A 57,671-nucleotide genomic window follows, 5' to 3' on the forward strand; every position below is an offset into this window, starting at 1 on the left:
CAGGCACCGACTCCAAAGCAGGCGGTCCGGACTATCTGCTTCAGTTCACACAGCCGAAACTCTCGTCTGAGATTCTATAGGGACAAATATAAGCGCAGGTAACGATGTGGGGCAGCAGGATATTTCTTAATCTTTCTGCCCCAACATATCATTTGGAAATGTTTAAGAAAGGATGAAAAACAATGGCGATGATGGAGTCAACAATGAAGAACTTCTTTCTCTTTCTTTCGCAAAATAAATCCATGAATCAGGCGGCGAAAAAGTGGGGTCTTCGTTTCGGTGCGAACCGATTTGTAGCGGGAGAAACGATTCGAGAAGCGATTGCCACCGTACGCGATTTGAACAGCAAGGGTCTTGTATGTACGCTTGATCACCTGGGAGAATTTGTGTTTAGCCGTGAAGAGGCGATTGAGTCAGCCGATTATTGCATCAAGACATTAGACGCCATCCACCAGGCAGGTGCAGACAGCAATCTGTCGCTTAAGTTAACGCAGCTTGGGCTAGATATTGATGTGAATCTCTGCCGGGACAATATGCGTCGTATTCTTGATACAGCAAAGAAATATGACAACTTTGTCCGTATTGATATGGAGGATTACGGCCACTGTCAGCAGACGCTTGACCTGCTTGCTGATCTACGTCGTGAGTATGATAATGTAGGAACAGTAATTCAGGCGTATCTCTATCGCACAGAGCAAGATATCAAAGATTTGAAAGGGCTTTCATTACGTTTGGTAAAAGGCGCGTATAAAGAATCACCAGAGGTTGCTTATCCTGATAAGGCCGATGTCGATGAAAACTATAAAAAGATTATCAAGATGCATCTGCTAGGCGGCAGCTATACAGCTGTTGCTTCCCATGATGACCAAATCATCGAGTATACGAAAAAGCTGGCTGCTGAGTATGCCATTCCAAGAGAACAGTTTGAATTTCAGATGTTGTATGGCATTCGTACTCAGTCGCAGATTGAGCTTGCAGAGCAGGGGTATAAAATGCGTGTCTACGTCCCGTATGGAAATGACTGGTATGGGTACTTCATGCGTCGTCTTGCCGAGCGTCCAGCCAATGTAGCCTTCGTAGTAAAAGGAATGGTTTCCAAGTAAAAAAGGATGTTTCGAAACAAAAAAATGTTTTAAAATAAAATAGCTTTTAAATAGATAAGCTTCAAAAAGACAAAATAAAGGGGGTTCAAATATGGAGATGCAATTGTTGATTTCCATTACCGTGTATATGGCAGGGATGCTGTTGATCGGTTATTATGCTTACAAACGCACGTCCGATCTATCCGATTACATGTTGGGCGGTCGTACGCTTGGTCCTGCTGTAACGGCGCTTAGTGCAGGTGCTTCTGACATGAGCGGCTGGCTCATGCTCGGTCTACCTGGTGCTATGTTCTCACAGGGCTTAAGCGCATCCTGGATTGTTATTGGCTTGACGCTCGGTGCGTATGCAAACTGGTTGTACGTAGCACCGCGTCTGCGAGCGTATACAGAGCGCGCCAACAATTCGATCACGATTCCAGAATTTTTAGAAAACCGCTTTGATGATAAATCAAAAGTTCTGCGTCTTGTATCAGGCCTTGTTATCATGATCTTTTTTACATTCTACGTTTCTTCTGGTCTGGTATCCGGTGCAGTCTTATTTGAAAACACATTTGGGCTTAGCTATCAGGCAGGCTTGTGGATCGTCGCAGGCGTTGTCGTAGCATATACTTTATTCGGCGGATTCCTTGCGGTAAGCTGGACTGACTTTGTACAAGGACTGATTATGGTGGTTGCTTTGATCCTGGTTCCGGCTGTAACGATTGCCAATGCAGGAGGGCTCGGTGATAGCTTCACAACGATCCGCCAGATTGACCCGGCGCTGATGGATCTGTTCAAAGGTACGACACTGCTTGGGATTATTTCATTGTTTGCCTGGGGCTTGGGCTATTTTGGACAACCTCATATTATTGTACGCTTTATGGCAATCTCGTCAGTTAAGGAAATCCCGAAGGCGCGTCGCATCGGTATGGGATGGATGATTTTTTCAGTAGTAGGTGCTATGTTTACTGGTTTTGTTGGCATCGCTTTCTTTGCAAACAAAGGTATGAAGCTGGCTGATCCTGAGACTGTATTTATGGAGTTAGGCCGCATTCTTTTCCATCCGCTTATTACGGGCTTCTTATTGGCTGCGATTCTGGCGGCTGTTATGAGTACAATCTCTTCTCAGCTTCTTGTTACTTCAAGCTCACTGACCGAAGATATCTATAAGACATTCTTCCGTCGTTCCGCTATGGACAAAGAACTGGTGATGATCGGTCGTCTATCTGTTCTCGTCGTAGCTCTGGTAGCTATGATGCTAGCTTTTAATAAAAACAATACGATTCTGGCACTTGTTGGCTATGCGTGGGCAGGATTCGGTGCTTCATTTGGCCCTGTGATTCTGCTTAGCCTATACTGGAAGCGAATGAATAAGTGGGGCGCTTTAGCGGGGATGGTCGCTGGGGCGGCGACTGTTATCATCTGGACACAATTCCCTGCCCTATCGAAAATGCTGTATGAAATGGTGCCTGGCTTTGCTGCCAGCTTGCTTGCCATCGTAGTGGTAAGTTTGGCTACCGCTAAGCCTTCTGCGCAATTGGAGAAACAATTTGAAGAGTTTACCGAAACGGCGTAACGATATGTCCCCTTTGTCTTTTGACAGAGGGGATTTTTTGTCTGTGCTTTGAATAAAATGGAGAAGGGTAATGTCGTAATAGATAGAAAATATAAAATAGTTTAAAAAATGTGCAGGGAATGAGCACTCATTCATTGAAATAAATAAGGAAATGATGAAGCAAAAGGAGTGAGGCCTATGTCTACAACTCTACGCCCCTGGTTAACCAGTTATCCGGCAGAAATCCCCCATCAGCTTACGTATCCGGAGATACCGCTATATGAATTGCTGATCCGTACAGCAGAGACTCATCCGCAGGCGTCAGCCATATTTTTTATGGGCAAGGAAATTACGTATGCACAGCTATTAGAGCAGTGTTATCGTTTTGCGAATGCCCTTGAGCAGCTAGGCGTGCGAAAAGGAGATCGCGTTGCTATTATGCTGCCGAATGTTCCCCAGAGTGTGATTGCTTATTATGGTGCGCTGCTTATAGGGGCGACTGTCGTGCAGACCAATCCGCTGTATACAGAGCGAGAACTGCTTCATCAGATGGCTGATTCGGGCGCTAACGTAATCGTCTGTCTTGACCTGCTGTATCCACGCGTAAAGAAGATAAGGAAAGATGCGAGCCTCACACACGTGATTGTAACCGGGATTAAAGACTATCTTCCTTTAGCGAAGAAATTATTTTATCCATTTGTACAATGGAAGCAGCGGCAGCGGGTACAGGTAAAAGAAGGAGAGAGCAACGGCGTTTATGCGTTTACCTCTCTTTTGGCGCGCAGTGCATCGAATCCGATCCGGGTGCCTGTTGATATCCGAGAAGATGTAGCGCTCATTCAATACACTGGGGGAACGACCGGTAAAGCCAAAGGGGCGATGCTTACCCATACCAATTTAATTGCTAATGTGATACAGTGCGGCACATGGTTTTATAAAGCAAAGCACGGGCAGGAACGTATTCTGGCCGCTGTTCCATTCTTTCATGTATACGGTATGACAGTGGTAATGAACTTTGGTATTTATATAGGAGCGAAGCTCATTCTTGTTCCTCGTTTTGATGTAAATATGATGCTGAAGCTAATAGATGACCAGAAGCCGACCGTATTTCCGGGTGCACCAACGATGTATATCGGCCTCTTAAACCATCCTGAGCTCGGTAAGTATAATATCTCTTCGATTGAAGCTTGTCTGAGTGGTTCCGCACCGCTTCCGGTTGAAGTGCAGCAAAAATTTGAAACGCTTACAGGCGGGAAGTTGGTAGAGGGATATGGATTAACCGAGTGTTCGCCGGTTACCCATGCCAATCCGATCTGGGGGCGGCGTATTAATGGAAGCATTGGACTTCCTTGGCCTGATACGGAATGCAAGGTTGTCGATATCGAGACAGGGGAGGAGCAGCCGACAGGCAGCATTGGTGAGTTGTGCATACGCGGCCCACAGGTGATGAAAGGGTATTGGAATCAAGCGGAAGAGACCCATGCCTGCCTAAAGGACGGTTGGTTTTTTACCGGAGATATGTGCTCGATGGATGAGGACGGGTATTTCTATATCGTGGATCGTAAAAAAGATATGATCATTGCCGGTGGCTTTAATATTTATCCGCGTGAAATTGAAGAGGTGTTGTATGAGCATCCTGCTGTCAAGGAAGCGGCGGTAATCGGCGTACCGGACGCATATCGGGGCGAGACGGTGAAGGCATTTATCTCTATTAGGGAAGATGAAGGCGTGACGGAAGAGGAACTGGATACGTATTGTCGGCAGAAGCTGGCCGCCTTTAAGGTACCGAAGATGTACGAATTCAGAGAGGAGCTGCCGAAGACGGCGGTCGGTAAAATCTTGCGGCGAGCCCTTATGGATGAAGAAAAGGAAAAAATGCAGCCCAAATAAATGTAAAAAGGATGGGGGTAAGAGCGTCTCCATCCTTTTTTACATGTATTCAATCCTCAATTACCGGCTCTTCATGAATTTCTATTGCTCCCTGCTGCTCAAGCAGGTGAACGACTGGACCGCGCAGTTCAGGCTTGCTGATCTCGATGACAAGAACGACCTCTCCTTGCTGAAGATGCTGGCTGATATGCTCCGATGTATAGCGGTTGATTCCAAGATCCGCAAGCCCTCCGATCACGCTTCCGGATACAGCACCGGCAAGAAGAGTGAGTAAGGGGCCGGCAGCGATAATAGGCCCGATCCCGGGGATTAATAGCGTACCCATGCTAAAGGCGATACCGGCGGTTCCTCCAATGGCCGCTCCAACAGCAGCTCCGTCTACCACCGGATCTGCGCTCGCATCACCTGTGATGGATTCTTGCGATTCTGTCTTACGCAGAAATGAAATTTCGTCTTTTTTCACATATCCTTGGAGCGCATGAAAGGCACGCTCTGCCTCTTCGGGCAAACGGAATACGGCTATGATATGAGGGTACACACGATTCCTCCTTATAATGTGCGCAAGTATTTTTCCACGGCTTTAATTTGTTCGGTATCAAGCCCCTGATTGGGAAGGGACGGCATAGCCCCTCTCCCGTTCAGCAGTACCTTGCTCAGCTCTTCACCGGGAAGACGCTGTCCTACACCTTGAAGGCCTGGACCGACCATTGTTTCATTCGTTACGCTATGGCAGCCGAGACAATGCTGTTGAACGATCGTCTCCCCGTTTACAGGCTTGTCTCCTGCGGCATCCTTTGTTCGTTCGTTTACCGGTTGCGCCAATATGGCGTAGCCGATTGCCCAGGCCGCCAGCGTGATGTACGTGATGACGAGAAAGCGCGGTATTCTGGCATTCGCCATCCGAATTCCCGCAACTTCCTCAAGAGATTCTTCATCCGTCTTTTTCTTCTCTTTGCTGCGTTCTTCATCCATTACCCCTACCTCCTAGCGTCCTTCGGTTGAAGGTGCCGGTTTTAAGCTCATTAAATAAGCGATTAAGTCTTCTGTGTCCTGATCAGATAAGTAGCTGTAGCTTGGCATTGTACTGCCCGGAAATACCTGTCGTGGATTCTTCAGATGCACGCGGTGCCATTGCTCGTTCCAGCGTGTACCGACCCAATTTAGATCCGCTCCTGTACGCACGCTTCCCAACAGATGGGGAAAATCATAGCGGTAGTCTTCCGGAACAGAAACAGGACCAAGAGATGAATCGGCTTTGACCGGACGAACGAATTGGGTATGACATACATGGCATCCTTCACGGATGTAGACTTGGCGTCCCCTGTATTCGGCAGAATCAACGGAATAATTTTTGATCTCGGCATTTGCGTTTGCCCGCTGCATGACCTCATCGTATAAAGGAAGTCCTACAGTGGCGAAGACTCCAATGAAGAAGAGGAGAGAAGCGCCGAGGATGAATGGTTTCATGAACCGTTCTTTACTTTGTCCGCTCATGATTGTACTCCTTTCTTCTTAACTTATGCCGTAGAGGTTGATTTCTCCTCAACGGTCAGAAGCTGACCGTCTTTGATGGAGCGGCGCACGTTATAGGCGAAGATGATCTGACCGATGAACATTAGCGTACCTCCAACGGCACGGGCGATAGAGAAGGGTTGAAGCGAGACGACAACTTCAAGAAAAGGTACGCCGTACTGTTTGCCTTCTGTCCATGCGAATCCCTGCATGACACCCGCCGTCCAAGTGGTAAATGCAAAAATAAGAAATCCGATGATTGATAGCCAGAAGTGCCAGTTCATTAGCGCATCACTATATATCTTGCGGCCGGTAAGTGTAGGAAGTGCATAGTAGAATAAAGCAAACAGGACGAAGGAGAAGGCCCCGAAGAGCGGCATATGTGCATGGCCTACGACCCAGTTGGTAAATTTAAGAATTGCGCTTGGCTGCATCAAAGATTGAAAAGGTCCTTGCAGACAGGTGATTAAGTAGAAGATGGCGCCGGTGACCACGAATTTTAGCGGTACATTTTCTGAGATTACATGCCATTTTCCTTTCATGGTACCGAATACGTTGGCGAGCACGGTCCATACTGGAATAATCAGCAATACGGAAGGAATGACTCCTGCTTTCATCAACCAGGCTGGAATCGGTCCGTTTTGCAAATGGTGCGGACCATTCCATACGTAGAATGTAGCGATTGTCCAGAAGCCGATGAGAGATAGCTTATGGCTGTATAACGGATTTTTTGATAACAGCGGAAGAAGATAGTAGATGAATCCAACCCCAACTGTCGTAAACCACAGCCCGATAACGTTATGACCGTAGAACCAGCCTGCTAATGCCTGCGGAATGCCGGTAATAAAGTATGTGATAATATTCCCGATGATATAGAGGAACGGAAGCCAGATGAGCGAACCCATGAAGTACCATAGACTGACATAGAGTTGGCGCTCCACCCGATGTGCAATGGTTTTAAAGCAGATGTACGCTGTGGCTGCTACAAGTACAATCAAGAATATGTCAAGCGGCCATGGGGTTTCTGCATATTCAATTGTTGTTGTATATCCCATAGAGAGTACGATAATCGATAGCGCCGCATATACATTCCACAGAATGCCCAGGATAAACGCAAACCGTGGGTGTTGAAGCGGTGCGCGTGTTAACTGTGGAATGATATAGAAAAGGCCAGCGATATATGCCATGGAGAGCCAGCCAAATAGAACGATGTGTGTGTGTGCTGGACGGATACGGCCATAAGAGAGATACTTCTGCAGGAATTCGCCCCATACAAGAAAATTGGGCCAGACATACTTAATAGCTAGAATAAGCCCGATCGTCATTCCGATTAGAAGCCAGACGATCGAAGAATAGAAAAAAAGCCGAACTGCTTTGCCTTCTTCAGGTGTGATGGCTGTCATACGAATCTCCTTTCCGTAGCTAGGGAGTGAAATCATGTTAAGTATTTCCTGGGTTAAGAAAAATATTCTATGAGAAGGAGAATGCGGAGAAATGTCGAAATATATACATAAGCCATACATCTTTGTGCAATATATATTGACAATGCAAATTTTTTTGAATACAATTAATTCGAGTGAATGCTCATTCATTATTTTAGATTTGAGGGAAACGTATGGCGAAGAAAACAGGGGAGAAGTATCAAAATATTATCGAAGCGGCAGTGAAAGTAATTGCCCGACACGGATATCACCAAGCGCAGGTATCGAAAATTGCGAGAGAAGCCGCGGTTGCCGATGGCACAATTTATCTCTATTTCGATAATAAGGATGATATCTTAATCTCTTTGTTTAAAGAGAAGATCGGTGCTTTCATCGAAACGGCCCGTTCTAGAGTTGAAGTGTTAGAGAAGGCGGATGATCGTCTGCGCGAACTCATCTATATGCATTTATGGCAAATGTCACAAGACCGTGATCTAGCCATTGTGACACAAATCGAAACCCGTCAATCCAATCCATTTTTGCGCTCAGGCATTTATGCTGTATTGAAACAGTACTTAAACCTGATTGATGAGGTGATTTTTCTCGGCAAAGAGCAAGGGGTCTTCCGAGCAGATGTAGATCACCGCATCGCTCGCAAAATGATTTTTGGCACATTGGATGAAGTTGTTTCGTCATGGGTTATGAATGAGCGCAATACCAATCTAGTTTCATATGTGGACCCCATTCATCATTTCTTTGTGAATGGTCTAAAAGTGTCAAAAATGTGAATTTGCACAAAATAGAGCGACGGATAGTAAAGAAAATTATTATAATTTAATAGATGTCCAATTTACGAAAAAATATAGATAATGCGAATTGGAGCATAATACAGCAGGTTATGGAGGGAGAGACCAATGGAGTTTACCAATGTAAAGCTTGAAGTGACCAACAGAGTAGCCTATGTCAGTATTGATGTACCTCCAGCAAATACGCTCAGCTCAGCTACGCTTACAGGCTTAGGTGAAGCCTTCGATCATATTGAAGGCAATAGCGAGATTAAAGTAGTGGTGGTAACTGGAGCTGGCAAGTTCTTCGTAGCAGGTGCCGATATTAAAGAATTTACGAATGCATTCGGCAGTGCAGAGCAGGCAGAGGAGATGGCGCGTACTGGTCAGAAGCTGTTTGATCGGATTGAGAATTTCTCAAAGCCGGTGATTGCAGCTGTTAACGGCGCTGCATTAGGTGGCGGATTGGAACTAGCTATGGCATGTCATATGCGCTATGTAGCAGACGAGGCTAAGCTTGGTCTACCGGAATTGAATCTGGGGCTGATTCCGGGATTTGGCGGAACACAGCGCCTTGCACGCTTAACAAATAAGGCAAAAGCAATTGAGTTAATCTTAACCAGTCGATTTGTTGACGGCAAAGAAGCCGAACGCATTGGCCTAGCAAACCGTGCAATTCCGCTCGACTCCTTATTGGATGAAGTAAAGAAGATTGCCGAACTAATTGCGCTAGAGAAAAGTGCGGTTTCCATTCGGGCTTCACTTGAAGCGGTTACACACGGTATTCTAGCCGGTCAGGAAAGCGGCATGGATAAGGAAGCCGCCTTATTTGGCGAACTGTTCACATCAGAAGATATGAAAGAGGGCGTCAACGCGTTTATTGAAAAGCGTAAGGCTCAGTTTACCGACAAATAACACAGCGAGTACCGTTCGAAGTCTATGCCGCTGTTTGTTTTGGCATCGCATCGAACCTTTTAATACATTATTGCAGAAGCTAAAGGAGGATATATATGAACATTCTTGTATGCTTGAAGCAAACGTTTGACACAGAAGAAAAAATCGTTCTCGAGAACGGAAACATTAGTGAAGATGGCGTAGAATTCATCATCAACCCGTACGATGAGTATGCGGTGGAAGAAGCGATTAAGCTGCGTGACGAGCACGGTGGAGAAGTGACCGTTATTACTGTTGGTCCGGATCGTGCGGAGAGTTCTCTGCGTACTGCGCTTGCGATGGGCGCAGATAAAGCGGTTATCGTAGATGATGAAGATATTACTACGGATGAATACAGCATTGCAAAAATTCTCGCGGCTGTGATTAAAGACCGTGAATTCGATATTATCCTTGGTGGAAATATGGCCGTTGACAATGGTTCCGGTCAGGTAGGGCCTCGTTTGGCAGAAGAGCTGAACATTGCACAGGTAACGACGATTACAAAGCTTGATGTGGATGGCGGCAAAGCAACGATTGAGCGTGACGTAGAAGGGGATGTAGAAGTTATCGAAGTATCCCTTCCTGTATTGGTTACAGCACAGCAGGGCTTAAATGAACCTCGTTATCCTTCTCTGCCAGGCATCATGAAAGCGAAGAAGAAACCGATGGAGCGTCTGACAGTAGATGATCTCACTATTGAAGGAGACGTTGCCGCGAAGACAGAAGTGGTGGAAACGTATCTGCCGCCGAAGAAGGAAGCGGGCCGCATCTTAAACGGCGAAGTACAAGATCAAGTAAAAGAATTAGTACAACTTCTTCGCAACGAAGCGAAAGTCATTTAAGGTTAAGGAGGACGAGCGATATGAGCAAAAAAGTACTTGTAGTGGCAGAAGCAAGAGACGGAAGTTTGCGTAATGTATCTTTTGAGGCTTTAACAGCAGGGCAGCGCATTGCGGCTGGCGGCGAAGTAAGTGCAGTCGTATTCGGCAGCGACGCGGCAAATTATGTAGACGAGCTTGGCAAATACGGCGCAAGCAAAGTATATGTGGTAGCCAAGCAAGAGCTTGATACGTATACGACGGATGCATATTTCCAAGCGCTGCGTCAGGTGGTTGAAGAGGCGCAGCCTGAAGCGATTCTTATGCCGCATACAGCTATTGGAAAGGATTTGGCTCCGCGCATTGCGGCTCGCCTTGGCCTCGGCCTAGTGTCTGACGTAATTGATGTTGAGGTTGCTGGCGATGATGTAGTGTTCACGCGCCCAATCTATGCAGGAAAAGCATTCGAGAAGAAAAAAGTTGTAGATGGTATTGTGTTCGCAACGGTGCGTCCAAATAATATCGCGGCCGAAGAAACAGGCGGTTCCGCAGAAAAAGTTGATGTAAACGCAGATATTAAAGACCTGCGTACGATTGTAAAAGATGTGGTACGTAAAACAGCCGGTGGTGTCGATCTGTCCGAGGCTAAAGTTGTTATCTCTGGCGGACGCGGCGTAAAATCAGTAGACGGCTTTAAACCGCTGCAGGAGCTTGCTGATGTGCTGGGCGGTGCGGTTGGTGCATCCCGTGGTGCATGCGACGCCGAATACTGCGATTACTCCCTGCAAATCGGTCAAACAGGTAAGGTTGTTACTCCGGACCTGTACATCGCAGCAGGTATCTCTGGCGCAATCCAACACTTGGCTGGAATGTCCAGTTCAAAAATTATTGTAGCGATTAACAAAGACCCGGAAGCACCGATCTTCCAGGTAGCTGACTATGGTATTGTAGGCGATTTGTTTGAAGTCGTGCCGCTTCTTACCGAAGAATTCAAGAAAGTACTGGTATAATTACCGGTTATTTCTTACTGAGGCAGCGTCAATGAATGACGCTGCTTTTTTTGCTGTAGGCTTGTAATGCAGCAGCGAAAGAAAGCAAAAATACCTAGAAGTGTTTCACCAGTAGATATTTTGAGGTAAGGATGATATACTGTTACTGGTATACGGATAGTGTATACTACAAACAAAATACAGGCATGTTAAGTATGAATGGAGATAAAAGGAGGAAGTTACATATGGCAATCGTAAATGTAACAGACAACTCGTTTCAAAACGAAGTAGAAAATGGCGGCACTGTGCTGGTGGACTTCTGGGCTCCTTGGTGCGGACCTTGTAAGATGATCGCACCGGTTCTTGAAGAGATCGACAGCGAGATTGGCAGCAAAGTTAAGATCGCAAAAGTTAATGTCGATGAGAATCCTGAATCTGCACAGCGCTTTGGCGTAATGAGCATTCCGACGTTGATGCTGGTGAAAGACGGTCAGGTTGTTGATAAAATTATCGGCTTCCAACCGAAAGAAAGCCTACTGAGCGCTATTAACAAGCATCTGTAAGTAGCGTGTGCGATATTATAAATCCTCCGGTTAATTCAATCGGAGGATTTATTCATTCTATCCTGTAATATGGTTGGAAGAAACAGATGGAAAAAGCGAGTCTTCTATGTATGATATGATAAGGTGGACTCGCTTTTTGCACCTGTTTTTGATGAGGAAGGAAGGGGAAGCAGGATGGATGCATTGAAAGAAAAGCTGAGCCTGTTACCGGATAAGCCAGGTTGTTACTTAATGAAAAATGCTGCCGGTACCATTATTTACGTAGGCAAAGCTAAAGTATTAAAAAACCGTGTTCGTTCTTATTTTACAGGCAGCCATGATGGAAAAACGCAGCGGCTTGTACAGGAGATCGCTGATTTCGAATACATTGTCACATCTTCACCGGTTGAGGCACTTTTGCTAGAGTGCAACTTAATTAAAAAGCATGACCCACGCTATAACGTATTGTTAAAAGACGATAAAACATATCCATACATCAAGATTACAAATGAGGCGCACCCGCGTCTGGAGATTACGCGTAAAGTGGTGAAGGATGGCGCCAAGTATTTTGGTCCGTATGCCAACGCAGGAGCCGCGCAGGAGACAAAGAAGCTCTTAGATCGGCTGTATCCGCTGCGCAAGTGCAAGAATATGCCGAAAAACGTCTGTCTTTACTATCATCTGGGGCAGTGCGTAGCCCCGTGTGAATACGAAGTAGAAACGCAGCAGTATGATGCCATGATCGAGGAAATCAGCCGATTCTTCAGCGGGAATTATGGAGAGATCAAGAAGACGCTAAAGCAGCAAATGGAAGAAGCGGCAGAGAATCTTGAATTCGAGCGTGCTAAGGAACTGCGTGACCAGATTCAATACATTGAAGCCATTATGGAAAAGCAGAAGGTTACGTTTAGTGACAATGTTGATCGGGATGCCTGGGGCTACCATGTCGATAAAGGATGGATGAGTGTACAGGTTTTCCATATTCGTCAGGGTAAAATGATTGAGCGTAACGTAGGTTCTTTTCCGTTCTATGGTGAAAAGCATGAAGATTTCGTTTCCTATGTTGTCCAATTCTATCTAAAGGACCACGTCAGGCCAAAAGAAGTGCTGCTTCCGACAAGTGAAGGGATAGATGGGCTTGAAGAGGCGCTTGGTACCAAGGTTCTTATTCCGCAGCGCGGTCCAAAAAAACAACTTGTGGATATGGCGCAGGAAAATGCGCGCATTGCACTTGAGGAGAAGTTTGCGCTGATGTCACGGGATGAAGCCCGTACTATACAGGCGGTGCAGAAGCTAGGCGATGTGCTCGGCATCGGGTATCCGAAGCGGATTGAGGCGTTTGATAACTCGAATATTCAAGGGGTTGATCCGGTTTCGGCGATGATCGTATTTACTGATGGTAAGCCGGATAAGAAAGAGTATCGTAAATATAAAGTCAAAACGGTTATCGGCCCCAATGATTACGGCACGATGAAAGAGGTTGTCCGCCGCCGGTATACCCGTGTGCTGAAGGAAGGATTGGACCTGCCAAATTTGATTGTAATCGACGGAGGCAAAGGGCAGATCTCTGCTGCTGTGGATGTATTGGAGAATGAACTCGGTCTTTTTATCCCGGTATGCGGATTGGCTAAAGATGAACGGCATCGTACCGCTCAGTTGCTGGTAGGTGATCCGCCTATCCCTGTTGAGTTAAAGAGGGATAGCAATGAATTCTATCTGCTGCAGCGAATTCAGGATGAGGTGCACCGCTTTGCGATCACATTCCACCGTACTACGCGCGGTAAGACGATGTTCCACTCAAAGCTCGATGATATTCCGGGTATCGGAGAGAAGCGTAAGAAGCTTTTGCTTAAGCATTTTGGTTCGATCAAGCGCATGCGAGAAGCGACCGTGGAGGAGTATCGTAACCTTGGTATCGGTGATAAGCTGGCCCGTCAGATTTTAGAATACTTACAGGAGACAAAAGAGGGAACAGCCGAACAAGCCGAATAAAAGTAATTGTCAAGATTATTAACATATGGTACCATATACAGAAATTGAATAGTAAGCAAATAACGCCTCACTTAAATAGGGTGAGGTAGAGGCGCGAAAACCATAAGTATTCCGCTGGAGGAATGAGAATCCAGGGAAAGCGGGAGAAAGGGGAATTCGCCGAAATGGCAGAACGGATCTCAACGTCTGCTGTTGGGTCTGCATTGAACAAATGCAGAACTGTCACCGGATCATCGTCCCAGATAGCCGGTGGAGTACTATCTCGCACAGGGAGTAGGGAAGTGAGCGTTCGCTGTCATTATATTTCTTGAGAATCTACAGACAACCGCTTTGGCCTATGCCTTGCTGTTGTCTTTTTTATTGATCCGGCATTGCGTTCTCTAACCCTCATATGTGTGCGGAGTACTCTGATAATGAAGAGAAGAATATTATCTTAATTTGAGGAGGGTACACAAAGTGAGCATAATTGTACAAAAATTTGGCGGTACATCCGTCGGCACAATCGAACGAATTCAAGCAGTAGCCCAGCGTGTCATATCAACGGTGCAGAAGGGCCATCAAGTGGTTGTGGTAGTATCAGCAATGGGAAAATCGACCGATGTCTTAGTGGATATGGCGAAGCAGATTACGGATGAGCCACATCCGCGTGAGATGGACATGCTGCTTACAACCGGGGAGCAGGTATCGATCGCATTATTGACGATGGCACTTCAAGAACAAGGCCAGGCTGCTGTATCTATGACCGGATGGCAAGCAGGAATCATGACAGAAGATATACATATGAAGGCTCGTATTGATCGGATTGATACCGCATTCATCATAGAAGCATTGAATAAGGGAAACGTGGTGGTAGTAGCCGGGTTTCAAGGAGTTTCGGCGCATGGAGAGATTATGACGCTTGGGCGCGGCGGTTCTGATACGACCGCGGTTGCATTAGCTGCGGCACTTGATGGAAAAAAGTGTGAAATATATACGGATGTGGACGGAGTCTATACGGCAGACCCGCGTATGGTTCCTCTTGCCAGAAGGCTTGTGAGCATCTCACATGATGAGATGCTAGAGCTTGCGACGCTTGGTGCAGGTGTTCTGCATCCACGTGCGGTGGAGTGCGCGAAGCAGCATCAAGTAAGTGTAACGGTTCGATCGAGTTTCACTGAGGCAGAAGGAACGATGATAGAGGAGGAAGCGAATATGGAACAAGGACTTGCAGTGAGCGGCATCGCTCATGATAAAAATGTCGCCAAAATTACGGTAGCTGATCTGCCGTCAAGAGTGGAGGCCATGGCTAAGCTCTTTGCGGTGTTGGCTGAGGAACATATTAATGTCGATGTTATTGTACAGAGTGCGTATGAAGCGAATACGACAAATGTGTCATTTTCGGTAAGCGGAGATGAAGTAAAGAAAACACTCGATGTATTGCTGAAGCATCGCGAAGCGCTGCAATTTGGCTATGCGATGGCAGAGGAGGAACTTGCTAAGGTATCTATCGTAGGCGCAGGTATGATTACAAACCCAGGGGTAGCTGCTCAGATGTTCACCTGCCTTGCGGAACAAGGAATTGAGATCAAGATGGTATCTACTTCGGAAATTAAGGTCTCTAGCATTATTCCAGTGGAAAGAATAGAGGATGCTGTACAGAGTCTGCATACATCGTTTGGGTTAGATGTCAAAGAGACTGCTGTTGTATACGGAGGATAAAAAAAGCAAGCCCATGCCAGATAAAAACGGCATGGGCTTGTCCTTTTTTCAGTACTTACGCGACGCTTCGATTATTGCGCACAGAAGCAGGCAGGAGACCTGCTGCGTCAAGTCGGTGGCGGATGAGGATTCCCAGGTAAGAAGCGGCCGCCACTTTTACCAGGTCAGGAATAACGAACAGTCCCATTCCGAATGTGAATGCCTGGCCCCACGATAGACTCAAGACGAGCTTAAGCTGGGTAACACCGAACGCATAAATAATTAGTAAGCCGATAAGATTAGCAACAAATGCGCGGGTAAATGTGATATCCTTACCCTTAAAGATTGTTCCCATAACAAAAACCGCTACAACGTATCCGAGCAAATAGCCACCTGTTTTGCCGATGAGAATGCCCATCCCACCTGAGAATTGGGCAAATACCGGAGCCCCAATGGCTCCGAGCAGTAGATAGAGCAGAACGGCGATTGTACCATAGCGGCGACCGAGAATAATGGGGGCTAGCGCAATGGCAAAATTCTGCAGGGTGAATGGAACTTGCGGAATGAATGAGATAGAAATTTGTGCGAAGACGGCGATGATCGCACAGAATAAGGCCGATAAAATTAACATTTTTCTACTTTCAATGTTCATAGGTTGCTCCTTCGTGATAATTTGTTAACCTAATACATAATATAAGTTTACAAAGCGGATGTCCTTTTTGTCAATATTGACATTAGTCAGTAAAAACCGTAGTATTGAACTAACTCGTAGAAAGTCGGAATACAATTTTATGATAGCTCTTATCAAGAGAGGCGGAGGGACTGGCCCGATGAAGCCCGGCAACCCCGCGCGTTTGCGCGGATAAGGTGCTAACTCCAGCAGAACGATATGTTTCGTTCTGGAAGATAAGGGGAGGTATGCGCCATATAAACGCCTCTTCCTTATAGGAAGCGGCGTTTTTTTCATGACATGAAGATAAACGCTAAGAGGAAGGGAAGAGGGATTCTTCTGACTTCCTGCTAGAAAGGAGTGAATAAGCGCATGATACAGAAGATGGTTATAGATGAAATAACGTTGGAGTGTGGAGCTACACTCAAGCAGGTTGAGATTGCTTATGAGGCGAGCGGGACGCTAAATGAGGAGAAGACCAATGCGATTTTGGTGTGTCACGCGCTTACCGGTGATGCATATGCGGTGGGAGATGAAGAGACCCCAGGATGGTGGGAAGGACTGATTGGCCCCGGACGATACGTTGATACGAATAAATATTTTGTAATCACGTCAAACGTGCTGGGAGGCTGTGCAGGTACAACGGGTCCCGCCTCTTCGAACCCGGAGACGGGAGAGCCGTATGGTGCTGCTTTTCCGGTTGTGACGATTCGGGATATGGTGAAGCTGCAGTATATGTTGATTGAGCAATTAGGAATTGAGAAGCTCTTTGCTGTGGTGGGCGGTTCCATGGGCGGCATGCAGGTATATGAGTGGGCGGTGATGTATCCGGAAATGATGCATCTTGTCCTGCCAATTGCGACATCCGCACGCTTGTCAGCTGTAGCGATTGCTTATAATGATGTAGGAAGACAGGCGATTCTATCCGATCCCGAGTGGAAAAACGGCAGCTATTATCCGGAAAAAGGGCCTGTAAATGGATTATCCATAGCCCGGATGCTTGGCATGATCACGTATCGTACTGCTGATTTATTTGAGTATCGATTTGGCCGACGGTTAAAGGATGAACGCGATGTAATGCAGTTCGATTCCACCTTTAACATTGAAAGCTATTTGCGCTATCAGGGGCAGAAGCTGGTCACGCGATTCGATGCCAATAGCTATCTGTATTTGCTAAAGGCAATGGATTCGCACGATATTGGTCGAGGACGAGGCGGGATTAAGGCTGCACTTGAGAGAATTGAAGCTAAGGTTCTATCTGTAGCAATTTCAAAAGATTTATTGTATCCTGCCGACCATCAGGAGGAGATTGTCGATCTTATGCGAGCACTTGGTAAGGATGTGGATTATCATTTTGTCGAATCCATCTATGGCCATGACGGCTTTCTTGTCGAATTTGTAAAAATTGGTCCGTTAGTTGAACGGTTTATTGAGAAACATGCGGCTAATATTTTCGCTCCGTCTGCTGCCCCGAGATAATTATAAAGATTGTCCACAGATTATCGGCGTATTTCGACAATTTGTCCGCTGCTTTTCTTGACGCTACCTTCCATACGGAGTAAAATGAATCTGTCACAAAGTCTTCATTTATTTTAAGGCTTCCTCGGGAAGCTTTTCTTCATGTCATGCATGTGGAATGGAGTGAGCAAAGGGGGAATTTCTAGAGAGACGAGAGAGTGGTAGGGAATCTTCACGTACGTAGATGAAGAAGTCGGAGAGAAATTGATTATTTTTGTGAAAAAAGTGTCAAACTAGAAAATCTGAAACGTAACCTTGTGAAAGGGGGAGTCTGTGCAATGCTGAATCACCGTCACTTTTTTAACCGTAAACTACATTCCCTGCTAGGGGTTGTACCAATCGGGGGATTTTTGTTCGTTCACTTATTTACGAACTTCTATGCAACGCGCGGCGAAGAAGCTTTTCTTGAGCGTGTTGAAATTATGGAAGGAATTCCATTCCTGGCTTTGATTGAAATTCTCTTTATTTTCTTACCCATTCTGTATCATGGTATTTATGGGTTGTATGTTGCATTCCAAGCGAAAAACAACGTGAACAACTATGGTTACTTCCGTAACGTACTGTTCATGCTGCAGCGTGTAACCGGTGTTATCACATTGATCTTTATTACATGGCACGTATGGGAAACAAAAATGCAAATGGTAATTGGAAATGTAGAAGCGACAGGCCTCTTTACTCTAATGAATGATATTCTGGCGAATCCGTTCATGCTAGCTTTCTATGTTATTGGCTTGCTTTCTGCAACGTTCCACTTTGCAAACGGCCTGTGGAGCTTCGCCGTAAGCTGGGGCATCACGGTAGGTCCTCGTGCACAGCGTATTTCTACGTATGTTACAATGGTTGTATTCGTGTTGATGTCGGCGATGGGATTGTTGGCTCTGTTCTCCTTTGCAAATCCTGTTGATGTAGCACAAGCAATCCAAAAATAGGGGGTTTGAGCATGAGTAAAGGTAAAATTATCGTAGTTGGCGGCGGTTTGGCAGGCTTGATGGCCACAATTAAAGCTGCAGAAGCCGGCCACCCTGTTGAGTTGTTTTCTCTTGTTCCTGTAAAACGCTCTCACTCTGTTTGTGCGCAGGGCGGTATTAATGGAGCAGTAAATACAAAAGGTGAAGGGGATTCTCCATGGATCCACTTTGACGATACAGTATATGGCGGGGACTTCCTCGCAAATCAGCCGCCGGTAAAAGCAATGTGTGATGCGGCGCCTGGAATTATTTATATGTTTGACCGTATGGGTGTTATGTTTAACCGTACGCCGGAGGGCTTAATTGACTTCCGTCGTTTTGGGGGGACGCAGCATCACCGTACAGCATTCTCCGGTGCAACAACAGGACAACAGCTTCTGTACGCATTGGATGAGCAAGTGCGCCGTTGGGAAGTAAACGGATTGGTTACAAAATATGAAGGTTGGGAATTCCTATCTGCTGTTGTTGATGAAACAGACGGTGTGTGCCGTGGTATTACTGCACAAAACCTGCGTTCGATGGAGATTCAATCCTTTAAAGCGGATGCTGTTATTCTTGCAACCGGTGGTCCTGGAATCATCTTCGGTAAGTCTACAAACTCCGTAATTAATACAGCAACAGCCGCTTCAGCCGTATACCAGCAAGGCGCAACGTATGCGAATGGAGAATTCATTCAAATTCACCCAACAGCGATTCCTGGGGATGACAAGCTGCGCTTGATGTCTGAATCAGCACGTGGTGAAGGCGGTCGTGTATGGACATATAAAGATGGTAAGCCTTGGTACTTCCTTGAAGAGAAATACCCGGCATATGGTAACCTTGTGCCGCGTGATATCGCAACGCGTGAGATCTTCGATGTTTGTGTTAACATGAAGCTCGGAGTCAACGGCGAGAACATGGTTTATCTTGACCTTTCTCATAAAGATCCGCATGAGCTGGACATCAAGCTGGGCGGTATCATTGAGATCTATGAGAAATTCGTTGGGGATGACCCACGTAAAGTTCCGATGAAGATCTTCCCTGCTGTTCACTACTCAATGGGTGGACTGTGGGTTGATTATAATCAAATGACAAACATTCCGGGTCTGTTTGCTGCCGGTGAATGTGATTATTCACAACATGGTGCCAACCGTTTAGGTGCGAACTCTCTGCTATCTGCGGTATTCGGTGGTATGGTAGCCGGACCAAAAGCAATCGAATATATCAACGGCTTGAACAAATCAGCGGAAGATGTGTCTGCTGGCGTATTCGATGCACAGGTGAAGAAGGATCAAGAAAAGTACGACCGTATCACGAACATGACAAGCGGTACAGAGAATGCGTACAAGCTGCATCGTGAACTCGGTGAGTGGATGACGGACAATGTAACGGTTGTTCGCTATAATGATAAGCTGCAGAAGACAGATGAGAAGATCCAGGAGCTTATGGAGCGTTATCAGAACATCAACATCAATGATACATCCAAGTGGAGCAACGCAGGCGCTTCCTTCACGCGTCAGCTGTGGAACATGCTGAATCTTGCCCGTGTTATTACGCTTGGTGCATTGAACCGTAACGAAAGCCGTGGTGCTCACTACAAGCCGGACTTCCCAGAACGTGATGATGACAGCTTCATGAAAACAACGATGGCGAATTTCGATCCTGCGACAAACGGACCGAAGATTTCCTATGAAGATATCGACGTTTCACTGATTAAGCCTCGTAAACGTGACTACTCGACGAAACATGAAGTAGCCGAGAAGAAGTAGAAAAAAGAGGGGTGAAGAGACATGGCTGAACAACAAAAAACTGTTCACTTGATTATTACCCGTCAGGATGGTCCTGATGGAACGCCATATAAACAGGAATTCAAGATTCCATATCGTGCGAATATGAATATTATCGGTTGTCTGATGGAAATTCAGCGCAATCCGGTAACCACAGATGGCAAGCAAGTCGCTCCGATTGTATGGGAGATGAACTGTCTAGAAGAGGTATGCGGTGCATGCTCGATGGTGATCAACGGCAAACCGCGTCAATCTTGTACAGCACTGGTCGATAAGCTCGAACAGCCAATTCGTCTGGAGCCAATGAGCACATTCCCTGTCAACCGTGACTTAGCAATTGACCGCAGCCGCATGTTCGATGCGTTGAAGCGCGTCAAGGCTTGGATTCCGATCGATGGTACACATGACCTCGGACCAGGACCTCGTATGCCGGAAGTGGATCGTCAATGGGCGTATGAGCTGTCTCGTTGTATGACATGCGGTGTATGCTTAGAAGCATGTCCGAATGTAAATGATAAATCTCCGTTCATTGGTGCCTTTGCAATTTCTCAGGTGCGTTTGTTCAATGAGCATCCGACAGGTAAAATGAACGCGGAAGAGCGTCTGGAAGGGCTGATGGGTGAAGGCGGTATTACCGATTGTGGTAATTCTCAGAACTGTGTGCAGTCCTGCCCGAAAGGCATTCCGCTCACAACGTCCATTGCAGCAATGAACCGCTCTACAACCGTATACTCAATCAAAAACTTCTTCCGCAGCTAATCGTGGAGGAAATGGCAGCACTCTGCTTCGGCGGGGTGCTGTTTTATTTTTATCCAGGGATATATGGAGCATCAATGCATTATATGTTATCCAATTATTTTGATTTAGTTGACATATCGTTTGCTGTCTCTTTATAATTAATGTTAACTCATAATATAAAAAAGTTAACAAAAGAGGAGGAGCCATGCTGACACCCGTATTAGAAACAAAACCAAAAACTGATTGGATGGCACTTGCAGAGGAAGTACTGGCAGGTAAGAAGATAACGAAGGAAGAAGCATTACATATTATCGAGGCCCCAGATACGGAGATCTTGGCATTGCTTCAGGGCGCATACCGCATCCGCAGTCATTATTATGGGAATAAAGTTAAACTCAATATGATTATTAACGCAAAGAGCGGATTATGCCCGGAAGACTGCGGCTATTGTTCACAGTCTATCGTCTCCGATGCCCCGATCGAGAAATATCCACAGCTTTCTAAAGACGTATTGGTGGATGGGGCCTCTAGAGCAAAGGAATCGAAAGCAGGTACATACTGTATCGTCATGAGTGGACGGCGTCCAACAGACAAGGAAGTAGATAATGTCGTAGAAGCGGTGCGTGAAATCAAAGACAAGCACCAGATGAAAATCTGTGCCTGTCTTGGCTTAATTACGCCGGAGCAAGCAGGCAGACTTAAAGAGGCTGGAGTGGATCGGTTTAACCATAATATTAATACATCGGCCAGCAATCACGCGAACATTACATCGACTCATACGTATGACGATCGCGTTACCACACTGAACGCGGTAAAAGAGGCAGGTATGTCCCCGTGCTCTGGTGTTATCCTAGGAATGGGTGAGAGCGATGAAGAAATCGTTGAGATGGCGTATGCACTGCATGAGATTAATGCTGACTCTATTCCTGTTAACTTCTTAAATGCGATTCCAGGCACACCGTTAGAATCCATGAAAAAACTTGGCGCAGTGAAATGCCTCAAAGCTCTTTCTTTATTCCGTTATGTGAATCCAACAAAAGAAATTCGCATTTCTGGTGGCAGGGAAGTCAATCTGCGTCATCTTCAGCCAATGGGATTGTATGCAGCTAACTCTGTTTTCGTTGGGGATTATCTAACAACTGGCGGCCAGCAGACGAAGATGGATCATGAGATGATTGAAGACCTTGGATTTGAAATTGAAGAATGTGCATTTGACAGTGAACCGCCCGTTCTCGCCGAATAAACAGCGCATATACGTAACGGAAGCTTCCCCGAAAAGGGAAGCTTTTTTGCTGTTGCGCTCAGAATATTTTGCTAAAATAATAACAGAATAAAAATAGTACATACAGTAGAAGGGGTGGAGAGCTAATGGCAAGAGCTGCGTATATTCAGCCAAGTATGGAAGAGTGGTTGAAGAAGTTTCATTTTACAACAAACATTCATATTCGTTATTGTGAGACCGACATGTCTGGTCACGTAAACAACACCAGTCACATTATCTACTTTGAACAGGGACGAGTAGATTACTTCGATCATCTAGGAATAGGCGAGAACGTACTGCATCATGATGCAGAATTAATGGTAGTCATCGCAGATATTGCCTGTCATTACCATAGTGAAGCCTTTTTTAGGGAGAAGCTGTGTTTAGGTGTGAGAACGTCACGCCTTGGCAACAGCTCTTTAGATGTAGAGTACTGCCTGATTGCCGAAGAGAATAATAGGGTTGTAGCAACGGCAATAAGCACACTTGTACTTGTAAATAAAGAAACGAGACAGAGTGCTCGAATTCCAGAAAATATACGGGAGAGCATCATAGCGTTCGAGCAGATGGAGATGATTCAATAACTTCATGTTTTTTCACGGTATTCCACTACCCTTCCTGCGCCTACAGCATCCGGTCCTATCTTCACGGACAGGTACGGACAGCAAAACAACAGAGCAAATAAGCGATCGGGAGCATCTTATTCAACAATTCGGGATTGAACCTGTGCACCTGCTTGAATACAGAAGAGGTGAGTATACACTCCAAGAATGCCTGCGGGCTTGTTTTGAATTTGGAGATGTCGTGTTGGCTTTCCGTTACCTTCCGCTTCCTATGTGGCAGATCAGTCGTCATGAAGTAGGTGTAGCGGCGTTGGCACTGCATAGAACTCGTTGGCTCTTTGTTATGCGTGCTGACTATATAGCTGAACTGAAGCAGTTATTTCCCGATGTTCCGATATTTGCATTGCATGAGCAAAATGGAAAGTTTTGTGCGGCCTCCAAAAGGGTAAATGACTAGTAAAAAGTCCTTAGGAGGAACGCACTGCCATGAGCCAATTTATTATTGAACGTTTTCGTTATACGGAACCTGTCCGTGAAATCGCAGGGAAATTAAATGAGCTTGGATATGGGAAGGATCATCTGCATATTCTGGCGCGCCAAGATTATGAAGGTCTTCGTCTGGAAGAAATGACGGATGCAACGGTCCATTCCCGAAGATTTGGACTGGTGGATGACTTTCTTAGTTATTTTTTCTCTTCCGGAGAGAAGAAGGATGCAATTGAGTACTTACGTTCCATTGGAATTCCAGACCCGGAGAAGCTTCCGGAAATAGAGAACCTTAGCTATGAAGATGTCCTGCTCGTTATAAAGCCACGTGCAGAGGATGATGCGGATAGCATTAAGTTTAAAATCAAGGAATGGCGGCTTGCTGCTCCGGCACGCGATATCGAAAATGGCGCAGTTGATAATCCGGGAGTGGACGAGCAAATTTTTGATAAGTAATTGAACAGAAGGAACCGCTTTCGAATATACTGTGTCGCAAGCCCAATTTTCCCGCTTTCTTGAACCACCTATCTTTCCGGGTCATACACTATGGTGACTGTATCCCTAGCCTTGAACTTGAGAGCCCAGGCCAAGGAGGGGTAGCACTTTTGAGTAACGAACAGAAAGCCAAGCCGCTGTTGACCAATCGGGAACGAGAGGTATTTGAACTACTTGTGCTAGACAAGACTACGAAAGAAATCGCACAGCAATTGTTTATCAGCGAGAAGACCGTGCGCAATCATATCAGCAACGTCATGCAGAAACTTAATGTTAAAGGTCGTTCTCAAGCCGTTGTTGAATTAGTTCGTTTAGGTGAATTGAAAATTTAGATCCATTCTAAACGAGCAGCCCGCCTCATATGAGGGGGGTTTTTTATGTAAGAAAACCTGTCGTGATTGTTGACGATGGTAAGTTATGTTTGTAGTATTTCTTCTACATAGTATGAAAGAGTGGAGGAAGCAAATGAAAGAACAGGAGGGCTTTTTGGCGCGTATCTCTCAGCTGCTTTCCCGAGGTATAGGAAGACAGCAGCTCAGTATGTTCTACGGTCAGGGAAGCGCAGATTTACGTCAGGAAGCGTGGACTCGTTCCGTATGGAAAGAATCACAGCAGAATGCAGCACTTCTTCGGACGCCTTTGCAGCAATTAACGTATGCATCGATTGATATTGAAACCACTGGATTTCATCCCGCGCATGGAGATGAGATTATCTCCATAGCAGCGGTTCGGATGTTTGGCAGTACAGTATCAGAAACAGAGCAATTTTTTACGTATGTCCGTCCCACCTGCAATATTCCGATTCATATAACAGAACTAACCGGGATTAGGGAAGAAGATGTAGTCAATGCACCAGAGCTTGCCAAAGCGTTTTGTGAATTGGAAAATTTTCTCAACTCAAGCATCATCGTAGGATACTATATAGGACATGAACTTTCATTTTTTAATCATTTCTTGTGGAGAGCGGGCCGGCGGAGGTTTGACCGACGCCTTCTAGAGATGAAAAAGGTGGCAGAATGCTTATTTCCCGCCAATTCTGTCCATACGATGGAGGAAATGTTGATAGAAGCTGGTATTATGGTCGAAGGCCGACATGATGCGCTTTGTGATGCGCGAATGACAGCGTTATTATGGGGGAGCTTTCAGAGCCGCCTACAGGAGGTAAAGGTAGAGACAGTGGAGGAGTTGTATGAATACATGGCTCGGTCTAGCGGCCATTAAAAAAAGAGTGTAAGAGGAGGAACGCCACTTACACTCTTTTTTCTTGCAGCCATTTACCAACAATAAGGGTAGCATCATCGTTGATTGGTTTCATCTCGCTTACAAGACAGGCCAAAATGGCATCAGGGGAGCGTCTATCGGCCACAATATATTCCCAGTTTTCTGGAAGTTGAATGCCATCAGAAAAAATGACCACAGTATCATTTGGATGATATGGGACATAGCGCTCTACACCACGAAAGGGACGCCCATTTAAAAAACCAGGATTTGAAATAAGATAATGCTTTTGTCTCGTAGGTGTAACGACTAGACAAGTGATATTCCCGATTCCAGCATATGATAATTGCTTTTTGTCGATATCAATCATGGCAATTCCTACTACAGAACCTCTCGATCCATAGAGAGAGCGATTCCCTTCTTGTAGGAGAGAAAGCGGCGGAAGCTCACCAGGTATGTGTGCTTCAATTTCCTGGATCATCTTCTCTGCCGAGGCTTTTGCCTCTGGACCGCTGCCTAATCCGTCTACGATGCTAATGATTGCTTTAGTATGATCAAATCCCACATAATAGCAATCACCAGACGGAGTATTAGGTTTTTTGGATGTGTGGTGGACACTGTATTGAAAAGAATAGGGTAATGGATTGTTTATATGCATTGCTATTCTAAATTCTTCACATAGGCTTCTCTCATTTGCTGGAGCGTTTTCCGTAAGATACGGGAAACCTGCATCTGTGAGATACCCAGTTTTTCACCAATTTGTCGTTGTGACCACTCTTCATAATACACATAATGGATCACCTGACGCTGCTGTTCATCCAAATCCTCCAACAGGCTCGATAAGTCCATCTTACGGTCTACATCCAAAAATCCGGGATCTTGATCCGGAATCATATCCATCAATGTATGCGAATCTTGTTCTTGATTGTCAGCTTTCATTGGAGTATCAAGAGAGAGAGCATGGATATTCCCCTTGTTCTCCATAATCTCCAGCACTTTCTCTTCCGAGACATCGAGTTTTTCCGCGATTTCATCAATGCGCGGAGAGCGCTGCAGTTCGATTGTCAATTCATCAATGGTTTTCTGCAGACGATATCCCATTTCTTTAATTGTACGAGGTACGCGAATGCTCCATGTTTTATCGCGAAGGTAGTGCTTCATCTTTCCGACGATAGTCGATACCGCATACGCGTCAAAGTTATGGCTGACTTCACTGTCGAATTTTTCAATGGCGCCAAGTAAAGCAAGCATACCTACTTGGTATAAGTCGTCCACCAAATGAAAGTCACGTGCCATTTTTGAAGCGAGTTTTCGTACGGTTGTCTGGTAGTCTTGAAGAATCTGCTCTAATAATTCTTCGGAGCCAGTCTCTTGGTATGTGCGAATTTGTTCAGTAATGTCACGGTTGAATGATTTCCTGGTGGACGTTTGGCTCACTTTCGCTCACCCCATCCCTTTTGAGATATTTAGTTAGTGAAACTTTAACCCCCTTCTCATCAGTTTCATACTCGATTTCGTCCATAAGTGTTTTCATCAGGTAAATTCCGAGACCACCTACATCAATTTCATCCAAGCTTTTTCCATGAAGGGAAGAAGCTTCATTTTTCAACCGTTTCGCATCAAACGGAGAAGAGCTGCCCTCATCACTAATTACAATACGCAGACGTTCAGTTTCTACATGAAAATCTACAATCATATCTCCGGCTTCGCTATTTCTATATGCATGACTTACTACATTATTACAGGCTTCAGCTAACGCTACTTTGATATCCTCAATATCGTTATAAGAAAAGCCCATCTGATAAGCAAGGCCCGAGACCGTTAAACGAATCACGCTTATATAATCGGCGCGTGCCGGAACATTTATTTTTACGTGGTCATTTAATTCTGGCATACGAATCCCCCCTGTAAAAATTACGCAATAGTTAAATACTGATCGACACCTGAGATCTGGAAGATACGCTGAATTTTTTCAGGAACTTCTTCTAGGTAGATCTCTCCGTTAATTGACTTGCGCAGCTTAAGCGCTGCTACGAACACACCAAGTCCGGTGCTGTCCATATAGTGAAGATTTTTGAGATTAACACGCAGTATTCTTTGATCCTTCTCTGCCAGCGGGAGCAAGATCTCACGTAGCTGAGGAGCGGAAGCAAGATCCAAATCACCATGAACGTATACACAAATATCTTTATCTGTTTCCCCTGTTTCAATTAAGAACGGAAGTTGATTCATTCATTTCACCTCTAACATCATTATATGTACACTATAATTTACTTTACCCCGGCTTCCCGGGAATCAAACAATGTGTTATGTGGCAAATTCATTCATTTTCTTTCGAACCATTACAATCGTATGGTCATCATCTAACTGGTATTCTTTTTCTTTAATCGCATATTGGTACATATGGTGAACAATTTCTTGTGAGGAAAGCGTAAGATCGGCTGTGGCAAGCGCCTCACGTAAAATTGAGTTATCGTCTGGCGCATCTGAGCCTTTCCGCTCTGTTACACCATCTGTATATAACACAATAAAGTCACCTTCTTCAAGTAAGATAGACTTTTCTTCATACTTCACGTTTGGATCAACGCCGAGGATCAAGCCTTTGGCATTCAGATCTTCACATGATTTTGAATGTGAATGATAATAGAGCGCAGGCTCATGACCGGCAGAAGAATACGTGAGTATGGAAGTGAGTGGGTCATAAATCGTATAGAACATTGTAACAAACAAGCTTGGATCAGCGTTTTTTAGTACAAGACGATTCAAGTATTCAAGAATCATATTGGCTGGTTTTACATCATTTTCTAATGTATCCATCGCATATTTGATCATCGACATACAAAGAGCAGCAGGAATGCCTTTCCCGACAATATCGGCTACGAGAATGCCCAATTTATTTTCCCCGTGCTTTGTATAGTAGTAGAAGTCTCCAGACATTTCACGAGCTGGGGTGCTGATAAAGCCCACATCAAGATCATGAAAGTCGTGAGCAAAAGCATCAGGGTAAAGTTTTTTCTGCATGGAGATTGCTACGTTAATCTCACTCTCCAGCTGCTTTTTCTTAAGTCGCAAGCTTTGTCTTTCCTGATATGCCATCCCAAAAGACACCATAATTTCCATTAGAAACTGGAAGGAGCGATCCCATACCTCAGGAAGAATATAGTCATGCTGTCTCATGATGCTAATATGAAGGGCTAAGATGTCTTCAGGTGGAATATCTTTTTCGATGAGCGATTTACTAAGCTGCTGACCGGCGTAAAGCTGCTGTTCGCCGGGATTTTGCAGATAGTGGAGCATGATTTTTTCGTAATACTCCTTCACTTGTTTCAAAAAACGCCCTCCTCTCGTGCAACACGTATAAACGCAGTAAGATGTTTAGAAAAGGTGCCATTTCACAGCGGTAATCACCGTGCCTTTACCTTCACTAGACTCAATTGAAAACTCATCCATTAAACGCTTCACTCCTGGGAGTCCAGCGCCAAGGCCACCGGAAGTAGAATAACCATCTTCAAGAGCTTTCATAACATCTTTAATTCCAGGTCCACTGTCGCGGGATATAATTTTAATACCTACCTTGTCGCCTTCATAAACAGGCGAAATCTCGATTTCCCCCTGTTTGGCATATAAATAGATGTTACGAGCCAACTCGGAGATCGCAGTAGTAATCCGTGCCTGGTCGACTTCTCCGAATCCAAGGGATTTGGCGAGATCCCGCCCACTTTGGCGAGCAACAACAATATCCCACTCGTTATAAACATGAATGCTAGGATTGTTGTCCACCGTTATCCCTCCAATGATTGCTTCAGTTTTTCCAAGCCTTGTTCCAGATTCATGGCTGTTTTGATGTTGCGAAAGCCAATTCCTAAGTCAATGAGCGTAATGCTAACAGCTGGTTGAATACCAGTGAATATCACCTCACAACCGAGAAGCTCGGACATTTTAACCACATCGCTTAGGACGCGCGCAATGTAGCTGTCAATCATCTGCACTGAGGTTAGATCGATTACAACGCCCGTCGAACCGGTTTTATGAATCATATTTAAAAGATCCTGTTGAAATTGTACCGCTGTTTTATCATCAAGTTCGATTTGAATGGAAACGAGCAGATAATTGCCGAGCTTTAATATTGGAATTCTCATTGTAGCATAGACCTCCTTAATTGATTTCGTTGATTTCTTTTCCTGTTTTTGCAAGAGCTACTCGAAGTCCCTGGCTCATAGAACTCAGCGTTGTTAGCATATCCATGTCGATTCCTAAGCTAATCATCGTTTGTGCAATCTCAGGCCGCACACCTACGACAATACACTCGGCTCCAATGAGGTGGATGGCTTCTGCCGCTTTAATAATATGCTGGGCCACCATGGTATTCACCTCGGCGACTCCCGTAATATCAATAAGTACAACCTTGCTTTCGTATTTGATGGCTCCATATAGAAGGTTTTGTGTAATCAACTCCGCGCGTTCCGTATCGATAGCACCGACAATAGGCATGACCGTAATGCTCTCGATTAATGGTATTAAAGGAGCGGACAATTCCATAATGGCAGAACGCTGCGCCAATAACCTATTCTTCCAAGAAGTGGCGTAAATATCGTGGATGATACTCATTAGCCGAAAGAAAAATTGATCCACTTCTTTCATTAAAGGAAGGATAAGAGTAGGATGCTGTTGCACATCTTCTGTTTCCAACAGAATACTACGGATGAAATAAAAAGGTTGGATAACCGTGGAAACAGGCACATCAGCTTCTGTACACTGCGGCACATAGCGGTAGCACAATTTTTCAATGCTATTGATAGCTTCTTCGCGCTCCTCTTCCTTTTCAGAAAAGAAGGAGGCAAAGTGGGTAAGAAATCCATCCTGAATCATGTGGGTAATGAATTTCTCGATGGTATGGTGATGTGCAGAGGAGGTCGCGGTGCACTGTTCTTTCCACAGTCTTTCAATTTCATCGCTATTGTCGTGAATAAACTGTTGAGAAGTTTTTCTGAACATAGTAGCACTCCTATCTTCAAATTGCATTATGCTTTATTGGTGTATTGTTTGCGAAATATAATGATGTGTGCTGTAACATAAACCTTCCCACTATATCTTAACATAGTTTATAGGGAGAAAAATACGGGTAATAAACTTCAGACACAATATCATTAACAGGAGGAAGGAAGCTATGCAGACAGCTATTACCATTGGTGTCATCATCTTAGCAATTGCTATTGTCGTTGTTTCGGTGATGCTGGTCCAATTTTTTCGCAATCTTAACGCCTTACTCAAACAAACAGATGAGACGATTCAGCACTTACAGATGAATGTAGATCAGATTATTGCCCGTGTTGATGTCTCATTAGAAGATTTAAATGTCATCTCTAAGGATCTAACAGGCAAAATGGACAAGCTAGAAAGTACCTTCAGTGCGGTTGACTCGATTGGCGAAGGTGTAAATTCACTCTCTCATCATGTGCAGCATAAAGTATCCCGTCCGCCGGAATGGGCGGATCGTGCGTTGGAGTTGCTGACTGCTGGCTTTAGCGTCTACAAAGGATTCGATCGTATGCGTCAGCTAGATGCACAGCGAGCAGAGGTGAAGCAGCGTGCCTAAGCTCAGTGAAAAGTCAAGGGGAAGAATTTCTTCCCCTGCTACTCCTCAGCATGACCCAATCGAAGAGAAATATTACGATAAGCTGGCATGGCTGGCGGATCGTACTGAAAAAACGCGCATTACAGATTTTATCGAGAACTATCAAAAGCCGAGTCATGTAATATGGACGAATTTGTTGGCCGGTGTATCACGCGGAGTCGGATTGACGATCGGTACGGCTATTATTATCGCTATTACCGTATATATTCTTAGTTTTTTTGTCTCTATGCCGCTCTTTGGTAAGTATATCGCCCAATTGCTCGATTGGGTGAACACGTTTAAAAGTACAGAATAGCAAGCCCATGGAGAGAGCCGCATGAACGATTGGATGCATTCGTTCATGCGGCATTTTTTCTGATCTTTATTTTACTCCATATAAAAGCACGCCCACAATAAAGCGGCGTGCCGTCCATGCGGATTTTTGTACGCAAATACAGGGCGGTTCCATATACTATGCTAAAGCCATGCACTATACAAGGCGAAGAATATAAAAGCTTTTACCACTCTGCTCTATAAATGAAACCGATAAGAAGAAATTGGATCAATGCAAGAGGGCTTATGAAATTCGTAGCTTGTATTTTATGAGTAAAATCGCCAAGATAGAGAAGAACCATTGAGAGAAGGAAGCGACTAGAAGAATGAAACAAGGAATTGGCGTTATTGATTCTGGCGTGGGAGGCCTTACGGTGGCCAAAGAAGTGCTGCGCCAGCTTCCGCGTGAAGCGGTTTATTATTTTGGAGATACGGCCCGCTGTCCTTATGGACCGAGGCCTGCAGAGGAAGTGCGTATCTTCTCGCTGCAGATGATTGAGTTTTTGCTTAAGCAAAATATTAAGGCGCTGATGATTGGCTGCAATACAGCAACGGCTGTTGTGCTGCAGGAAGTAAGCGAACAGCTTGATATTCCTGTTATCGGCGTAATTGAACCGGGCGCTCGCACGGCGATCAAAGAAACGAAGTCCGGGCGGGTAGCTGTAATCGGTACAGAAGGAACGATTCGAAGCGGAGCGTATGCGAACGCGCTTAAAAAGCTAAATCCTCAAGTGCAGGTAACAAGTCTTGCTTGCCCCACGCTTGTTCCCTTAGCGGAGAGCGGAAAGCTGCATGAAGTGGAAGGGCTTGAAATTGTACGTGAAGCGCTTCGTCCGCTCGCGAATGAAACGTTTGATACCTTAATCCTTGGCTGTACGCATTACCCTCTGATTGCCCATTTTATTCAGGAGGCAATTGGACCTGATGTTAAGCTTATCAGTTCGGCGGAGGAGGCAGCGCGTGAGCTGAGTGCTGTATTGTCTTTTCGACGTATGCTTGCAAATGGAGGAGATATTGTAAATCCTGCGCATCGCTTCTTCGCGAGTGGGAATACCGAACTGTTTATGTCGATTGCAGAAGAGTGGCTTCATATTAATGTACGTCCATGCCAGGTAGATTTAGCGCGGCAAGAAAAATAAAATTTGGACAAAGCATGTATAATTCTTCCCCAGGCTCGTATACATAGTAGTACAAAATGAGCCTGAGGAGGGGAAGCTATGGCACGCAGGTTGTCTTTGCTAAGTGCCTTTATTGGTTTTTTATTTGTACTGAGCGGATGTGGATTGTTCGGGCCGGATGATACTCCAAGCAACGGAGCGATTGATCCGCCGCCGCTTCATTCACAACCGTCCGCAGGAAGCGAGAAGGTGGATGCGCCAACGGGTGCAACAAGCCAAAAAACGGACAAACCGGTCAGCATGCATAAAGTGTATGTCCTTGATACTGAGGGGCTTGTTGTACCGTGGGAAGTAGAACTACCGAAGTCAGAAGGTATGGCCAAGAAGGTGCTCGGTTATATGGTGCAGGGAGGCGAATCTGAGAAAACACTTCCGCCGGGATTCCGTGCGGTGCTTCCAAAAGGAACCAAAATTCTTGGCATGACGATCAAGGAAGGCGTTGCTACTGTCGATTTCTCTCCTGAATTTAAAAAATATAAAGCCGAAGATGAACAGAAAATTCTCGAAGCACTAACATGGACGCTCACAGAATTTAATGGAGTCAAAGAGGTAAATATCTGGGTAAATGGACACCCACAGGAGGTAATGCCGGTAAAAGGAACGCCGGTATCTCACCTGAGCCGTGAAAATGGCATTAATGTAGAGATGTCAGATCAGGTAAAGCCGGGTCAGGCGATGGCCGTCACATTATATTTTCAAAATCAAGTGTCTGACAAGCTCACCTATTTCGTACCGGTAACCCGCTGGATTCCTAAAACCGATAACAAAGAGCTAGCGGTCGTCCAAGAACTGATCCAGGGGCCGCATTCCGGGTCGCCGCTGTTCTCGGCACTGCTTCCGACAATGAACGTAAAGAGCGTAAAGCAGCAGAAAGATATCATTGTTGTGAACTTTGATAACAAAATCCTTTCTTATAATCAAGGGCAGGCAAGCCCGGATGCTTTAGAGTCGGTAGTGCTTTCACTTACAGAGAATTCAAAAGCCAAAAAGGTGCAAATTATGGTAGATGGAAAAAATACGGTCAAAGCAGGCAGCATTGATTATACGAAGCCAGTAACCCGTTCTATGGTTACTGAAAGTCGGGCATACTAGAAGCCCGATACGAGGTTAAAGCGGGGTGCGCCCCGCTTTTTCTTTTCACATAAGTAGGGAGAGGAGCGGTACATGTTCGATCATAGGTTGTGCTATAATAAGCCAGAAATAATAATTGGGAGGGAATGGTATGCGAGTTGACGGACGTGAATATAATCAGATTCGACCTGTTACGATGACAGTTAATTATATAAAACATGCGGAAGGCTCTGTGCTGATTGAAGTTGGGGATACGAAGGTTATTTGTACGGCAACGGTTGAAGAGCGCGTACCGCCGTTCATGCGAGGCCAAGGACGCGGCTGGGTAACAGCAGAATACTCCATGCTGCCACGTGCTACTGAAACCCGGAATGTGCGTGAATCGAGCCGAGGAAAAGTGAACGGCAGAACGCAGGAAATCCAACGTCTTATCGGTCGTGCGCTGCGTTCTGTTGTGAATCTAGAAGCGCTCGGTGAGAGAACCATTTGGCTTGACTGTGACGTGATTCAAGCTGACGGAGGCACGCGTACCGCATCTGTTACCGGCGCTTATGTGGCAATGGTAATGGCGATGGGAAAGCTGATTGAGAAGCAATCGCTGACAAAGCTTCCGGTTACGGATTTTCTTGCCGCAGTAAGCGTAGGCATTCTGCAAGACAAGCCACATCTCGATCTATGCTATGTGGAAGATTCACAGGCTAAGGTAGACATGAATATCGTCATGACCGGACAGGGAAAATATGTAGAGGTTCAAGGAACTGGGGAAGAGGCTCCCTTCAGCCCAGAAGAACTTCAGGGTATGCTCACTTATGGCCAAAAAGGTGTTATGGATCTCGTATCTATACAAAAAGAAGTCTTAGGAGCGCTCGGTGAAACAATTGGCAATACGGACGGGGAGGCTATTCGCAATGCCTAAAAAAGCGTTTCCCTGGCACCAGATTGTTTTAGCCACCAAAAATAAAGGAAAGATCAAAGAGTTCAGCCGCATGTTTGACCCATTTGATGTGGAGGTTTTAACGATCGCTGATCTGCCTGATTTGCCGGATGTAGTAGAGGATGGCGATACGTTTGAAGCTAATGCTCGGAAGAAGGCTGAGGTTATCTCTAAGATCACAGACCTGCCGGCGCTTGCCGATGATTCCGGACTTGAAGTAGAAGCACTGGGCGGTGAGCCGGGCGTATATTCAGCCCGCTTTGCCGGTCCGGATGCGACAGATGCCGAGAATAATGCCAAATTGGTGGCTAGAATGCAGGGTGTACCTGAAGCGGCCCGTCAGGCACGTTTTGTTTCTGTGCTTGCGCTTGCTATTCCTGGTGAGGAGACTATGTTCGCACGGGGAACGTGTGAAGGACGTCTCGTGCTTGAGGCTTCGGGCAGCAATGGATTTGGCTATGATCCTCACTTCTATGTGCCTGAAAAAGAGCGGACAATGGCTGAACTTTCGCCTGAGGAGAAAAACCGGATTAGTCATCGTGGTGTAGCGGTGCATGTGTTAGAGGGTATGCTTATGGAGCGTTTCTCATGAACGTGATAGTGGTAAGTGACACTCATGGGAGCGTACAGCATCTATCCGAGATTCTGACCCGTCATCCCCATGCAGCAGCCTTCCATTGTGGAGACTTTTGTTATCCGCTAGAACAAGCACCAGAATTTACGTATGTACACGGCAACTGTGACAATGAGATAGGAGTGCCGGAGGAAAGAGTGATAGAACTTGGCTCACTTCGTATTCTTCAGACACATGGTCATACATACGGAGTGAAGCAGAATCCGATGCGCCTGCGCTACCGAGCCACGGAGGTGGGGGCGAATCTTGTGCTGTTCGGGCATACGCATGAAGTTACTGCGGTTTATGAAGAAGGCATCTTGTATGTAAATCCGGGCAGTATGCTTCTTCCGCGTTCGTATTTTTCACCAACGTATGCGCTTCTAACAATAGAAGAGGATGGAGAGGATAGACGAGTGATCGTCTCTTTCTATTCTCCAGAAGGAGTGGAGCAATCCGGCCTGCGTCGGGTGTTCCCTTTAACACGGACGGTGGAGGAATAGTCGGATTATATAATGCCACTTCAGGGAGGTGAATACGAATGCCCCAACATGATAATGAAAAAGTTGTTCTTTTTCCCGGTCTAGTTGAAAAAAGGCTGAGAGAAGCCAGAGCGGCGGCAGAAGAAAGCGAGTATGATCAAGCGCTTGAACACGTACAAGAACTTCTGCGTATTACACCAGATGATCCAGAAGCGCTTCTTACTGCTGCTGATATCCTTATTCAAGCCAACCGCTTTGAAGAAGCGATGCCGCTAGTCGCCCGGTTGTGGGAAGAGAGGACGGGTGATACGGCAGAAATATTCCGGGCTTATTTGGGCCTATTGCTTAAGCTAGAAGACTTTAATCGAATCGAAGAACTGCTTACGCAAGCGGTAGAAATAAAAGAATTGATGCCGTTCATGCAGGAAATTGAAGCGATTCGCGAGACATTTCAAATGGTAGAGACACAGAAGGAGCAATGGAAGGAAGATGAATTGTTCTCACGTCAATCTACTCTTAAGAAAGCAGAGGCTGACCCGACATACATAACACGTCTGTACGAAAAATTAGAGGGCGGCACGTTTGAGGAGCAGCTTGGAGCAATTGAGCAACTGAAATACATACCTTCACCAGAAACGATTTCCGTAATAAAAGAATATCTTATGCTTGTATATCCTGAGCCGATGCTAAAAACATTTGCGCTACGCGCGCTTAAGCAGATGGGTGAGGTCGGACCTGTGTACCTGTATAAGTTCGATCAGAAGTTTGAAACATTGATTGAAGATACTCCTATGCATGATGAAGACATGCCTGAGGGAGAACGCGCTGTACTTGAACATCTATCACATATTGCTTATAAACAGGATGCCTCCTTTATTTCCTTCGCCTTTCAATTATGGATGGAATATCTTTTTTCCATTTATCCGCTGCATCCTGAGGTCGATAAGCCGGGTGAGTGGGCGGCAGCTCTGCATTATAGCGTAGCTAAGCTGTTGCGCATGGAAGAAAGTGGACGGCAGGTGGCTAAGTTGTATCATATTCCGTTTCCTGTGATTGAGAAAAACTTTGAAATGTTAACTCAAGTGCTGCAATTAGAGTCGAGATCTACTGATCTGTAGTCGAGGCGCTTCCTTTTTTAAAAGAAAAAATATAGGTGAAAAAGCGTCGTACATATACATGATGTATATTAAATCTGTAGAGTTGAAAAGGAATTTGATTATGATATAATGAAATGGTTATAATGGCAGATGTAGTACAGCATACATAGTGTGGATGAAGTAAGCAGCACTTGTATTGGTCATAGATTTTTAGGAGGGGAAAGTTTAAATGAAGGCAACTTGGGAAAAGTTAGAGAATAACCAGGGCGTATTGACGATTGAAGTTGAAGAAGCCCGTGTAGATGAAGCAATTGACCAGGCGTTCACGAAAGTCGTAAAAAAAGTGAACATTCCTGGCTTCCGTAAGGGGAAAGTTCCGCGCAAGATTTTCGAAGCGCGTTTTGGGGTAGAATCATTATATCAAGACGCACTGGATATTATTTTGCCAGAAGCTTACACAGAAGCGGTACAAGAGACAGGTATCGAGCCTGTTGATCGTCCAGAAGTGGATGTAGAGCAAATCGGTAAAGGTCAACCGCTTGTTTTCAAAGCAACAGTAACAGTAAAACCAGAAGTAAAGCTTGGTGAATACAAAGGCCTAACAGTAGAAGAAAAAGACTTTACTGTAACAGAGGAAGCCATCGCAGAAGAATTGAGCCAAATGCAAAACCGCAGCGCTGAACTGGTTGTACTTGAAGAAGATGCTGCAATTGAAAAAGGTGACTATGCGATCATCGACTTCCAAGGTTTCGTAGATGGCGAAGCATTTGAAGGCGGAGAAGCAGAAAACTATCAGCTTGAAGTTGGTTCTAACACATTCATTCCTGGCTTCGAAGATCAAGTCATCGGCTTGAAAAAGGACGAGGAAAAAGAAGTAAATGTTACGTTCCCTGAAGAATACCATGCGGCTGAACTTGCAGGAAAACCTGCTGTATTCAAAGTGAAGGTAAATGAAATTAAACGCAAAAACCTGCCTGAGCTTGATGACGAGTTCGCCAAAGATGTAAGCGAGTTCGACACGCTTGACGAATTGAAAGCTGACATCAAGAACAAGCTGGAAGAAAAAGCGAAAACAGACGCTGAAAACTATAAAAAAGAATCGCTGATCGAAAAAGCTGCTGAAGGCGCAGAGATTAATCTACCTGAAGTAATGGTAGAGAACGAAGTAAACCATATGGTAAACGACTTTGCACAACGCCTTCAATTCCAAGGCATGAATCTTGATCTGTACTACCAATTCACAGGTCTTGATGAAGAGAAGCTTCGTGAGCAATTCCAAGAGGATGCTGAAAAACGCGTACGCACTACATTAGTGCTTGAGGCGATTGGAAAAGCTGAAAATGTGGAAGTAACAGATGAGGATATTAATCAAGAGCTTGAAGAGTTGTCTAAGCAATACAACCGTCCGGTTGATGAGCTGCGCAATATCTTTGGTGCGCGTGATAATATGGAAAGCCTGCAAAATGATATTCGCATTCGCAAAACAATCGATCTTCTTGTCGAGAGCAGCAAATAATGTCATAATAACAACAACCAAAAACAAGGCACGAATTTTCGTGCCTTGTTTTTCCAAACTAATCATACATAACGAGTTTTGAAAGGAGGATTGCTGTTTTATGAGTGTTATACCTTATGTTGTGGAAAGTACGAATCGGGGGGAACGAGCATACGATATTTATTCCCGGCTTTTGAAAGACCGCATCATCATGCTAGGATCTGAGATTGATGACCAGGTGGCTAATGCAATTGTAGCGCAGCTATTATTCTTAGCTGCTGAGGATCCAGATAAGGACATACACTTATACATAAATTCTCCTGGAGGCTCAATTACAGCAGGCATGGCGATCTATGATACCATGCAGTTCATAAAGCCGGACGTGTCGACGATATGCATCGGCATGGCTGCCAGTATGGGTTCGTTCCTACTGATGGCTGGAGCCAAGGGCAAGCGGTATGCACTGCCGCATAGTGAAGTGATGATTCATCAGCCGCTTGGAGGAATCCGAGGTCAGGCTGCAGACATTAAAATCCATGCTGAGTGGATTTTAAAGACGAAAGAGAAGTTGAATCAAATCTACGCTGAGCGTACAGGTCAGCCGCTTGAAAGAATTGAACGCGACACGGACCGCGACCGGTTCTTAGATGCCCTTGAAGCAAAAGAATACGGGTTAATTGACGAAGTCATCACTCGTAATGATCAAAAGTAAGGGGTGATTTCATGTTTAAATTCAACGATGAAAAAGGCCAACTCAAGTGTTCGTTTTGCGGTAAGTCTCAAGATCAAGTACGCAAGCTTGTAGCTGGTCCTGGTGTATACATTTGCGATGAGTGTATTGAATTGTGCACAGAGATTGTCGAAGAGGAATTAGGTACTGAAGAAGAGATTGATCTCAAAGAAATTCCGAAGCCGCATGAAATTCGAGCATTTCTTGACGATTATGTAATCGGTCAGGAGGCAGCCAAAAAATCGCTGTCTGTTGCAGTGTATAATCACTATAAACGTATCAATACCGGTTCGAAAATTGATGATGTAGAACTGGCGAAAAGTAACATATTGATGCTTGGACCAACAGGAAGCGGAAAGACGCTTCTGGCTCAGACAATGGCTCGCATCTTAAATGTCCCATTTGCCATTGCGGATGCGACATCACTAACTGAAGCTGGTTATGTGGGTGAAGATGTAGAGAATATTCTCTTAAAGCTTATCCAGGCTGCTGATTATGATGTGGAGAAGGCCGAGCGCGGCATTATTTACATTGATGAGATTGATAAAGTAGCTCGTAAGTCGGAGAATCCGTCTATTACGCGTGATGTATCGGGTGAAGGTGTACAGCAAGCATTGCTGAAAATTCTTGAAGGTACGGTTGCCAGTGTGCCGCCACAAGGTGGACGTAAGCATCCGCATCAAGAGTTTATTCAAATCGACACCTCCAACATCCTCTTCATTGTAGGTGGAGCGTTTGATGGTATTGAGTCGCTGATCAAGCGTCGTGTTGGCAAGAAAGTTATCGGATTCGGTGCGGACGCCGATGCGACAACGAGAGATTTGAAATCAGGTGAATTCCTGCAGAAAGTGCTGCCGGAAGATCTGCTTAAATTCGGTTTAATTCCTGAATTTGTAGGTCGTCTGCCGGTCATCACAACATTGGAGCCGCTTGATGAAGATGCACTTATCCGTATTTTGACGGAGCCAAAGAATGCGCTCGTTAAGCAGTACCAGAAGCTTCTTGAGATGGATGAAGCAGAGCTGGTATTTACAGACGAAGCGCTGCGTGAAATTGCTAAGGAAGCAATCAAGCGCAATACGGGTGCTCGTGGACTTCGCTCAATCATCGAGGGGATTATGCTTGACATTATGTTCGACCTACCATCCCGTGATGATATTGTGAAGTGTGTCATTACAGATGAAACCGTTAAGAAAAAAGGTCATCCTGAATTATACACAAAACAGGGCAAGCTCATTGAAGAAGGAAAAGACAAAAAACCGGAAAGCGCATAACGCGCCACCCGCTCAAAAAAGTCATCGGAGTGCTCTCCGATGGCTTTTTTATATGTAAATGAACAGACTCTATATACGTATATCTATTTTTCGCAGGCCTTTTTCCTGCAGCCTAATGAAATAATAAAAGCGGACCTGCAAGTTTAACTGCTTCCACCTTTGAAGTATTTGTAAGTTTTAAACTTGCCCGCTTTTAGAAATGGAATGGACAATACTGCTTCCTGAAAAGGAAAAGAGCCGAGAAAAAGGGATGTGCGTATTATTCGTTTATTCCCCCTGCTTCTAGGCAATAATACACCTAGAAAACACGAGGCGCTGACTTCGGATATTCCGTACAACAGGAGGGACATATGAACTGGACACTACTACTTACGCTAATTCAAGTCTTCTTTGCGGTGATCATCGGGATGTACTTCATGAGCCTGCTGAAAAATCAGCGCAGCAGCCGAACGTATGTTGACCGTGAATCACGCAAGGAGATGGAGCAACTGCGCAAAATGCGCTCTGTTTCGTTATCTGAACCGCTTTCTGAGAAAACCCGTCCGGCCACATTAAGCGATATTGTAGGCCAAGAAGATGGCATTCGTGCATTGCGTGCCGCGTTATGTGGGCCAAATCCTCAGCACGTTATTGTTTATGGTCCTCCAGGTGTCGGCAAAACGGCAGCCGCCCGCGTAATTCTAGAGGAAGCGAAAAAACAGCTTGCTTCTCCGTTTAAAGAAGATGCTTTATTTACAGAAATTGATGCGACCACCGCACGTTTTGATGAGCGTGGGATTGCAGATCCTCTGATTGGTTCGGTGCATGATCCGATCTACCAAGGTGCGGGGGCAATGGGACAAGCGGGTATACCTCAGCCAAAGCCAGGTGCGGTTACGAAGGCGCATGGGGGAATTCTATTTATTGATGAGATTGGAGAGCTTCATCCTGTACAGATCAATAAATTGCTAAAAGTGCTCGAAGATCGGAAAGTGTTTTTAGAAAGCGCGTATTATAGTGAGGAAAATCAACAAATTCCAAAGCATATTCATGATATTTTCCAAAACGGATTACCTGCCGATTTTCGTCTTGTTGGTGCTACGACACGGACACCAGATGAACTTCCGCCTGCCATTCGTTCGCGCTGTCTAGAGATCTTCTTCCGTTCTCTCGTTCCTTCAGAAGTTTATGCGATTGCCATGAATGCAGTGGATAAAATGAAGATGGATATCGAAGAGACTGCCGTAGAATTTTTAACCCGTTATGCGACGAATGGTAGGGAAGCTGTCAATATGGTGCAGATTGCAGCCGGGATTGCCATTACAGAACAGCGGGAAAAAATTATGCGCTCTGATATTGAATGGGTGGTTAACAGCAGCCAGAAATCGCCGCGTCCGGATAAAAAAGTATTGGGCGGCTCATTTGTAGGATTGGTAAACGGATTGGCTGTCTATGGTCCGAATATGGGAGCCTTGCTTGAGATTGAAGTAACAGCATCCAAAACGGCTGAGCCGGGAATGGGGACGATTACGATTACCGGTGTGGTGGATGAAGAGGAGATGGGCGGTAAAGGACGAACACTGCGCCGCAAATCAATGGCAAGAGGTTCCTTGGAGAATGTGCTAACAGTGCTGCGTCTTCAAGGAGTAAATACGCATGATTACACGCTTCATGTGAACTTTCCCGGCGGTATTCCGATTGATGGACCTTCAGCAGGTACTGCCATGGCAACGGCGATTTACTCAGCAATCGCCGAGCAGCCGATAGACAACTATGTAGCCATGACTGGAGAATTGAGCATTCATGGAGCGGTCAAGCCAATCGGAGGCGTAGTAGCCAAGGTCGAGGCAGCGCGTTTTGCAGGTGTCAAAAAAGTTCTGGTACCCAAAGACAACTGGCAGGATATTTTTGAGCAGATGGAAGGCATACAGGTTATTGCGGTGGAGCGTCTAGACGAGGTACTGAGTCATGCGCTTATTCCACAAAGCCAGACGGAGACTCAGCCGATTGAGGCTGCACTGCGACAAGCGACTGAAATTCTGAACCCTTCTCCTACCTCCATGTAGAAAAACCGCTTTCCTGTACCGGAGCATTAGACAACGACCAGCAGTTAAGCTAAAATGAAGTGAAGACAACCTTGTATTTACTGTCATTTTTATTCAGAAGGATACAGGGACTTGGAGGTAGAAAAGATGGGAACAACCGAAAAAGAGAGACAAATCCCTCTTCTCCCGTTGCGAGGATTGCTGGTGTTTCCGGGCATGGTTCTACATCTTGATGTAGGACGAGCCAAGTCGGTGAAAGCGCTAGAAAAAGCAATGGTGGATGATAACCTCATTCTCCTGTCTACGCAGGAAGAAGTGCACATCGAGGAGCCGGAGAAGGAGCAGATCTTTCTGATCGGCACCGTAGCTAAGGTAAAGCAAATGCTGAAGCTGCCCAATGGAACAATTCGCGTGCTTGTAGAAGGGATTAGCCGCGCCAAAATAGAGGATTATCTTCAGGAGGACGAATATTTCGAAGTCCAGATTTCATATCTTGACGAAGAGGAAGAACTGTCCCCTGAAATCGAGGCGCTTATGCGCACTGTACTCGCTAATTTTGAGCAGTACATTAATTTGTCTAAGAAGATTATTCCAGAGACCTTTGCCTCTGTGTCTGATATTTCGGAGCCGGGACGCCTCGCCGATATCATTACTTCCCATCTGCCGCTCAAGATTCGAGATAAACAGGATATTCTTGAAACCATCTCTATCAAAGAACGTCTTGAGAAGTTACTTGGCATTCTTAATAATGAGCGTGAAGTATTGGAATTAGAACGCAAGATTGGCCAGCGGGTGAAGAAGCAAATGGAAAAGACGCAGAAGGAATACTATCTGCGTGAACAGATGAAGGCGATTCAAAAAGAGCTGGGTGATAAAGAAGGACGCGCCGGTGAAGTAGAGGAACTGCGTAAAAAGCTCATAGAAGCCAATCCGCCTGAGAATATTATAGAGAAGGTAGAGCGTGAACTCGAACGTTTAGAGAAGACGCCTCCAACCAGCGCGGAAGGAAATGTTATTCGTACGTATATTGATTGGTTGATTGCCCTACCTTGGGACAAACGGACAGAAGACAATCTTGATCTGTACAATGCGGAAAAAGTGCTTGATGAAGATCATTTTGGACTAGAAAAAGCCAAGGAGCGCGTACTTGAATACTTGGCGGTGCAGAAGCTTGTAAATAAGCTTAAAGGACCAATCCTTTGCCTTGTAGGGCCTCCAGGTGTTGGGAAAACGTCGCTTGCTCGCTCGGTTGCTCGGGCGCTGAATCGTGAGTTTGTACGCATCTCGCTTGGCGGTGTACGCGATGAAGCCGAGATTCGCGGTCACCGACGGACATATGTAGGAGCCATGCCTGGCCGCATCATCCAGGGGATGAAATCGGCAGGAACGACAAATCCGGTCTTTTTATTGGATGAGATCGACAAGATGTCGATGGACTTCAGAGGAGATCCGGGAGCTGCCCTGCTTGAGGTGCTGGACCCAAACCAAAACGATACGTTTAGCGATCATTACATTGAAGAACCGTACGATCTCTCCTCTGTTATGTTTATTACGACGGCAAACGCGGTACATACGATTCCGCGTCCGCTGCTTGACCGGATGGAGATGCTCTATATCCCGGGCTATACGGAGATTGAAAAGCTGAAAATTGCGCAGGATTATTTGCTCCCGAAACAGATGGAGGAGCATGGACTTGGCCGCGATCGTCTACAGGTGCAGGAAGAAGCGCTGCTGAAGGTCGTGCGTCAATATACGCGTGAAGCCGGTGTGCGTAACCTCAATCGCATGATGGAGACGATCTGCCGCAAAGCTGCACGCATGATTGTAGCGGGTACGAAAAAGCGGGTGGTCGTTACCGCAAAAACGCTTGAGGATATGCTTGGCAAGCCTAAATTCCGCTACGGAATGGCCGAAGTGGAAGATCAGATCGGTGCAGTGACCGGATTGGCATGGACGGAAGCTGGTGGCGACACATTAACTATCGAAGTATCCGTGGTTCCAGGTAAAGGGAAGCTAACATTAACCGGAAAGCTGGGCGACGTGATGAAGGAATCTGCCCAAGCGGCCTTTAGCTACATCCGTTCCCGTTCGAAGGAGTTAAATATCGACCCTGAATTCCATGAGAAATCGGATATTCATATTCACGTACCTGAGGGTGCGATTCCGAAAGATGGTCCATCTGCGGGAATTACGATGGCGACTGCGCTTGTATCGGCATTGTCCGGCGTGTCCGTATCCCGCGAGGTAGCGATGACGGGCGAGATAACCCTTCGCGGCCGGGTGCTGCCGATCGGTGGACTGAAAGAAAAGGCATTGGCGGCGCACCGCGCCGGTCTGAAGACGATTATTATGCCGAAAGATAATGAAAAAGATATCGAAGAAATTCCGGAAAGCGTGCGAAATGATCTGAAGTTCATTCCTGTAGAACATCTTGATCAGGTGCTGAAAGTCGCGCTGATGAAGGTGGTCAAAATATGAAAGTAACACAGGCTGAATTTGTGATTAGTGCCGTTTCTCCAAAACAATATCCAGAAGGGACCCTGCCGGAGTTGGCGCTGGCAGGGCGTTCTAATGTCGGGAAGTCTTCCTTTATTAATAAGATGATTAACCGAAAAAATCTGGCGCGTACATCATCTAAACCTGGGAAAACGCAGACGCTTAATTATTATTTAATTAACAAAGACTTGTATTTTGTCGATTTGCCGGGATATGGATACGCCAAAGTATCCAAAACAGAGAAGGCAAAATGGGGTCCGATGATGGAGGAGTATCTGCGATCAAGAACACAGCTTAAAGCCGTGCTTCATGTAGTAGATATTCGTCATCAACCAACAAAAGATGATCAGGGAATGTTTGAATATCTTAAGCATTATGATATTCCAATCATTGTTGTTGCTACGAAAGCGGATAAAGTTCCGCGCGGTAAATGGCAGAAGCATATGAAAGAGATCCGTACCGCCCTCGGCATGGAAAAAGAGGATACGATGATTCTCTTCTCTGCTGAGACAGGGATGGGAAAAGATGAAGCCTGGTCTGCCATCTGGAAGAAGATTAATGAGGCGAAAGAGCGGGAAAAAGTGCAAGCCCAATCCGCATCGCTTGCCGAAACAGAAGAATAAGTTAAAGCAAAGGAGGCACCCGTTCAAGGGGAGGCCTCCTTTTTGTATACCGTTATTTATTTAGTGTCTGAAAGGAAGTTTTCCGCCGCTTTATCCAAGCTGTAACCTGATCGGGCTGAAGTTCTGCGAGAATCATACCGATAAAGATGAATAAGCAGCCTACAAGCGCCCGCCCGCCAAGCACTTCTTCGTTGAACAGATAAGCGGTAACCGCTGCAAAAACAGGCTCCATAGCGAAGATCAGCGCGACACGTGTGGCTGTCGTAAAGCGCTGACACTCAGTTTGTGCCAAAAAGGCAAGCGCCGTTGCAGGTATGGCGGTAACCAATAATGCCCAATAGATAATAGGAGTTGTAAGTGCTTCCCATGTCAACGTAGTCCGCCAATCTTCAAAGAAAAAGGCGGACCCTCCGCTTAGCACGGCTACCGTAAGGATTTGCACGAATGCTAATGCCAGAGAGGGAAAATGCGGAGCATAGCGTCCAGTAAAGATAATCTGAAACGCAAACGAAACAGCCCCCATAAATACGAGTAGATCCCCTTGATTGACATTTAATGCGTCTCCTAATGTTAATAAGTACAGACCGACGGTAGCAAGCGTAATACCGATTACTGCCGGTATTTTTGGTCGCTGCTTTAGAAGAAATAAGGCGAATACCGGTACAAGGACGACAGAGAGCCCGGTAATGAAGCCGGCTTTAGATGAACTCGTATACAAGAGACCAATCGTCTGAAAAGCATATCCAGAGAATAACCACACCCCCAAGATGATGCCGGATAAGATGAGCTTACCGTTCAACTGCTTAAGCTGTACACGGTAAAACAACAATAAAAATAAAAACAAAAAAACGGAGGCTAAAAAAAAGCGTATTCCATTAAAGGTAAGCGGAGGTAGCGTAGCGATCGCATTCTGTACAATGACAAACGTTGCTCCCCATACAAGCGCTACAAGTAATAAAATTCCATCTGCAATCATAGACTTTTTCAATCTGCTTTACACCCCTTATATTATGTTTCTGACTTTTTGTATTGAAATTTCTAATTATATACAGTTCATTCTATTATATCAATCATAAAAGCAGAAGAGTAATAAAATTTCTGACTAGTTAGTAAGTAATGGAAGGGATCATATGGTCCTGTGCAGAATGTTGTGTAGTATGAAAGTACGAGAAGTAGGGGGATGCCGATGGAAAATCTGCTGAAGACGCGCAGTGCCCGTTCAGGGCTTGCTAAAGTACAGCGTGTGGCTAAACGAATCGAGCCAATTCTTCGTAAAGCCAGTTCACTTGAACACTGCACAGAAGAGATTCGGCGCATCATGGATGATGAATTGGCACAGGATGAATACTTTGTATTTGTAGATGCAGAAGGTCGTGGATTGCTGCATACGAACCGTCTACGGGAGGGTACGTTATTTAATGATTCAGTTGGCAGGAAAGCGGCGACTACGAATGAGGCGCTTCTTCAATTATATGAGCGCAATACAGGTGAGATCTTGATCGATGCTTCCTGCCCGATTATTCAGTTAGCAGATGGCAGACGATATAATTTGAGAATGGGCCGTTTGGTACATAAGCCGTTTCTTACCCCGGCCATATATGGTTTAGGCGTGACGCCTTCTGTTGTTATGGTAGGTGCAGGAATGGCGATAGGAGAGCGAACCCTTGGATTTCTTATCTGCGCTGCTCTTTCCTTGCTTGTTGGTATCCTTGGTGCTACCTGGCTGCATTTTCAGATCCAAAAAAGGTTAAGAGAATGGTACCGTGTCACGCGCAGCATTTCTGCGGGCAATCTGACTGTTTCGGCTCCGCGTCACGGAAGAAATGAATTTGCCCAGATGGGATATGAGCTAAATAAAATTGTAATCGGAACACGCGATATTATTCGTGAATTGGCCACATCGGCAGAAGTAACACAGGAAGTTAGCGCCCATCAAGCGGTTGAATCGAGAGAATTAGCTGAGGCATTTGAACAGATGTCAGAGATGATGCGCACTTTTCGCGAAGGAACTGAAGGGCAACTTGGCTCACTTGAAGAACTTCGTGCCATGATGACACAGATGATGGATGAAGTGAACCGAATGCAAGAGCATATGGATGGGACAAGGCAGCTCTCAGCACAGGTAACGGAGATATCCAAGCGAGGCACAACTGCGGTGGAGGATTCGGAAGTCCAGATGAAGCAGATCGAGAGTGCGGTCGAAGATTCGATGCGCACGATAACACAGGTGTCAAAAAGTACGGAAGAGATGATGAAGAAAGTATCATCCATCACTCAAATCGCACGTCAGACGAATATGCTAGCACTCAACGCATCAATTGAAGCCGCCCGTGCTGGAGAAAGCGGCCGAGGCTTTGCTGTAGTCGCAGGAGAAATCCGTAACCTTTCAGAAAGTACATCGGCATTTGCAAAAGATATTCTAGAGACATTAGAGGAAGCACGAAATCAAGCAATACAGGCCGCTAAGAAAGCGGCTGTTAGTGTTACTGCCATTGAGAAAGGGGTTCAGGTCAGCAAGATTGCCGGCGAAGCCATTCAGGAGATGACAAGTGCCGCCGATCATACAAGACACCGTATTAGTGCTACGTATGAGGTCGCTAACCAGGTTCTTACGGACATATGTGAAATCGAGAAGATTATTGCCAATCTAACCGGAATTGCTGAGCAGTTTACGGAATCAATGACAAAAGGTGCTGCAGCGGTAAGTGAGAAGGTTATAGGTGTTCAGCAATTAGCTAAGGATGCTGAGATTCTATCGGAGCAGTCAGGAACGCTTCATAAAGTGGTAAAAAGGTTCTCAATATAATCGTATATACAAAGATAGTATGGCTGAGACATAATCGATTTTCACAAAAACTTTACAAAAGATCAATATTTTTTCATTACAATAGCCAATATAACGTACATGACCTAGAAAAATTGATAGATAAGGTTGATTTCATGGAAAAATACAGTGCAGTCATCGATATGGGTTCCAACTCAGTTCGCCTTGTCATTTATTATGAGGCGGAAGAAGGAGCATGGTATGAAGTCGATAACATAAAAAACACCATTCGTCTCAGTTCCTTTCTTACAGAGCAAAATGAAATCACTGAACAAGGAATAACTGAAGTACTGCGGGTGCTATATCAATATCGACAGTTGTGTACAGCCCGCTCTGTCTCTTCTATAACCGGTGTAGCAACAGCCGCAGTACGAAACGCAAGCAATAGGCAGGCCGTTCTACAGCGGATTGAAGAGGCAACCGGGTTTACATTTCGCGTGTTATCGGGGGAAGAAGAAGCGTACTACGGCTATTTGGCTGTCATCAATACGATGAATGTATCAGAAGGCTTTACGATAGATATTGGAGGAGCGAGTTCAGAACTTGTTAGGTTTTCAGAGCGAAAGCTTGTCGCAAGCCATAGCTTTCCCTTCGGTGCCGTAACGCTGACCCGCCAATTCTTCCGCAGTGGCACACCAACCGATGCAGAGCTTTTGACCCTTGAGAAATATTTACAAGAGCAGTTTGCGGCCTATCCCTGGGCAAAGCAAGAAGGATATGCATTAATCGGAATGGGAGGGACCGCACGCAACGTAGCAAAAATTCAGCAAAAACTGATACGGTATCCGTTTGCCAGCCTGCATCATTATCAGCTAAAGAAATACCAAGTCGATGGTGTATTTCATTATCTTAAGGAACGCTCACATGTACAGATGCAGGGAGTAGAAGGACTGTCGAAAGAACGAGCGGATATTATTATCGCAGGTACTCTTATTATCAAGGTACTGCTTGAGCATATCGGAAGTACTTGTTTTCTTATCAGTGACAAGGGCTTGCGTGACGGTGTATATATGGAATCCCAGCTTCAAGCCCGCAGCAGCGAAGTAGTGGAGGATGTTATAGAAGAAGGCGTACAAGCGCTTATGATCAATTATAAGGTGAACAGATCCCACGCGCGGCATGTGGATCGTTTATGCCGAACAATGTTTATGCAGCTATCGCAGGAAGCATTGCATTCATACGGTAGCGAAGAACTTCGTCTGCTGAGCGTGGCGGCCCGCCTGCATGATATTGGCCGCACGATCAATCTGGGGGAGTGGCAGCAGCATACATTTTATTTGATGGTGCATGTTGTTCTGCCGGGGCTGACACATAGACAGCGCCTGCTGGCTGCGCTTTTGGCCTCCTATAAAAGCGCCAAGCGGATGCAGCAGCTTGCGGCCACGTATGAGTCCATGCTCTCAGAGGCAGATTTGCAGTTGGTCGAGCAATTGGGCCTGCTTTTGCTTATGTCACGCGCGCTTGATCGGACAGAGAGCCAGCAGGTAGCGAGCATAACGTTTATACGTAAAGACGGTGCGGTTATCCTGCGCTGTCGAGGACGGATTGATGAACATTCTCTAGAGGCGCAGACACTTGACGAATACAGAAAAAAATTCAAAAAGCAATTTGGTCTACCGCTCCGTATTGAGTGGTTATAACGAAGAGGAAAAGAGGTAGGGAACGATGGGGGAAATCACAGTTGTGAACGAGGGGAGCAAGAAAATTAATTTTGACAACACTTCCTATTATATCAATCGGGAGTTAAGCTGGCTTGCGTTTAATCGCCGTGTACTCGAAGAAGCGGTCGATTCAAATAACCCGGTGTTGGAGCGGCTTAAGTTTCTTGCCATCAGCAGCTCGAACTTAGATGAATTCTTTATGGTTCGTGTCGGGTCAATGAAGGATCAGGAGAAGCATGGCGTGACGACGCCGGAGAACAAGGCGGGGATGACACCAAGGCAGCAGTTAAATGCGATATCCCGTGAAACGCATGATATGGTACATACGCAATATGAGCTGCTGCACCATGAAATCATTCCGTTGTTGGCCGAGCAGGGCATCTCATTTTTAAAGCCGGAAGACATAACGGACGAGCAGCAGAAGTTTTTGCGGACCTATTTCTATGATCGGATCTATCCGGTGCTTACACCGATGGCAGTAGATGCAAGTCGACCATTTCCAATGCTGTTGAATAAAAGCGTGAACTTGGCCGTAATGCTTGAGAGCGAGAAAGACGGAAAGAATAAAGTGCTGTTTGCTGTTGTGCAAGTACCATCCGTTCTTCCCCGCTACATCCAGCTTCCGAGCACAGAAGGCATAGCCCAATTTCTTCTGCTAGAGGATGTCATTTGCCATTACGTTGATTTTCTTTTTAAAGGCAATCGGATTCTTTCAGTCAAGCCGTTTCGGATTACGCGCAATGCCGACTTAACGCTTGATGAAGAGGGCGCAGAAGATCTTCTTAAGGAGATTCAGAAAGAATTAAAAAAGCGGCGTTGGGGAGCGGCTGTGCGTTTAGAAGTTACTCGTGATATGGATAGCTACATGAAGAGCATTCTACAGGAGTCGCTAGAAATTGAATCGTGTGATATCTATGAGGTGCCTGGACCGATTGATTTAACATTCTGGATGAAATTCTGCTCCTTACCGGGATATAATGAACTGCGTTATCAGACCCTTACGCCGCAGCCACCGGCTGATTTTATTGGAGAAAATAATATTTTTGAGGCCATTGCCCATAAAGATATTCTTGTGCACCATCCGTTTGAATCATTCGATCCGGTCGTTCACTTCGTTAAGCAAGCTGCTGAAGATCCGAATGTGCTGGCGATTAAGCAAACATTGTATCGAGTCAGCGGTGATTCACCAATCGTAACGGCGCTCTCCAAAGCGGCCGAAAACGGAAAGCAAGTGACCGTCTTGGTTGAGTTAAAGGCGAGATTCGATGAGGAAAATAACATTGTATGGGCTAAAAAATTAGAGAAAGCGGGCTGCCACGTAATCTATGGGCTGGTCGGATTAAAGACCCATTGTAAAGTTACACTGGTGGTGCGGCAGGAAGGCCAGAAGCTTATTCGCTACGTACATCTTGGGACTGGAAACTATAATGATTCTACAGCACGGTTGTATACTGACCTTGGTATGTTTACATGCGATGAGCAGTTCGGTATTGATGCTTCATATATCTTTAATCATTTATCCGGCTATTCGAAGCCACCGAAGTGGAAAAAAATCGAGGTAGCACCGAACGGACTGCGTAATAAGATTTTGCAGCTAATCGATAATGAGATTGCAAAAAGTACAGCCGAAAATCCGGGACGTATCATTCTTAAGATGAACTCGCTCACAGATAAAAAGCTGATTAAGGCGCTGTTCAAGGCTTCGGCTGCCGGTGTTCAGATTGATATGATTATCCGCGGTATCTGCTGCCTGCGTCCCGGCATTCCGGGAGTCAGTGAGAATATTCGCGTTCGCAGTATCGTTGATCGTTTTCTTGAACATTCGCGTATTTTTTATTTTCAGAACGGCGGGGATGAACGAATCTATCTCTCGAGTGCGGATTGGATGACGCGCAATATGGAACGCCGTGTCGAGATTATGTTCCCGATTGAAGTCGAATCATTGAAAAGACGCGTCAAAGAAGTGTTGCACCTGCAGCTTCAGGATAATGTAAAGGCAAGGGTATTGAATTCAGAGGGGGTCTATACGAGCGTACAGCCCGCCGCAGGAGAGAAGCGGGTGCATAGCCAGCTTCAACTTCATGATTTGGCGGTGAAGAATACGAAAAAAATTCGTCAGACACCGTACATGAAGCAATTGAAACCTAAAACGCATGTAGAAGAAGTATAGAGTGCAGGGGACTGTCCGAAAAGGGCAAATTCCCTCCAATTTAAAAATCAAGAACATTGATACATCAACGTTCTTGAACATAAAAAGGGGCGTCCAAAAGTCAAAAAATCGACTTTCTGGACAGCCCCTTTTTGGTGATGCTTGTTTCTATCGGACCCAAGAACTCCCACGGCTTAACAGGTTCGTATTGCCTTGTTTTTTTGGTATAATAAAAACGAATATAAGACGGCAAAGATATTTCTCAGCCTGATCTTCATAAATTTTTCATATTTGATTTCGGCGTTTTTAATGGAAAGTGATATAATTAGGTACATGCGAAAACAAGCGCATAGTATAGCATGAAGAAGAACGCATACACTAGGTAAGATGAAATATAAAGAAAGTAGGATGGGGTGTCAATTATGCACATTCTAACAATCGGATTAAATTACCGTACGGCCCCGGTCGAAATCCGTGAGCGTTTTGCATTTCTGGAGCAGGACAAGCCGGAAGCATTAGCAAAACTGCAGCATACAAAGAGCATACTAGAGTGCGTAATTGTTGGCACCTGCAACCGAACTGAAATTTATGCGGTCGTCGATCAATTGCACACAGGCCGTCACTTTACGAAGAATTATCTAGCAGAGTGGTTTGGCGTACCGCGCGAAGAATTCATCGACCATATTTATATTAAAGAAAACGATGCGGCAGTGCAGCACCTGTTCCGGGTAGCATGTGGGCTTGATTCCATGGTGCTTGGCGAGACGCAGATTCTTGGACAGATTAAAGATGCTTTTGCAATGTCACAGGCAGCAGGCGCAACCGGTACGGTATTCAATAAGCTGTTTCAGCAGGCGATTACGCTGGCGAAACGCGCTCACTCTGAAACAGAGATTAATAAAAATGCTGTATCAACAAGCTATGCAGCAATTGAACTTGGCAAGAAGGTATTTGGTTATTTTAACGATAAAACGGTTCTAGTACTTGGAGCCGGGAAGATGAGCGAGTTGACTGCAAAACATCTTCATTCAAACGGTGCAGCCCGTGTAATTGTAGCGAACCGCACATATGAGCGTGCTGCGATGCTCGCAGAGAAATTCCGCGGGGTAGCTATGCCGATGGAGCAGTTGCAAGATGCGCTCCTGCTCGCTGATATTGTAATTAGTTCGACAGGCTCGGATGATTATGTGATAACAAAGCGTGATGTAGAGTCGACGATGCGCAAGCGTCGCCACCGTCCGCTGTTTATGATTGATATTGCCGTGCCGCGTGATCTTGATCCAGCAATCAATGAGATAGACGGTGTCTATCTGTATGATATTGATGATCTTGAAGGTATTGTGGAAGCTAATATGCGTGAGAGAGTGCGGGAAGCTGAAAAAGTAGGCATGATGATCGGTGAAGAACTGGTTGCCTTTAAAGCATGGCTCAATACGCTAGGTGTCGGCCCTCTTATTAGCGCGCTGCGCGAGAAGCTGCTTACACACCAGCAGGAAGCGATGCGAAATATTGAGAAGAAGTGTCCAGAGCTAACAGAGAAGGAAGTTCGCATGATCAATAAGCAGACGCGCAGTCTGATTAACCAGATTATGCACGACCCGATCGTACGTCTTAAAGAAATGTCCGGACAGCCGGAAGCAGACGAAGCATTGGATATGTTCATCAAGCTATTTGCGCTTGAAGGTTCCTTCGAAACGGCGGAGCAGGAAGTTGAAGAGAAAGAAGCTTCATACATTCCGATTCGTCACCGTCGTGTGCTGACCGAACAGCAAGCTTTCTAGTTTTGCTCCTGAGGAGAGGAGTTATGCCCCGTGTTTCGTGAAAGCTTAATTTATGACGCAATCATTTATATTTATGCTTGCAGCATTTTATTGTACTTTGCTGATTTTCTAAACCGCAGCCGGAAGGTAAATCGAATCGCCTTCTGGCTGCTTGCCGTTGTATGGACGCTGCAAAGCGTCTTTTTTGTCCTCAGCATGATGGAAAAAGATTATTTTCCCGTATTAACACTGTTTGAGACGCTCTTTTTTTATTCATGGATACTGGTGACATTTTCCCTTATTATCAATTATTTGTTCCGCATTGATTTGTTGGTTTTTTTTACGAATGTATTAGGGTTTTCCGTGCTTGCCCTTAACTTTTTTGCCAACAAGGACGCCTCTCCTATGATCGCTGAGCGGCTTACTTCAGAGCTTTTGTTCCTGCATATTAGTCTGGCTCTGCTTGCTTATGGCATGTTTTCACTTTCGTTTATTTTTTCACTGATGTATCTTGTAGAAGACCGGATGCTGAAGCAGAAGATGTGGAACAAGTGGCTGCAGCGTCTCCCTGGGCTCGGACTATTGGATAGCTATTCTTATCGTTTGAATATGATTGGCGTCCCGCTTCTGTTGTTAGCGCTTATTCTCGGCGCGATATGGGCTCATCTGAAAGTGAGCGCCAATATATGGCTTGATCCTAAGGTGCTTGCTTCTATAGGGGTACTTGTTGCGTATTCGCTGTATTTATACCAACGGGTTACGTACGGTTGGGCAGGCAAAAAGCTGGCGTTGTGGAATGCGGCTGCCTTCTCGCTGATTTTGTTAAATTATTTGATCTCCGGATCATTTTCATCTTTTCATCTATGGTTATAGGAAGGGAGATATAACATGAGAAAAATCGTAGTCGGTTCTAGACAAAGCGCATTGGCGCTGACACAGACCAATTGGGTGATCGATCGGTTGAAAAGCCTCGGACTTCCTTTTGAATTTGAAGTGAAAAAGATTGTGACGAAAGGTGACCGCATTCTCGATGTAACGTTATCAAAAGTAGGCGGTAAGGGATTGTTCGTCAAAGAAATTGAACAGGCACTTCTGGATGGAGAGATTGATATGGCTGTGCACAGCATGAAGGATATGCCTGCACTGCTGCCGGATGGGCTGATGATTGGCTGCATTCCGAAGCGTGTGGACGTGCGTGATGTGCTAATCAGCGAGGATGGCTCCTCCCTTGATTCTCTGCCGGAAGGTTCGATTGTAGGCACGAGCAGCCTGCGACGAGCGGCACAGCTTAAAGCGCTGCGTCCGGATCTGGTGATTGAACCGATTCGCGGCAACATTGAGACGCGGATGCGCAAGCTAAAGGAAGAAAGCTTCTCGGCAATTATTCTGGCGGCGGCAGGGTTGGAGCGTATGCAGTGGGATGGAAATGTCACAGAATTTCTCCCGGTAGAAGTAAGCCTGCCTGCTGTGGGACAGGGTGCGCTTGCCATCGAATGCCGTGAGAATGATGCGGAGCTGCTGGAACTATTAAGCAGGCTCAATGATTCAGATACAGCCCGGGCGGTAGAAGCAGAACGCGCTTTCTTGCGTACGCTTGAAGGTGGATGCCAGGTGCCGATCGCTGCGCATGCGACCATAACGGGGGATACAGTTTCCCTAACGGGTCTTGTAGCCGATCCGGATGGAACCGTCGTACTGAAAGAGACGATGGAGAGTATACATCCACAAGAGCTGGGCATAACGCTTGCTAATAAGCTAAAAGAGCAAGGAGCCGGCGATATTTTAGAAAAAGTGTATAAGGATAATCAGGCATGAATACCGCGCATTCTCTCGCAGGCCGTCGGATTGTGGTAACGAGAGAGCAAGCGCAGGCACAGGAATTTATACGAAAAATAGAAGAACGGGGCGGCGAGGCTATCGCCTGCCCGGTGATTCGTCTCACTCCGCCAATTGACGGAACGATGCTGGATTGTGCGCTGCAAAAGCTTTCTGCTTTTGACTGGATTTTCTTCACCAGCGTGAATGGGGTAGTTTTCTTCTTCCGCCGGATGTTGGAACTTGGGGTTGATATGAAACAATTTGGCGGTAGGATTGCCGCCGTAGGCACGAAAACAGCCGCCGCGCTCGAAGCACGGGGGCTATCCGTGCAGCATATTCCAGGTTCATTTACTGCAGAGCATTTGCTTGCGGCGATGAAGGGTACACTACGACCAGGACAGAAAGTACTGCTTCCCAGGTCTTCGATTGGGCGCGATGTACTGCCTCATGGCCTGCGCGAGCTCGGTATGGAAGTGACAGATGCGCCTGCGTATGATACGGTAAAAACGAAGGAAAAGATTGGTGAGATGAAAGCCCTTCTTGCCAATAAGCAGATTGATATGATTACATTTACCAGTCCTTCGACTGCCCGCTATTTTTTGGACGAATTCAGTGTACAGGAACGTCACGATTGTCTAGAGGGTCTACATATTGCCGCCATCGGTCCGATTACGGCAAAAGCGGTGCAGGAAGCCGGGCTTGACGTCCATGTAATGGGCGATGAATACAGCATTGACGGGCTCATTGAAGCCATGTCGAACTATAACGGGTGGTAAACTCGAGGAGGGATTATCAATATGTCTTTGAATTTTCAGCGCCATCGTCGTCTGCGTACAACAGCCGCGATGAGAAATCTCGTCCGTGAAACATCTCTTCACGCAAATGATTTTATCTATCCTTTTTTTGTTGTAGAAGGCAATGATGTAAAGCGTGAAATTCCTTCAATGCCAGGTGTATTCCACTATTCACTTGATCGTTTGGAAGAAGAAATACAAGAAGTCGTGGAACTTGGGATTCAATCTGTCATCCTATTTGGCGTACCGGATAATAAAGATGCCTGTGGCTCGGAAGCGTATGCTGAAAATGGCATCGTACAGCAGGCCACCCGCAAAGTAAAAAGCTGGGCGCCACATTTGGTCACCATGGCGGATACGTGCCTGTGTCAATATACAGACCATGGACATTGCGGCATGATTCATGATGAATACGTTGATAATGATGCAAGCCTTGAACTCCTCGTAAAAACGGCTGTATCTCAGGCTGCTGCAGGTGCCGATGTGATCGCACCGTCCAACATGATGGATGGATTCGTAGCAGCCATTCGTCAAGGACTTGACGATGCGGGTTATGTTACTACACCGATTATGTCATATGCGGTCAAATATGCTTCGCAGTTCTACGGCCCGTTCCGTGATGCCGCGCATTCTACTCCGCAGTTCGGTGACCGGAAGACATACCAGATGGACCCGGCTAATCGTCGTGAAGCGATGCGTGAGGCAGCGTCTGATGTTGAAGAAGGCGCTGATATGTTGATGGTAAAACCGGCAATGGCTTATATGGATATTATTCGTGAAGTAAAAGACAACTTTGATTTGCCTGTAGCGGCATACAACGTAAGCGGAGAATATTCCATGATTAAGGCGGCAGCAGAACGTGGATGGGTTGATGAAAAAGGAATTACGCTAGAACTTCTCACCAGTCTAAAACGTGCGGGCGCTGATATGATTCTCACATATTCCGCCAAAGATGCGGCACGCTGGTTAAAAGAAATCGACTAAGCGATACAGAATAGGAGGAGCATAGCATGCATAAGGGATACAATACATCAATTCAAAGTTTTGCAGAGGCAAAGAAATATATGCCGGGCGGTGTAAACAGCCCGGTCCGTGCATTCAAATCGGTCGGCATGAATCCGGTTTATATGGAGCGTGGGATGGGATCTAAGATCTATGATGTGGACGGCAACGAATACATCGACTATGTAGGCTCCTGGGGACCGCTTATTCTTGGACACTGTCATCCAGCGGTACAGGAAGCGCTCCGCGTGACGCTGGAAAAGGGAACAAGTTTTGGTGCACCGACTGTGCTGGAGACGGATATGGCCAAGTTGGTATGTGAAATCGTTCCTTCCGTTGAAGTTGTACGGATGGTGAACTCTGGCACAGAAGCAACCATGAGTGCGCTTCGTCTAGCGCGCGGTTATACGAAGCGCGATAAAATTATGAAGTTTGAAGGCTGCTATCACGGTCATGGCGATAGCCTGCTGATCAAGGCTGGTTCCGGTGTAGCCACACTAGGGCTGCCGGATAGCCCTGGTGTTCCTTCCTCTATTGCTTCACACACGATTACGGTTCCATACAACGATTTAGAGAGCGTGAAAGTGGCGTTTGAGCGTTATGGTCATGAACTGGCTGCTGTCATTGTTGAGCCGGTAGCGGGCAATATGGGGGTTGTGCCTGCGCTCCCTGGATTTTTAGAGGGACTTCGTGCGTTAACGCAAGAGTATGGTACAGTACTGATCTTTGACGAAGTCATGACCGGATTCCGTGTCGGCTATCATTGTGCGCAGGGTCGTTTCGGTATTACGCCGGATCTAACGACAATGGGTAAGGTAAT

The 57,671-nt window shown here is 45.7% G+C and carries 57 protein-coding genes and 2 riboswitches (1 of these 59 running past the window's edge); of the genes, 43 read left to right on the top strand and 14 right to left on the bottom strand.

The window, feature by feature from the left end; all coding sequences use genetic code 11:
* Window positions 1-191 precede the first annotated feature (191 nt).
* From AB3351_RS19510 to AB3351_RS19520, 3 genes are all read left to right on the top strand, one after another.
* The gene (locus tag AB3351_RS19510) at window positions 192-1,103 is read left to right on the top strand and encodes a proline dehydrogenase family protein (RefSeq protein ID WP_371148941.1); all 912 of its coding nucleotides are present in this window, start codon (window positions 192-194) and stop codon (window positions 1,101-1,103) included.
* Between the two features lie 97 nt (window positions 1,104-1,200).
* Window positions 1,201-2,658 (top strand): sodium/proline symporter PutP, encoded by a 1,458-nt coding sequence (putP, locus tag AB3351_RS19515; RefSeq protein WP_371148942.1) that lies wholly within the window; start codon window positions 1,201-1,203, stop codon window positions 2,656-2,658.
* A 177-nt stretch (window positions 2,659-2,835) separates the two neighbouring features.
* Window positions 2,836-4,527 carry a long-chain-fatty-acid--CoA ligase gene (locus AB3351_RS19520; RefSeq protein ID WP_371148838.1) on the top strand — a complete coding sequence of 564 codons (1,692 nt, stop codon included), beginning with the start codon at window positions 2,836-2,838 and terminating at the stop codon, window positions 4,525-4,527.
* A gap of 49 nt (window positions 4,528-4,576) precedes the next feature.
* Here AB3351_RS19520 and AB3351_RS19525 read toward each other — a convergent pair whose 3' ends face one another.
* The 4 genes from AB3351_RS19525 to AB3351_RS19540 are packed head-to-tail and all read right to left on the bottom strand — an operon-like array spanning window position 4,577 to window position 7,442.
* Entirely contained in the window at window positions 4,577-5,065 is a 489-nt protein-coding gene (locus AB3351_RS19525) for a DUF1269 domain-containing protein (RefSeq protein WP_371148839.1), read from the bottom strand.
* Window positions 5,066-5,076: 11 nt separating this feature from the next.
* Window positions 5,077-5,499 (bottom strand): c-type cytochrome, encoded by a 423-nt coding sequence (locus tag AB3351_RS19530; protein WP_371148840.1) that lies wholly within the window; start codon window positions 5,497-5,499, stop codon window positions 5,077-5,079.
* 12 nt (window positions 5,500-5,511) lie between these two features.
* Window positions 5,512-6,021 (bottom strand): cbb3-type cytochrome c oxidase subunit II, encoded by a 510-nt coding sequence (locus AB3351_RS19535; protein ID WP_371148841.1) that lies wholly within the window; start codon window positions 6,019-6,021, stop codon window positions 5,512-5,514.
* Between the two features lie 23 nt (window positions 6,022-6,044).
* Window positions 6,045-7,442, bottom strand: a complete 1,398-nt coding sequence (locus tag AB3351_RS19540) for a cbb3-type cytochrome c oxidase subunit I (protein WP_371148842.1) — start codon at window positions 7,440-7,442, stop codon at window positions 6,045-6,047.
* A 212-nt stretch (window positions 7,443-7,654) separates the two neighbouring features.
* Between AB3351_RS19540 and AB3351_RS19545 the strand changes: the two genes are divergently transcribed.
* From AB3351_RS19545 to AB3351_RS19575, 7 genes are all read left to right on the top strand, one after another.
* Window positions 7,655-8,248 carry a TetR/AcrR family transcriptional regulator gene (locus AB3351_RS19545; protein WP_371148843.1) on the top strand — a complete coding sequence of 198 codons (594 nt, stop codon included), beginning with the start codon at window positions 7,655-7,657 and terminating at the stop codon, window positions 8,246-8,248.
* Between the two features lie 126 nt (window positions 8,249-8,374).
* Window positions 8,375-9,160 carry an enoyl-CoA hydratase gene (locus AB3351_RS19550; RefSeq protein ID WP_371148844.1) on the top strand — a complete coding sequence of 262 codons (786 nt, stop codon included), beginning with the start codon at window positions 8,375-8,377 and terminating at the stop codon, window positions 9,158-9,160.
* A gap of 95 nt (window positions 9,161-9,255) precedes the next feature.
* Entirely contained in the window at window positions 9,256-10,020 is a 765-nt protein-coding gene (locus tag AB3351_RS19555; RefSeq protein ID WP_371148845.1) for an electron transfer flavoprotein subunit beta/FixA family protein, read from the top strand.
* A gap of 20 nt (window positions 10,021-10,040) precedes the next feature.
* A complete protein-coding gene (locus AB3351_RS19560) occupies window positions 10,041-11,006 on the top strand; it encodes an electron transfer flavoprotein subunit alpha/FixB family protein (RefSeq protein WP_371148846.1) in 966 nt (321 codons plus the stop codon).
* Window positions 11,007-11,230: 224 nt separating this feature from the next.
* The gene (trxA, locus tag AB3351_RS19565) at window positions 11,231-11,548 is read left to right on the top strand and encodes a thioredoxin (protein WP_371148847.1); all 318 of its coding nucleotides are present in this window, start codon (window positions 11,231-11,233) and stop codon (window positions 11,546-11,548) included.
* Window positions 11,549-11,722: 174 nt separating this feature from the next.
* On the top strand, window positions 11,723-13,519 hold the full coding sequence (uvrC, locus tag AB3351_RS19570; protein ID WP_371148848.1) for an excinuclease ABC subunit UvrC: 1,797 nt from the start codon (window positions 11,723-11,725) through the stop codon (window positions 13,517-13,519).
* A 78-nt stretch (window positions 13,520-13,597) separates the two neighbouring features.
* A riboswitch (Lysine riboswitch) is annotated at window positions 13,598-13,787 on the top strand.
* Window positions 13,788-13,975: 188 nt separating this feature from the next.
* Window positions 13,976-15,217 carry an aspartate kinase gene (locus AB3351_RS19575; RefSeq protein WP_371148849.1) on the top strand — a complete coding sequence of 414 codons (1,242 nt, stop codon included), beginning with the start codon at window positions 13,976-13,978 and terminating at the stop codon, window positions 15,215-15,217.
* A 55-nt stretch (window positions 15,218-15,272) separates the two neighbouring features.
* On the opposite strand, the gene AB3351_RS19580 is transcribed toward AB3351_RS19575, so the two are convergent.
* Window positions 15,273-15,848: a biotin transporter BioY gene (locus tag AB3351_RS19580; protein WP_371148850.1), complete on the bottom strand. Its 576-nt coding sequence runs from the start codon at window positions 15,846-15,848 to the stop codon at window positions 15,273-15,275.
* 146 nt (window positions 15,849-15,994) lie between these two features.
* A riboswitch (SAM riboswitch) is annotated at window positions 15,995-16,109 on the top strand.
* A 129-nt stretch (window positions 16,110-16,238) separates the two neighbouring features.
* Between AB3351_RS19580 and metX the strand changes: the two genes are divergently transcribed.
* From metX to AB3351_RS19630, 10 genes are all read left to right on the top strand, one after another.
* A complete protein-coding gene (gene metX / locus AB3351_RS19585; RefSeq protein ID WP_371148851.1) occupies window positions 16,239-17,345 on the top strand; it encodes a homoserine O-acetyltransferase MetX in 1,107 nt (368 codons plus the stop codon).
* A 317-nt stretch (window positions 17,346-17,662) separates the two neighbouring features.
* Window positions 17,663-18,313 (top strand): succinate dehydrogenase cytochrome b558 subunit, encoded by a 651-nt coding sequence (locus tag AB3351_RS19590; protein ID WP_371148852.1) that lies wholly within the window; start codon window positions 17,663-17,665, stop codon window positions 18,311-18,313.
* Between the two features lie 11 nt (window positions 18,314-18,324).
* On the top strand, window positions 18,325-20,100 hold the full coding sequence (gene sdhA, locus AB3351_RS19595; protein WP_371148853.1) for a succinate dehydrogenase flavoprotein subunit: 1,776 nt from the start codon (window positions 18,325-18,327) through the stop codon (window positions 20,098-20,100).
* Window positions 20,101-20,121: 21 nt separating this feature from the next.
* On the top strand, window positions 20,122-20,877 hold the full coding sequence (sdhB, locus tag AB3351_RS19600) for a succinate dehydrogenase iron-sulfur subunit (RefSeq protein ID WP_371148854.1): 756 nt from the start codon (window positions 20,122-20,124) through the stop codon (window positions 20,875-20,877).
* A gap of 184 nt (window positions 20,878-21,061) precedes the next feature.
* Window positions 21,062-22,099, top strand: a complete 1,038-nt coding sequence (gene bioB / locus AB3351_RS19605) for a biotin synthase BioB (protein WP_371148855.1) — start codon at window positions 21,062-21,064, stop codon at window positions 22,097-22,099.
* Between the two features lie 125 nt (window positions 22,100-22,224).
* Window positions 22,225-22,701 carry an acyl-CoA thioesterase gene (locus tag AB3351_RS19610; protein ID WP_371148856.1) on the top strand — a complete coding sequence of 159 codons (477 nt, stop codon included), beginning with the start codon at window positions 22,225-22,227 and terminating at the stop codon, window positions 22,699-22,701.
* A 4-nt stretch (window positions 22,702-22,705) separates the two neighbouring features.
* Complete coding sequence (locus tag AB3351_RS19615; RefSeq protein WP_371148857.1) at window positions 22,706-23,137, top strand: hypothetical protein; 432 nt, start codon at window positions 22,706-22,708, stop codon at window positions 23,135-23,137.
* Window positions 23,138-23,166: 29 nt separating this feature from the next.
* Complete coding sequence (locus tag AB3351_RS19620; protein ID WP_371148858.1) at window positions 23,167-23,622, top strand: hypothetical protein; 456 nt, start codon at window positions 23,167-23,169, stop codon at window positions 23,620-23,622.
* A 149-nt stretch (window positions 23,623-23,771) separates the two neighbouring features.
* Entirely contained in the window at window positions 23,772-23,993 is a 222-nt protein-coding gene (locus AB3351_RS19625; RefSeq protein WP_057897830.1) for a helix-turn-helix domain-containing protein, read from the top strand.
* A 133-nt stretch (window positions 23,994-24,126) separates the two neighbouring features.
* Window positions 24,127-24,882 (top strand): exonuclease domain-containing protein, encoded by a 756-nt coding sequence (locus tag AB3351_RS19630; RefSeq protein WP_371148859.1) that lies wholly within the window; start codon window positions 24,127-24,129, stop codon window positions 24,880-24,882.
* A gap of 28 nt (window positions 24,883-24,910) precedes the next feature.
* On the opposite strand, the gene AB3351_RS19635 is transcribed toward AB3351_RS19630, so the two are convergent.
* From AB3351_RS19635 to AB3351_RS19670, 8 genes are all read right to left on the bottom strand, one after another.
* Window positions 24,911-25,444 (bottom strand): SpoIIE family protein phosphatase, encoded by a 534-nt coding sequence (locus AB3351_RS19635; RefSeq protein WP_371148860.1) that lies wholly within the window; start codon window positions 25,442-25,444, stop codon window positions 24,911-24,913.
* Between the two features lie 95 nt (window positions 25,445-25,539).
* Window positions 25,540-26,316, bottom strand: a complete 777-nt coding sequence (locus AB3351_RS19640; RefSeq protein WP_371148861.1) for a sigma-70 family RNA polymerase sigma factor — start codon at window positions 26,314-26,316, stop codon at window positions 25,540-25,542.
* On the bottom strand, window positions 26,279-26,773 hold the full coding sequence (gene rsbW / locus AB3351_RS19645) for an anti-sigma B factor RsbW (RefSeq protein ID WP_371148862.1): 495 nt from the start codon (window positions 26,771-26,773) through the stop codon (window positions 26,279-26,281). Before rsbW ends, AB3351_RS19640 begins: the two co-directional genes overlap by 38 nt.
* Before the next feature lie 20 nt (window positions 26,774-26,793).
* Entirely contained in the window at window positions 26,794-27,111 is a 318-nt protein-coding gene (locus AB3351_RS19650; protein ID WP_371148863.1) for an STAS domain-containing protein, read from the bottom strand.
* A 75-nt stretch (window positions 27,112-27,186) separates the two neighbouring features.
* Window positions 27,187-28,200: a PP2C family protein-serine/threonine phosphatase gene (locus tag AB3351_RS19655; protein WP_371148943.1), complete on the bottom strand. Its 1,014-nt coding sequence runs from the start codon at window positions 28,198-28,200 to the stop codon at window positions 27,187-27,189.
* A gap of 54 nt (window positions 28,201-28,254) precedes the next feature.
* Window positions 28,255-28,659 carry an anti-sigma regulatory factor gene (locus AB3351_RS19660; RefSeq protein ID WP_371148864.1) on the bottom strand — a complete coding sequence of 135 codons (405 nt, stop codon included), beginning with the start codon at window positions 28,657-28,659 and terminating at the stop codon, window positions 28,255-28,257.
* A 2-nt stretch (window positions 28,660-28,661) separates the two neighbouring features.
* Window positions 28,662-29,018: an STAS domain-containing protein gene (locus AB3351_RS19665; RefSeq protein WP_206247377.1), complete on the bottom strand. Its 357-nt coding sequence runs from the start codon at window positions 29,016-29,018 to the stop codon at window positions 28,662-28,664.
* Between the two features lie 16 nt (window positions 29,019-29,034).
* Window positions 29,035-29,874 carry an STAS domain-containing protein gene (locus AB3351_RS19670; protein WP_371148865.1) on the bottom strand — a complete coding sequence of 280 codons (840 nt, stop codon included), beginning with the start codon at window positions 29,872-29,874 and terminating at the stop codon, window positions 29,035-29,037.
* Between the two features lie 172 nt (window positions 29,875-30,046).
* On the opposite strand from AB3351_RS19670, the gene AB3351_RS19675 reads away from it, so the two are divergent.
* The 14 genes from AB3351_RS19675 to yihA all read left to right on the top strand — a co-directional run bounded on the left by AB3351_RS19675 (window position 30,047) and on the right by yihA (window position 44,843).
* Window positions 30,047-30,475 (top strand): DUF948 domain-containing protein, encoded by a 429-nt coding sequence (locus tag AB3351_RS19675; RefSeq protein ID WP_371148866.1) that lies wholly within the window; start codon window positions 30,047-30,049, stop codon window positions 30,473-30,475.
* Complete coding sequence (locus AB3351_RS19680; protein ID WP_371148867.1) at window positions 30,468-30,809, top strand: DUF5665 domain-containing protein; 342 nt, start codon at window positions 30,468-30,470, stop codon at window positions 30,807-30,809. Before AB3351_RS19675 ends, AB3351_RS19680 begins: the two co-directional genes overlap by 8 nt.
* 343 nt (window positions 30,810-31,152) lie before the next feature.
* Window positions 31,153-31,965 carry a glutamate racemase gene (racE, locus tag AB3351_RS19685; protein ID WP_371148868.1) on the top strand — a complete coding sequence of 271 codons (813 nt, stop codon included), beginning with the start codon at window positions 31,153-31,155 and terminating at the stop codon, window positions 31,963-31,965.
* 78 nt (window positions 31,966-32,043) lie between these two features.
* Window positions 32,044-33,096: a GerMN domain-containing protein gene (locus AB3351_RS19690; protein ID WP_371148869.1), complete on the top strand. Its 1,053-nt coding sequence runs from the start codon at window positions 32,044-32,046 to the stop codon at window positions 33,094-33,096.
* A 130-nt stretch (window positions 33,097-33,226) separates the two neighbouring features.
* Entirely contained in the window at window positions 33,227-33,991 is a 765-nt protein-coding gene (gene rph, locus AB3351_RS19695) for a ribonuclease PH (RefSeq protein ID WP_371148870.1), read from the top strand.
* A complete protein-coding gene (locus AB3351_RS19700) occupies window positions 33,984-34,601 on the top strand; it encodes an XTP/dITP diphosphatase (RefSeq protein ID WP_371148871.1) in 618 nt (205 codons plus the stop codon). Before rph ends, AB3351_RS19700 begins: the two co-directional genes overlap by 8 nt.
* The gene (locus AB3351_RS19705; RefSeq protein ID WP_371148872.1) at window positions 34,598-35,125 is read left to right on the top strand and encodes a metallophosphoesterase family protein; all 528 of its coding nucleotides are present in this window, start codon (window positions 34,598-34,600) and stop codon (window positions 35,123-35,125) included. Before AB3351_RS19700 ends, AB3351_RS19705 begins: the two co-directional genes overlap by 4 nt.
* A 38-nt stretch (window positions 35,126-35,163) precedes the next feature.
* Window positions 35,164-36,222 (top strand): tetratricopeptide repeat protein, encoded by a 1,059-nt coding sequence (locus tag AB3351_RS19710; protein ID WP_371148873.1) that lies wholly within the window; start codon window positions 35,164-35,166, stop codon window positions 36,220-36,222.
* 208 nt (window positions 36,223-36,430) lie between these two features.
* Window positions 36,431-37,717 (top strand): trigger factor, encoded by a 1,287-nt coding sequence (gene tig, locus AB3351_RS19715; protein ID WP_371148874.1) that lies wholly within the window; start codon window positions 36,431-36,433, stop codon window positions 37,715-37,717.
* Window positions 37,718-37,817: 100 nt separating this feature from the next.
* A complete protein-coding gene (gene clpP / locus AB3351_RS19720; protein WP_371148875.1) occupies window positions 37,818-38,408 on the top strand; it encodes an ATP-dependent Clp endopeptidase proteolytic subunit ClpP in 591 nt (196 codons plus the stop codon).
* A gap of 11 nt (window positions 38,409-38,419) precedes the next feature.
* Window positions 38,420-39,700, top strand: coding sequence for an ATP-dependent protease ATP-binding subunit ClpX (clpX, locus tag AB3351_RS19725; RefSeq protein ID WP_371148876.1), 1,281 nt, complete (start codon window positions 38,420-38,422; stop codon window positions 39,698-39,700).
* 350 nt (window positions 39,701-40,050) lie between these two features.
* Window positions 40,051-41,745: an ATP-dependent protease LonB gene (lonB, locus tag AB3351_RS19730; protein WP_371148877.1), complete on the top strand. Its 1,695-nt coding sequence runs from the start codon at window positions 40,051-40,053 to the stop codon at window positions 41,743-41,745.
* Between the two features lie 126 nt (window positions 41,746-41,871).
* The gene (lon, locus tag AB3351_RS19735; protein ID WP_371148878.1) at window positions 41,872-44,202 is read left to right on the top strand and encodes an endopeptidase La; all 2,331 of its coding nucleotides are present in this window, start codon (window positions 41,872-41,874) and stop codon (window positions 44,200-44,202) included.
* On the top strand, window positions 44,199-44,843 hold the full coding sequence (gene yihA, locus AB3351_RS19740) for a ribosome biogenesis GTP-binding protein YihA/YsxC (protein WP_371148879.1): 645 nt from the start codon (window positions 44,199-44,201) through the stop codon (window positions 44,841-44,843). Before lon ends, yihA begins: the two co-directional genes overlap by 4 nt.
* A 52-nt stretch (window positions 44,844-44,895) precedes the next feature.
* On the opposite strand, the gene AB3351_RS19745 is transcribed toward yihA, so the two are convergent.
* Complete coding sequence (locus tag AB3351_RS19745; protein ID WP_371148880.1) at window positions 44,896-45,831, bottom strand: DMT family transporter; 936 nt, start codon at window positions 45,829-45,831, stop codon at window positions 44,896-44,898.
* 198 nt (window positions 45,832-46,029) lie between these two features.
* On the opposite strand from AB3351_RS19745, the gene AB3351_RS19750 reads away from it, so the two are divergent.
* The 9 genes from AB3351_RS19750 to hemL all read left to right on the top strand — a co-directional run.
* Window positions 46,030-47,649, top strand: coding sequence for a methyl-accepting chemotaxis protein (locus tag AB3351_RS19750; RefSeq protein WP_371148881.1), 1,620 nt, complete (start codon window positions 46,030-46,032; stop codon window positions 47,647-47,649).
* Window positions 47,650-47,783: 134 nt separating this feature from the next.
* Window positions 47,784-49,307, top strand: coding sequence for a Ppx/GppA phosphatase family protein (locus AB3351_RS19755; RefSeq protein ID WP_371148882.1), 1,524 nt, complete (start codon window positions 47,784-47,786; stop codon window positions 49,305-49,307).
* Window positions 49,308-49,332: 25 nt separating this feature from the next.
* Window positions 49,333-51,498, top strand: a complete 2,166-nt coding sequence (locus tag AB3351_RS19760; RefSeq protein WP_371148883.1) for an RNA degradosome polyphosphate kinase — start codon at window positions 49,333-49,335, stop codon at window positions 51,496-51,498.
* Between the two features lie 401 nt (window positions 51,499-51,899).
* The gene (hemA, locus tag AB3351_RS19765; protein ID WP_371148884.1) at window positions 51,900-53,258 is read left to right on the top strand and encodes a glutamyl-tRNA reductase; all 1,359 of its coding nucleotides are present in this window, start codon (window positions 51,900-51,902) and stop codon (window positions 53,256-53,258) included.
* A gap of 30 nt (window positions 53,259-53,288) precedes the next feature.
* Window positions 53,289-54,110 (top strand): cytochrome C assembly family protein, encoded by an 822-nt coding sequence (locus AB3351_RS19770; protein WP_371148885.1) that lies wholly within the window; start codon window positions 53,289-53,291, stop codon window positions 54,108-54,110.
* 15 nt (window positions 54,111-54,125) lie between these two features.
* Window positions 54,126-55,052 carry a hydroxymethylbilane synthase gene (gene hemC / locus AB3351_RS19775; RefSeq protein ID WP_371148886.1) on the top strand — a complete coding sequence of 309 codons (927 nt, stop codon included), beginning with the start codon at window positions 54,126-54,128 and terminating at the stop codon, window positions 55,050-55,052.
* Window positions 55,049-55,831, top strand: a complete 783-nt coding sequence (locus AB3351_RS19780; protein ID WP_371148887.1) for a uroporphyrinogen-III synthase — start codon at window positions 55,049-55,051, stop codon at window positions 55,829-55,831. Before hemC ends, AB3351_RS19780 begins: the two co-directional genes overlap by 4 nt.
* Window positions 55,832-55,852: 21 nt before the next feature.
* The gene (gene hemB / locus AB3351_RS19785; RefSeq protein WP_371148888.1) at window positions 55,853-56,833 is read left to right on the top strand and encodes a porphobilinogen synthase; all 981 of its coding nucleotides are present in this window, start codon (window positions 55,853-55,855) and stop codon (window positions 56,831-56,833) included.
* Between the two features lie 26 nt (window positions 56,834-56,859).
* Window positions 56,860-57,671 carry the 5' portion of a glutamate-1-semialdehyde 2,1-aminomutase gene (gene hemL, locus AB3351_RS19790; RefSeq protein WP_371148889.1) on the top strand. The gene runs 478 nt beyond the window's last position, so 812 of the gene's 1,290 nt are visible here — the first part of the coding sequence; the start codon lies at window positions 56,860-56,862; its stop codon lies beyond the right edge, outside the window.

It is taken from the genome of Aneurinibacillus sp. REN35 (assembly GCF_041379945.2).
Taxonomy (GTDB): Bacteria; Bacillota; Bacilli; order Aneurinibacillales; family Aneurinibacillaceae; genus Aneurinibacillus.

Excerpts from the sequence above, each read along its gene's own strand:
- hemB (WP_371148888.1), top strand. The coding sequence starts at position 55,853 with ATGTCTTTGAATTTTCAGCGCCATCGTCGTCTGCGTACAACAGCCGCG.
- AB3351_RS19535 (WP_371148841.1), bottom strand. The coding sequence starts at position 6,021 with ATGAGCGGACAAAGTAAAGAACGGTTCATGAAACCATTCATCCTCGGC.
- AB3351_RS19620 (WP_371148858.1), top strand. The coding sequence starts at position 23,167 with ATGAGCCAATTTATTATTGAACGTTTTCGTTATACGGAACCTGTCCGT.
- rsbW (WP_371148862.1), bottom strand. The coding sequence starts at position 26,773 with ATGCCAGAATTAAATGACCACGTAAAAATAAATGTTCCGGCACGCGCC.
- clpP (WP_371148875.1), top strand. The coding sequence starts at position 37,818 with ATGAGTGTTATACCTTATGTTGTGGAAAGTACGAATCGGGGGGAACGA.
- metX (WP_371148851.1), top strand. The coding sequence starts at position 16,239 with ATGATACAGAAGATGGTTATAGATGAAATAACGTTGGAGTGTGGAGCT.
- AB3351_RS19530 (WP_371148840.1), bottom strand. The coding sequence starts at position 5,499 with ATGGATGAAGAACGCAGCAAAGAGAAGAAAAAGACGGATGAAGAATCT.
- sdhA (WP_371148853.1), top strand. The coding sequence starts at position 18,325 with ATGAGTAAAGGTAAAATTATCGTAGTTGGCGGCGGTTTGGCAGGCTTG.
- AB3351_RS19705 (WP_371148872.1), top strand. The coding sequence starts at position 34,598 with ATGAACGTGATAGTGGTAAGTGACACTCATGGGAGCGTACAGCATCTA.
- sdhB (WP_371148854.1), top strand. The coding sequence starts at position 20,122 with ATGGCTGAACAACAAAAAACTGTTCACTTGATTATTACCCGTCAGGAT.
- AB3351_RS19540 (WP_371148842.1), bottom strand. The coding sequence starts at position 7,442 with ATGACAGCCATCACACCTGAAGAAGGCAAAGCAGTTCGGCTTTTTTTC.
- AB3351_RS19750 (WP_371148881.1), top strand. The coding sequence starts at position 46,030 with ATGGAAAATCTGCTGAAGACGCGCAGTGCCCGTTCAGGGCTTGCTAAA.
- hemC (WP_371148886.1), top strand. The coding sequence starts at position 54,126 with ATGAGAAAAATCGTAGTCGGTTCTAGACAAAGCGCATTGGCGCTGACA.
- racE (WP_371148868.1), top strand. The coding sequence starts at position 31,153 with ATGAAACAAGGAATTGGCGTTATTGATTCTGGCGTGGGAGGCCTTACG.
- AB3351_RS19780 (WP_371148887.1), top strand. The coding sequence starts at position 55,049 with ATGAATACCGCGCATTCTCTCGCAGGCCGTCGGATTGTGGTAACGAGA.
- lon (WP_371148878.1), top strand. The coding sequence starts at position 41,872 with ATGGGAACAACCGAAAAAGAGAGACAAATCCCTCTTCTCCCGTTGCGA.
- AB3351_RS19710 (WP_371148873.1), top strand. The coding sequence starts at position 35,164 with ATGCCCCAACATGATAATGAAAAAGTTGTTCTTTTTCCCGGTCTAGTT.
- tig (WP_371148874.1), top strand. The coding sequence starts at position 36,431 with ATGAAGGCAACTTGGGAAAAGTTAGAGAATAACCAGGGCGTATTGACG.
- putP (WP_371148942.1), top strand. The coding sequence starts at position 1,201 with ATGCAATTGTTGATTTCCATTACCGTGTATATGGCAGGGATGCTGTTG.
- rph (WP_371148870.1), top strand. The coding sequence starts at position 33,227 with ATGCGAGTTGACGGACGTGAATATAATCAGATTCGACCTGTTACGATG.
- AB3351_RS19560 (WP_371148846.1), top strand. The coding sequence starts at position 10,041 with ATGAGCAAAAAAGTACTTGTAGTGGCAGAAGCAAGAGACGGAAGTTTG.
- uvrC (WP_371148848.1), top strand. The coding sequence starts at position 11,723 with ATGGATGCATTGAAAGAAAAGCTGAGCCTGTTACCGGATAAGCCAGGT.
- bioB (WP_371148855.1), top strand. The coding sequence starts at position 21,062 with ATGCTGACACCCGTATTAGAAACAAAACCAAAAACTGATTGGATGGCA.
- AB3351_RS19580 (WP_371148850.1), bottom strand. The coding sequence starts at position 15,848 with ATGAACATTGAAAGTAGAAAAATGTTAATTTTATCGGCCTTATTCTGT.
- AB3351_RS19670 (WP_371148865.1), bottom strand. The coding sequence starts at position 29,874 with ATGTTCAGAAAAACTTCTCAACAGTTTATTCACGACAATAGCGATGAA.
- AB3351_RS19510 (WP_371148941.1), top strand. The coding sequence starts at position 192 with ATGGAGTCAACAATGAAGAACTTCTTTCTCTTTCTTTCGCAAAATAAA.
- hemA (WP_371148884.1), top strand. The coding sequence starts at position 51,900 with ATGCACATTCTAACAATCGGATTAAATTACCGTACGGCCCCGGTCGAA.
- yihA (WP_371148879.1), top strand. The coding sequence starts at position 44,199 with ATGAAAGTAACACAGGCTGAATTTGTGATTAGTGCCGTTTCTCCAAAA.
- AB3351_RS19545 (WP_371148843.1), top strand. The coding sequence starts at position 7,655 with ATGGCGAAGAAAACAGGGGAGAAGTATCAAAATATTATCGAAGCGGCA.
- AB3351_RS19610 (WP_371148856.1), top strand. The coding sequence starts at position 22,225 with ATGGCAAGAGCTGCGTATATTCAGCCAAGTATGGAAGAGTGGTTGAAG.
- AB3351_RS19520 (WP_371148838.1), top strand. The coding sequence starts at position 2,836 with ATGTCTACAACTCTACGCCCCTGGTTAACCAGTTATCCGGCAGAAATC.
- AB3351_RS19555 (WP_371148845.1), top strand. The coding sequence starts at position 9,256 with ATGAACATTCTTGTATGCTTGAAGCAAACGTTTGACACAGAAGAAAAA.
- AB3351_RS19760 (WP_371148883.1), top strand. The coding sequence starts at position 49,333 with ATGGGGGAAATCACAGTTGTGAACGAGGGGAGCAAGAAAATTAATTTT.
- AB3351_RS19665 (WP_206247377.1), bottom strand. The coding sequence starts at position 29,018 with ATGAGAATTCCAATATTAAAGCTCGGCAATTATCTGCTCGTTTCCATT.
- AB3351_RS19630 (WP_371148859.1), top strand. The coding sequence starts at position 24,127 with ATGAAAGAACAGGAGGGCTTTTTGGCGCGTATCTCTCAGCTGCTTTCC.
- trxA (WP_371148847.1), top strand. The coding sequence starts at position 11,231 with ATGGCAATCGTAAATGTAACAGACAACTCGTTTCAAAACGAAGTAGAA.
- AB3351_RS19690 (WP_371148869.1), top strand. The coding sequence starts at position 32,044 with ATGGCACGCAGGTTGTCTTTGCTAAGTGCCTTTATTGGTTTTTTATTT.
- AB3351_RS19590 (WP_371148852.1), top strand. The coding sequence starts at position 17,663 with ATGCTGAATCACCGTCACTTTTTTAACCGTAAACTACATTCCCTGCTA.
- AB3351_RS19615 (WP_371148857.1), top strand. The coding sequence starts at position 22,706 with ATGTTTTTTCACGGTATTCCACTACCCTTCCTGCGCCTACAGCATCCG.
- AB3351_RS19550 (WP_371148844.1), top strand. The coding sequence starts at position 8,375 with ATGGAGTTTACCAATGTAAAGCTTGAAGTGACCAACAGAGTAGCCTAT.
- AB3351_RS19755 (WP_371148882.1), top strand. The coding sequence starts at position 47,784 with ATGGAAAAATACAGTGCAGTCATCGATATGGGTTCCAACTCAGTTCGC.
- AB3351_RS19650 (WP_371148863.1), bottom strand. The coding sequence starts at position 27,111 with ATGAATCAACTTCCGTTCTTAATTGAAACAGGGGAAACAGATAAAGAT.
- AB3351_RS19675 (WP_371148866.1), top strand. The coding sequence starts at position 30,047 with ATGCAGACAGCTATTACCATTGGTGTCATCATCTTAGCAATTGCTATT.
- lonB (WP_371148877.1), top strand. The coding sequence starts at position 40,051 with ATGAACTGGACACTACTACTTACGCTAATTCAAGTCTTCTTTGCGGTG.
- clpX (WP_371148876.1), top strand. The coding sequence starts at position 38,420 with ATGTTTAAATTCAACGATGAAAAAGGCCAACTCAAGTGTTCGTTTTGC.
- AB3351_RS19700 (WP_371148871.1), top strand. The coding sequence starts at position 33,984 with ATGCCTAAAAAAGCGTTTCCCTGGCACCAGATTGTTTTAGCCACCAAA.